We start from the raw sequence: 57,065 nt of genomic DNA on the forward strand, positions 1-57,065 counted from the left end.
CCGGGACAGGAACACCGCCCGGGACAGGAACACCGCCCGGGACAGGAACACCGCCCGGGACAGGAACACCGCCCGGGACAGGAACACCGCCCGGGACAGGAACACCGCCCGGGACGGCGACACCCCCTGGGACGGCGACACCGCCCGGGGTGGCGGCGCTGCTCGAGAAGGCTGTGCCGTACCGGGATGCGATGGTTCCGACGGGGCGCTCTCTCTGGCCCGATCTGCCCTTCCCCTCGCTCACCGCGACCCCAGAGCGGTTGCTCGTCATGGCGCGTGCACACGCCATGACCGGGGACCCCACGATGGCCGCGGCCGTTCACCGTGGGCTCGACCACTACACCCGGCTGGTCTACACGCCGGTTGCCGAGGAGGAGGGCAACTGGTGGGACTGGCAGATCGGTGCGCCCAAGCGCCTCCTCGACGCCGCCGTCCTCACCGGCTACCAGGGCCGGACGCTCCTCGACGCGGTTGATCGCTTCGTCCCGGAGAGCAGGCTGGGCGACTACAGCGGCACCAGCACCGGCGCCAACCGCGTCGACCTGTGCACGGTGATGTTGCTGCGCGCCATCCTCGGCGCGGACCACGACCGGGCGGCGCTGGCGTCGAGCGCGCTCGCGCCCGCCATGGCGTACGTCACGGAAGGCGACGGCCTCTACCGGGACGGCTCGTTCATCCAGCACTCCCACGTCCCCTACCAGGGAGGATACGGCACCGTATGGTTGGCGGGCCTCGCCGTGCTCTTCGCAGTACTCGACGGTTCTCCCTGGGCGGTGCCCGACAAGCAGGTGGTCTTCGACAGCGTCGAGTGGGCGTTCGCCCCCTTCGTTCATGAGGGCCGCTGCATGGACCTCGTCAGGGGCCGCGCCATCACCCGAGCCCCGCACGGCGACCTGCGCACCGGACGACAACTCGCCGCAGCAATCACCCTCCTGGCCCAAACCGCCTCACCAACCGAACGCTCCAGATGGCTCCACCTGGTAGCCACCTGGCACCAACCAACCAAGCCACTCGGACAACGGCCGGATGACCCGCTTGGACAGGGGCCGGATGACCTGCTCGGACGGGGGTCGGATGCCCCGCTCGGGCAGCGGCCGGGGAAACCGCTCGGGCTGGCTGACCCGCTCGGGCAGGGGTCGGGTGGCCCGCTGGGGCAGTGGCCGGATGAGGGGTGGGTGCAGCCGTCGGTCGGGTCGGGGTGGGAAGAGGAGTGGCAGCGGCCTGTCATGGGGGGAGTGCGGCCGATCGGGTCGATGGTCGACGGGGTGGAGCGGCGCGTTGCGCGGGAGCGGCTGGTCGGATCGGCGGTTGACGGCTGGCAGCAGACGGGCGAGCAGCAGCGGGGCGAGGAACTGCGACGTGAGGGGCCGCGGGGCGAGAGGCGGCGAGGTGAGGGGCGCTGGGGCGAGGGGCGGCGAGGTGAGGGGGGCTGGGGCGAGGAACTGCGAGGCGAGGGGCGGCGAGGTGAGGGGCGGCGGGGTGAGGGGGAGCTGGGTGAGGGGCGGGTGGGGGTGGTTGAGGGGGTGGGGCATCGGTTGTTTTCGGTGAGTGCTCGGGCGGTGCATCGGCGGGAGGGGTGGTGTGCGGCGCTCAGCATGGCGTCGGCTCGGGTGGGGCACTACGAGCATGGCAACGGGGAGAATCTTCGCGGCTGGCACACCGGGGCGGGGATGCTCTACTGGTGGGCCGACGGGCACGGCGATCACTACTCGGACTTCTGGGGGACCGTCGATCCCTACCGCCTGCCTGGGACGACCGTGTCCAGGAAAGTCCTGCCCGACGGGGCCGGGGAGGCGTGGGGGGACACCTGTCCGCCGGGGCGTTGGGTGGGCGGGGCCACCGATGGGCACTACGCCACGGTTGGTCAGCATCTCAATGGGCTGGAGAGCACGCTTGACGCGTTCAAGTCGTGGTTCTTTCTCGACGATGCTGTGGTTTGTATGGGGGCGGGCATCACGTGCCGGGATGGTGCGGTTGTCGAGACTGTCGTGGACAACCGCAGGACTACGGCGGAGCTCACTGTCGAGGCTGGCTGGGCGCATTTGGAGGGGCATGGTGGATATGTCATGCCCTGTGCGGCTCTGCGGACTGGTGGGGAGCGTGGGCACACCATGCTCTGGCTTGACCACGGTGCTGATCCTGATGGGGGTGGGTACTTCTACCAGCTCTTGCCTGGCGCCAGTCGTGCGCAGACGGAGGCGAGGGCGGACCGTCCCGAGTGGGTGCAGGTCCTGGCCAACAGTTCGCGTCAGCAGGGGATCCACGTGCCTGAGCTGGGTGTGACGGCGGTCAACTTCTGGCAGCCGGGTACGGCGGGGCCTGTCACGGCTGACGCTCCTTGTGCTGTGCTGATCGTTGAGAGGTCTGGCACGACGGTTGTGAGCGTCGCCGACCCGCGTGGCGACCTCGACGCACTGACCGTCACCATCGCCGGACGAACCCTCACCTTTGACACGCTGCCCGCAAGCATCACCCTTTGAAGGGGCCGCGCTTTGGGGGGTTTGGGCTGTCCGCCTCCTTGCGACGTTGCCTCCTTTGAGGGGTGTCACGCACTTTTGGGGGCTGCTCGCTAGGGGCGCGGCGCGCGGACGGAGGCGCGGGTGGATGGTGGGGCATGTGGGCGGTGGCATGGTTGGAAGGGGCGGGTTGCTTGGGGGGTGAGCAGGGCGTGAAGGCTGCTCGGCCAGCGGTTAGGCGTTGAAGGCGGCTGCGGCGGCTTCGTTGGAGTCGTAATACGTCAGGTCGCCCAGCCCGTAATGGTCCAGCAACCCCCGCAGGTCGGCGGTCGCGCGGGCGATGCCGAAGACGACCCCCTTCGCCCCCAGCGTCTCGACGGTCTGGCGCAACGCCTCCGCGCCCGTGGTGTCGATGTCGCTGATCGCCTCGGCGTCCAGAATGATCCACCGGGCGTCCAAAGCCCCGATCTCCCGCTTGAAGGTGTCCGCGTTGGCGAAGAAGAGCTCGCTCTCGAAGCGGTAGATCGCCAATGGTCCTGAGGAAGAGCCTCGGACGTATCGTCCGTCAGGGCCCGGCTTGAGGGTGGCGGTGCTGGGCGTGGAGGCTCGCCGTACGACGTCCACCGCGCACAACAGGAACGCGATGACGACGGCCGTCAGCGAGCCGAGCACCGGTACCCCCACCAGGCAGAGCGCCGCGATCCAGAACTCCGATCGGCGTTCGTGCCACAGCGACCTCAGTTTGGGGACGTCGATCAGCTTCACCACGGCGACGGCGACGATCCCGGCCAGCGCGGCGTTCGGCAGGTAGGCGAGGACGTCGCTGAAGAAGGCGAGAAGCACCGCGACCACCACCGCGCAGACGGCGCTGGGCCACTGCGACCGCGAGCCCACCGAGTCCATCGCCGCCGTCCGGGACGCGCTGGACCCGATCGTCATCGACTGCGTGAACCCCGCCGCGATGTTGGCCAGCCCGAACGCCCGCAGCTCCTGGTTGGCGTCGATCGGGTAGCCGCGCTCCTCGGCGTACCTCCTGGCAGTGAGCAGCCCGTCAGCCAGGGTGACCGCGCAGATGGCGATCGCGCCGGGGATGAGCGCCGCCCACTGGGCCAGCGTGATGGACGGCCAGTGCAGCGACGGCAGCCCCGAGGGGACCTTGCCCAGGACGGCGACGTCCAGCCCGGCCAGCGCCACCAGCGCCGTGGCCGCGATGAGGGCGATCAGCGGACCCGGCAGGGCGGGGGCGATCCGCCGCAAGGCCAGGATCACCGCCATCGTGCCCACGCCGACGACGACGCTCCACACGTTGGCCTGCGGGATCTTCGTGACGATCTCCCACAGCTCGGGGAAGAAGTCCTCGGCGGTGGTCTTGATGCCGAGGATCTTCTCCACCTGGCTGGTGAGGATCTCGATGGCCAGGCCGCCGATGAACCCGACGAGCACGGGTTCGGACAGGAAGTTGGCCAGGAAGCCGAGCCTGAAGACCCAGAACAGAAGGAAGACAACCGCGCACACCAGCGCCTGCGCGTAGGCCAGCTCGACGTAGCCGGGCGTGCCCGGGGTGGCCACGATCGCCACCAGCAGGGACGCGATCAGCGCCGCGATGGGCGCGTCCGGACTGGCCACGAGCTGCCGCGAGGAGCAGAACAACGCGAAGACCAGCATCGGCACGATCGCCGTGTACAACCCCACCACGGGCGGCAGCCCGGCGATCTGCGCGTAGCCGATGTTCAGCGGGATCGCCAGCGCGGCCAGCGTCACCCCGGCCGTGATCTCCTTCGGCAGATCAGCCGGACGAACCCCACGCAGACCCACAGCGAACCAAGCCCCCATGATCACCGGCATACCCGCGATGACCAGGAGTAACGCAGTACAGGCCGCTATACCCCGACCCGGGGGCCAGCGGGATTTCCCCAGGTGAGCGCAGTTCCTAGCGTTGAACGCATGAACACGGTCGTCACCCTGGAACGGGTCACCAAGTCCTACGGCGAGGTCGTCGCGCTCGACGGCGTCACGCTCGCCTTCCCTCGCGGCAGGTTCCTGGCCGTCATGGGCCCGTCAGGGTCCGGCAAGAGCACGCTGCTCCAGTGCGCGGCGGCTCTCGACCCGCCCACCTCGGGATCGGTGATCATCGGCGACGTCGACGTGAGCAAGCTGTCGGAGACGAAGCGGACGGTGCTCCGCAGGAAGCACATCGGGTTCATCTTCCAGGCCTACAACCTGCTGCCCGCCGTCTCGATCATGGACAACATCACGCTGCCGCTCCGCCTGGCGGGCGTGCGCCCCGACCGCGCCTGGCTGGACGAGCTGATCGACCGGGTCGGCATCCGCGACCGCCTCAACCACCGTCCCGCACAGCTCTCCGGCGGCCAGCAGCAGCGCGCCGCGATCGTCCGCGCGCTGGCCGCCCGCCCCGACGTGGTCTTCGCCGACGAGCCGACCGGCGCGCTCGACCTGCGCAGCGCCGCACAGGTGCTCGACCTGCTGCGCCGCCTGGTCGACGAGATGGGCCAGACGGTCATCATGGTCACCCACGACCCGGCGGCCGCCGCCCGCGCGCACGACACGCTCGTCATGGCCGACGGCCGTGTGGTCGACCTGCTCAACGCCCCCTCCGCGGAAGACCTCGCCGTACGGCTGACGCGGCTCAACCGGGCGGTGGCCGCATGAGCCTGGCCAGGACCGCGCTCGCCATGGCCGGGATCAGCGGCCTCGTCGTCGCCTTCCTCGCGGTCTTCGGCGGGATGGCGCTGGTCACCGCGACCGGAGTGATCGTCGACTCGGCGTTCCGCTCGGAGGTGCCCCGCCGCCTGTCCCAGGCGGACGTGACCGTCTCCGCCAAGCAGTCGGTGCCCGTCAAGGAGGACCTGCCCGTGGCGCTGCCCGAGCGCGCCAGGGTCCCGGCCGAGCTGGTGGCCGAGGTCGCGAAGGTGCCCGGCGTCGTGTCGGCGGCGGGCGACGTCAGCTTCCCCGTGTCGGGCGCCACGGGCCACGGATGGTCCTCCCTCGCCTACACCGGAAAGGTGATCGAGGGCCGGCCCCCCAACGCCCCCGACGAAGTCGCTACGAAGAACGGCAAGGTCGGGCAGAAGCTCCAGATATTCGCCAACGGCACCCCGGGCACCTACCGGGTGACCGCGATCGTGGACGCCCCCGGCATCTACTTCACCGACGCCACCGCGGCGAAGCTGGTCGGGCGGACATCCGTCGACCTCGTCGCCGTCCGCGGAGATGCCGCCGACGAGCTGGAGAAGCGGTTCGGCGACCGCTACGTGATCTCCACCGGAGGCGACGCCGAGCAGCCGGAGGTGGCCGCGTCCAGGGCGATGCTGCTCGCGCTGCCCAGCTCCATCGGCGGCATCAGCCTGATCATCGTCGGCTTCGTGGTCGGCGGCGGCCTGGCCCTCTCGATCAACAGGCAGCGCCGCGACCTGGCCCTGCTGCGCGCGGCCGGCGCCACCCCGCGCCAGGTACGGAAGATCATCGCTCTCCAGGGAACCGGCGCCGCAGTGGCCGCGCTGCTGCCCGGCGCGGCGCTCGGCTACGTGCTGGCGTCGGCGCTCGGCGACCTGCTGGTGAAGATCGGCGCACTGCGCCCCGACCAGCCGCTCGTCTACGGCCCGCTGCCGCCGATCGGGGCGGCGCTCCTGCTGCTCGGCGTGGTCAGGCTGGCGTCGTGGTCGGCCTCGCTGCGCGTCTCCCGGATGTCCGTCGTGTCGGGCATCGCCGATCCGCGCGACCCGTCGCGGGTGCGTACCGGGGCCGGGCTGCTGATCATGGTGGGTGCGCTGGTGCTCGCCACCACGCCGCTGTACCTCCGTGGCGAGTTCGCCGCGATCGGCCCGGCCACGGCTGCGCTGCTGGCCGTCGTCGGGCTCGCGCTCGCCGGTCCCAGGCTGGTCCAGGTGACGACGGGGGCGCTGGCCGCCAGGCTGCCGTCGCGGATCTCCGCGCCCGTCTGGCTCGCCGTACACAACAGCAATGGCAACGCCCTGCGTACGGCTGGCGCGGTGGCCGCGCTCGGCATGGTGGTCACGCTCGGCCTCAGCGTCGTGCTCACCCAGACCACCATCCAGCGGGCGGGCGCCGACGAGGCGGAGGCCGGGCTGCGCGGCGTCACGTCCATCACCGCGCCGAGGCACGGCGGCATCCCGCACGGCCTGCTGGACGAGGTGCGCACCACGGCCAAGGCCGCGCCGATGTCCACGACGACCGTGCTGACCCGCTCGCTCTCGCTCGGCGACGACGACAAGCTCATGTCCAGACCTGCCCTGGTGCTCGACCCGTCCGCCGAAGGGCTGGTGGACCTCGGGGTCACCGGCGGCGCGCTGAGCGGGCTGAAGGGCGCGACGGTCGCGCTCGACGAGCGCTCGGGCCGCGTCGGCGAGGAGATCAGGCTGACCATGGGCGACGGCACCCGGGTGAAGGCGCGCGTCGTGGCGACCTACAGCAGGTCGCTGGGGTTCGGCCCGATCGTGGTCTCCCGCGACCTCGCGGCGGGCCACCGGACCACCGACCTCGACGAGACGATCCTCGTACGGCACGCCCCCGCGCTGGACAGGTGGCCGGGTCTCGTGGTGTCCGACCGCGCCGTGACGCCGCAGGCCTCCTCGGCCACGGCCCAGGTGCTGGTGAACGTGGCGGTGCTCGCCGTACTGCTCGCCTATGTGCTGGTCGCGGTCGCCAACCGGCTGGTGGCCACGATCACCGGCAGGCGCGACGAGCTGATCTCGCTGCGCCGCCTGGGCGCGACCCCGCGCCAGCTCCGCCGGATGGTCCGCTGGGAGGCGCTGGTGATCGCCGGTGCGGCGGCCGGCTCAGGCCTGGTGCTGGCCGGGGTGCCGCTCGGGCTGCTCAGCGTGGGATTCCTCGGCAGGCCGTGGCCCGCCGGGCCGCTCTGGCTGGTGCCCGCGTCGGTCGTGCTGGTCGGGCTGGTGGTGTGGCTCGCGCTCGACCTGCCGGCGCGTCGAGTGATATCGTAACTCGGTTACAAGATTTACCGAGTTCTAGGAGTTGCATGACGACGCTGGACGAGGAGCGCGACTACGTCGACAAATGCAAGGCCGGGCTGCGCCGGATGCTGGACGGCGCCAGGTACAACATCGTCATCGGCGAGACGGTCGCCGGTGACCGCTACAGCGCGGAACGGCTGGGCCGCTACCTGAAGAGCCTGGCCAAGGAGCTCAGCGAGGAGCCGGAGGGGCCGCCGTTCTTCGGCAGGCTCGATTTCGGCTCCGGCGAGCACGCCGGGCGCAGTTACCACATCGGGCGTCGCCACATCTCCGGCGAGCGCGGCGGGCTGCCGCTGGTGATCGACTGGCGGGCGCCGGTCTCGACGGTGTTCTACCAGGCCAGCGGCCGCGACCCCCAGGGCGTGGAGGTACGGCGGCGCTTCGGCTGGTCCGGCCTGGCGCTGACCGGGTTCGAGGACGAGCGGCTCGCCCGGGGGGAGCTCACCGAGAGCCGGATCCTGGCCGCCGAGATCGAACGGCCCAGGGTCGGCCCGATGCGCGACATCGTCGCCACCATCCAGCCAGATCAGGACGAGCTGGTACGAGCCGCCCTCGACACCTCGATCTGCGTGCAGGGCGCGCCGGGCACCGGCAAGACCGCGGTCGGCCTGCACCGGGCCGCGTACCTGCTCTACACCCACCGGCAGCGCCTGGAGCGCTCGGGGGTGCTGGTGCTCGGGCCGAACCGGGCCTTCCTCGGCTACATCGCCGCCGTCCTCCCGGCGCTCGGCGAGGTGGACGTGGAGCAGACCACGGTCGAGGAGCTCGTCGCGCGCGGCCCGGTCACCGGCGTCGACACCGAGGCGGCCGCGGTCGCCAAGCACTCCATCGAGATGGCCGACGTGCTGCGCAAGGCGCTCTACGCGCGGATCGCGAAGCCCACGGAACCGCTCGCCGTGGCCGACGGCTCGCAGACCTGGCGGGTGTACGAGGATCAGCTCCGGCAGATCGTCGAAGCCACCAGGCGGGAGGCTCTGCCGTACCAGACGGGGCGCGAGCGGGTGCAGGCGCGGGTCGTGGAGCTGCTGCGGCGGCAGGCCGAGCGGCGCGGCAGGACGGTCAACGCCCTGTGGGGCCTGCGAATGGGCAGGAAGATCGTGCCCTTCCTCGACCAGGTCTGGCCCGCTGTGACGCCGGAGCAGGTGCTGTTCGAGCTGCTCTGCGACCCGCCCGTCGAGGCCATCAGGTGGGCCAGGCCGCCGCGCTCGCACAAGAGCGCCAAGTGGTCGGCGGCCGACGCCGTGCTGCTGGACGAGCTGGCCGCGCTGATCGAGCGGCCACGTGGCTACGGCCACGTGATCGTGGACGAGGCGCAGGACCTGTCGCCGATGCAGTGCAGGGCGGTGGCCAGGCGTAGCGAGCACGGCTCGATCACCGTGCTCGGCGACCTCGCGCAGGGCACCGCGCCCTGGTCGGCGCGGTCGTGGAAGGAGCAGCTCGACCTGCTGGGCAAGCCGGACGCGCAGATCATCGCGCTGACGACCGGCTTCCGTGTGCCCGGCGTCGTGGTCGAGCTGGCCAACAGGCTGCTGAGGCAGCTACGGGTGGACGTGCCGGAGACCCGTTCCTACCGGACGGACGGCAGGCTCCGCGTCACCCACACGGTCTCGGTGGAGGAGGCGGCCACCGAGGCGCTCACCTTCGAGGGCTCGATCGGGGTGCTGGTGCCGGACGCCGACTACGAGCGGTTCAGCCACCTGGACGGGGAGCGGCTGAGCGTGATGCCGGTCTCGGCGGTCAAGGGGCTGGAGTACGACCACGTCATCGTCGTCGAGCCCGCCGCGATCGTCGCGGCGGAGACCCGCGGGCTCAACCGGCTCTACGTGGCGCTCACCAGGGCGGTCTCGCGGCTCGACGTGATCAGTAGCCGAGCCTGGCAGCCCCCTGCGTGAGCAGCCCGAACGCCAGGTCGGCCGCTTCCACCGCCTCGGGGTAGACCTCGTCGGCCGTACGGCCGGCCGCCAGCTCGGCCCAGTTGTCCCGGGCCAGGAGCTGGCGCACCACCACGTACTGCGCGGCGATCAGCCGCCCCGCAGCGCCGCCCAGCTCGGCGGCGAGGGCGTCGGCGTCAGCCGTACGGTATTCGACCAGGCGGGTCGCGACGCTCGGGGTGTCGAACACCAGGCGGTGGAAGGCGAGCACGTTCGGGTGGTCGCAGAGCCCGGTGACCGGGTCGCGTTCTTGCAGGCCTTGGGTGAAGTGCCGGTGCAGCGCTTCCAGCGGGGTCTGGCCGGGCGCGCGGTCGTGGACGACCCTGGCAAGCTCGCCCTGGTGGTCGGCGAACCGGTGGAGCAGGAGGTCCTCTTTCGAGGCGAAATAGCGGAACAAGGTGGGCTTCGAGACCTCGGCCGCCGCGGCGATGTCGGCGACGGCCACCTGGTCGAACCCGTCGGCCAGGAACATCGCGATCGCCGTGTCGGACAGCAGCTGCCTGGTGCGATCCTTCTTCAACGCGCGCAGCCCCATGCCGCCCAATGTACTCAGCCCCTGAGCCCGCCGAGGATGGCGGCCGCGTGCCTGGGTGCGTCGGCCGGGTCGAGGGGGGCGTGTTCCACGAGCAGGCGGTACCAGAACGGGCCGAAGACCAGGTCGACGGCGTGCTCCACATCCACCTCGGCGCGCAGCTCGCCGCGAGCGATCCCTCTCTCCAGCATCGCGACGACGATCGCCCGCCGCCCGTCGACCCACTCGCGGAACGCGGGGAGGAACTCCGGGTCGAGCTGCGCCTCGGCCATCAGCCCGCGCAGGGCGCGCACCCGGTCGGGATACCCCGCGATCCGGTACACCTCGGCCAGGAACGCGGCCAGGTCGCCCTCGACGCCGCCCGTGTCCGGCTCGGCGACCCGCTCGGCCACCTTGCGCGTGTAGGCCTCCATCACCAGCTCGGGCTTCGAGCGCCACCAGCGGTAGAGCGTGCTCTTCGCGACCCCGGACCGCGCCGCGATCGCCTCGATGGTGACGGCCCGGTACCCCTGCTCCTCCAGCAGGTCGGCGGCGGCGGCCAAGGCGGCTTCGTGCGACTCGGGGCTGCGGGTGCGCCCGCCCCGGCGTGCGGTTGACATGCCGATCACCCTAGTCTAGTTTCAATCGAAACGATACGTAGCGATTCGATTGAAGGATTCACCATGAGCAAGATCGTTGTTTCGCACGAGCTGGCCAGCGACCCCGGTCAGGCTTGGTACGGTCACCTGTCCGCCCAGCTCGGCGCGCTGGGCCATGAGGTCGCCGTGCCGCAGATGCCCGACCCCGAGACGCCGTCGCCCGAGCCGTGGGCCAAGGCCGTCACCGCCGAGGTGGCTGACCCGGCGGACACGGTGCTGGTGGGCCACAGCCTCGGCGGGGTGAACCTGCTGCGGGTGCTGCAGCGCCACGACGGCGCGCCGTACGCGGGGCTGGTTCTGGTCGCCTCGATGGCGCACGAGGTCGGCTACGAGGCGCTCGCCCCCTTCTTCGAGGGCGGCTTCGACTGGGACCGCATCCGCTCCGCCGTACGCGGGGTCAGGGTTCTGGTGGCCACCGACGACCCGGTGCTCACGCCCGACCCGCTGGAGCACGTGCGGATCTTCGCCGACAAGCTGGGCGCGACCGCGGTCGTCACCCCAGGCGGCGTGCACTTCAGCCGCCACCAGGACCGCCGCGAGCTCCACGAGGCCGTCGCCCTGGTCAAGGAGCTCCTGCCCTAAAGGAGCGCCAGCGCCGCCTCCTTGGCGAGCAGGGCCGCGTCGCGGGTGCCAGGGTGGTGGTCGGCCATGACCGTGGCCCCGGTGATCAGCATGAGCCACTGCCGGGCCAGCGTATCCGGTACGGCGGAGCCCGCGTCGCGCGCGATCCCGGTGAGCAGCGCCAGCCGCCGGTCCAGGTGCCGGGCCGCCACCGCCTGCTCGGGCGGCTGGTGGTGCTGGGTGGCCGCGTTGAGGATCGCGCACCCGCGGAACTCCGGCTCGCCGTGCCAGGACGCCAGCGCGTCGAACACGGCCGCCAGCCGCGCCGCCGGATCGGGTCCCGCCGCCTCGGCCGCCTCGCTGAGCCAGCGGGTCACCCGGTCGCTGCGCTCCTGGAGCACGGCCTCGATCAGGCCGTCCTTCGACCCGAAGTGCCGGTAGAGCGTCTCCTTGGACGCCCCGGTCACCGCGCACAGCTCGGCCACCCCGACGCCGTCGAGACCGCGTTCGTAGAAGACCGACGTGGCGGCGGACAGGAGGGCCGCGCGGGTGCGGGCCGGGTCGAGCGGGCTTCCCTTGGCAACGGGCACGAGATAGATAGTACCGCTCGGTTCGATATGCCGATATGGTACCGATCGGTTCTATCTCTGGAGGTGTCATGCGGGCTGCCACACGTGCGTTGACCATCGACAGCGGCGGCGAGCTGCTGCTCGGCGTGCTGTACCTGCCCAGCGGGCCAGGTCCGCACCCGGTCGTGGTGCTGATGCACGGGTTCCCCGGCAACGAGGCCAACGCCGACCTCGCCCAGGCGCTGCGCACGGCCGGTTATGCGTGCCTGCTCTTCCACTACCGCGGATCGTGGGGGGTCGGCGGGGACTGGTCGTGGGCCAACGCGCTGGAGGACGCGGCGAGGGTGACGCGGGCCGTCCTGGCCATGGACGAGCTGGACCCGGAACGGGTCGCGCTGCTCGGGCACAGCATGGGCGGGTTCGCCGCGCTCATGACGGCCGCGGACGAGCCGCGGGTGCGCGCGGTCGTCTCGGTGTCCGGCTTCGACTTCGGCGCGGTCACCGGGGCGGACGGCTACGCGCGCGAGCGCTACGTCGAGGCGTTCTCCGCCGAGTTGCTGCCGCTGCGCGGGGCTACAGGGGAGGGGCTCGTGGCAGAGATGGAGGCGGCAGGGCAGGCGTGGAACCTTGAGGCGCTCGCGCCACGGCTGACCGGGCGCGCACTCCTGCTGATCGGCACGCAGCTCGACGAGGTGACCCCGCCCGCCGTCCACCACCGCCCGCTCGTGGCCGCCTTCGACGGCGCGGAACACCACGAATGGCCCACCGACCACGCGCTCTCCGACCACCGGCCCCAGCTGATCGCCTGCGTGCGGGACTTCCTCGACAGGCGCCTGCGCTGACAGGATCAGCCAATGACGCCTGAAATTGCGCGCGCTCGCCAGCACGCGGTGGGAGACCTGTTGCGCCGGACCGCACTGCGCTGTCCGGACAAACTCGCGGTGGTCGCGGGCGACCTGCGGGTGAGTTACGCCGAGTTCGACGCGGCGGTGAACCGGTGCGCCAACGCGCTGGCCGCGCGCGGCCTGGCCAAGGGCGACCGGCTGGCGCTGCTCAGCCACAACTGCTGGCCGTACGCCGTGCTGGTCTTCGCGACCGCGCGGCTCGGCGTCGTGCTGGTGCCGGTGAACTTCATGCTCGGGGCCGAGGAGATCGCGTTCATCCTGAACCACTCCGGAGCCTCGGGGATCGTCGTGGAGGACGCCCTCGCGCCCACGGCCGAGAAGGCCATGACAGGGCTGGATCTCGGGGTGCGCGGCTGGATCGGCCCTGCTTCGGCCGAGGGCTGGGAGGACGTGTCCGGCTGGATCTCCTCCGGTGACTCGACACCCGTGGAGGTGCTGGTCGGCGACGACGACCCGCTCAGGCTGATGTACACCTCGGGCACCGAGTCGCGGCCCAAGGGCGTGCTGCTCTCCAGCAGGTCGCTGATCAGCCAGTATGTGTCGTGCATCGTGGACGGCGGGATGGCGGCCGACGACGTCGAGGTGCACGCGCTGCCGATGTACCACTGCGCGCAGCTCGACTGCTTCTTCTCCGTCGACGTCTACCTCGGCGCGACCAGCGTCATCCTGCCGGGCCCCGACCCGGCCACCCTGCTCGCCACGATCGAGCGAGAAAGGGTCACCAAGCTGTTCTGCCCGCCGACGGTGTGGATCTCGCTGCTGCGCCACCCGGACTTCGACACCCGCGACCTGTCCAGCCTGCGCAAGGGCTACTACGGGGCTTCGCCGATGCCGGTCGAGGTGCTGCGCGAGCTGGGGCGCAGACTGCCCGGCGTGGAGCTGTGGAACTTCTACGGCCAGACCGAGATGGCCCCGCTCGCCACGATCCTGCGCCCGGCCGAGCAGGAGCCGCACGCCGGTTCTGCGGGCAGGGCGGCGCTCAACGTCGAGACCAGGGTGGTCGACCCGGACGACAACGAGGTGCCGCCCGGCGAGGTGGGCGAGATCGTGCACCGCAGCCCGCACGCCGCGCTCGGCTACTACAACGACGAGGAGAAGACCGCCGAGGCGTTCCGCAACGGCTGGTTCCACTCCGGCGACCTCGGGGTGATCGACGCGCAGGGCTACCTGACGGTCGTCGACCGCAAGAAGGACATGATCAAGACGGGTGGCGAGAACGTGGCCTCACGTGAGGTCGAGGAGGCCATCTACCGGCTCGACGGGGTCGCCGAGGTGGCGGTGTTCGGCGTGAGCCACCCGCACTGGATCGAGGCGGTCACGGCGGTGATCGTGGCCAAGCCGGGGGTGACGCTCACCGCCGAGCAGGTGGACGCGCACGTCCGTGGCCTGCTCGCCGGTTTCAAGCGTCCGAAGTACGTCGTCTTCGCCGACTCCCTGCCGAAGAACCCGAGCGGCAAGATCCTCAAGAAGGACCTGAGAGCCGCTCACGCCGCTCTAGCCGAAGGATCCCTCTAACCCCCTCTGTGAGGAGAGGTCTTTCGTAGAGGCTCCTAGCCGATGCGTAGGGGAAGGGAGCGTGGGCCGCGGACCTGACCCGTGGCCCACGTGACCGGGGCGCCCTCGGCGAGGTGGAACGTCGGGACGCGCTCCAGCCACACCTCCAGCGCGACCCGCAGCTCCATCCGCGCCAGGTGCGACCCCACGCATCGGTGGATGCCCAGCCCGAACGCCGCGTGCCTGTTCACCTCGCGGTCGATGACCACCTCACCCGCCCGCTCGAACTGCGCCGGGTCGCGGTTGGCCGCGGGGAAGGACAGCAGGACCCAGTCGTCGGCCTTCATCTCGACGCCGTTCCAGCTCATGTCCTCCTTGACCAGCCTGGCCATGGTGACCGGCGCGTAGGCGCGCAGGAACTCCTCCATCGCGGTCGGCAGCAGCGAAGGCTCGGCGACCAGGCGCTCGCGGTCGGCGGGTGTCTTGGCCAGGTGCCACAGCGACGCCCCGATCGCGCTCCACGTCGTGTCGATGCCCGCGATGAGCAACAGCGCCATCGTCCCCGCCACGTGCGACGGCGCCAGCTTCTCCCCGCCGAGCTCGGCGTTGATCAGGTAGGTCGTCAGGTCGTCGCGCGGGGTGTCGACGTGGTCGCGGATCTGCGCCAGCAAGTACTCGAACAGGTCGTTGGACCGGGCGAGCCGCTCCTCGGAGGGCAGGTTGACGCCTTCGAGCGCGTTCTCGATGAACACGCGGAAACGCGGACCATCCTCGGGCGGGAAGCCGAGCATGTCGGCGATGACCCGCATCGGGATGTGCTGGGCGTAGTCGTGCGCGGCGTCGACGACCTCCTTGCCCTCCATCGCGTCGATGAGGGCGTGGCAGTAGGCCCTCGTGGCCTCCTCGCGCCTGGCGACGGCGGTCTTGGTGAACGCCGGGAGGAGGAGCTTGCGCGCGTGGTGGTGGAAGGGCGGGTCGGACGAGATCGGCGGCACCGCGCCGACCGGGGCCAGCTCGCGCGGCGGCCGGAAGTTGCTCACCACGATCGCCCGCGAGGAGAACCGCTCCGTGTCGTAGGCGATGTCCGAGACGTCCTCGTAGCGGGTGGGCAGCCAACCGCCGCCGAACCGCTCCGTGTGCGCGATCGGGCAGGTCTGCCGCAGCTCGTCCTGGATGGGGTACGGATCAGCCGCCCACTCCGGCTCGGTGTGGGAGAAGTCGGTCGTCCAGTCGGAGACGGGGCCGGTGATGACCTCGTTGATGGTCCCGAGCGGCGGATCCTGCTGGTTCTCGCGGTAGTCGGTGCTGAAGCGGTCGTCGACGGTCATGCCACGCCCTCCTAGAGGATCTCGATCGCTCGCTCGGGACAGTTGGACACGGCCAGGCGCGCCGTACGCTCCTTGTCCGCTGGCACGATGCCGTCGCCGGCGACGTTCCCGTAGCCCTCGTCGTCCTCGCCGAACAGGTCGGGGGCGAGGTCGTAGCAGCGACCGTGCCCCTGGCAGCGTTCGGAGTCGATCTGAACTTTCACTGCGGTACTCCTATGGCTGTGACAATGCGGGCGAGCAGCGCCGCCCACTCCTCGTCGCCCACTTCGTGCAGGTCGGGAGTGACGAGCGCGCTGCCCATCGCGAGCAGGAGGCAGAAGTGCGCCAGCGCGTTCGGCGACAGCGCGGGGTCGAGCTCGCCGCCGGCCTGGCCGACGTTGACGAGCCCGGCGAGCCAGTCGGCGCGTTCGCCGACGTAGTCGTGCATGGGCCGGGCGACGTCCGGGTCGCGGCGGGCGGCCACGAGCGCCTCGACGATGAGGTAGCCGCAGGCGTCGCGCCTGCGCGGCAGGCCGCGGCCGACGAGCAGCAGCAGGTCGGCCACGGAGCGGTCGGGGTCGGCCGCGAGCAGGTCGGCCAGCATCCTCGGCCCGTGCGCGCGCAGCGCGGCGACGAGTAGCTCGCCCTTGGAGCCGAAGTGGGAGTAGAGCGCGCCGTTGCTCACGCCCGCCGCCGCTGCGATGTCGGCAACGCGGGTGCCGTCGTAGCCGCGCTCGGCGAAGGCGTCCGCGGCGGCCTGGAGGAGCCTTTCGCGCGTTTCTGCGGCGGTAACTCCCGCTATGCGCCCCATGTGGGAATTAAAAGACTGTTCATTTGATAGGTCAAGAGCTGATGGTCGCCAGAACCGGATAGTGGTCGGAGCCGAAGTCGGAGACCAGCGTCTCCGTGGCGATGTGCGGCGCGGGGCCGTTGAGGCTGCCCACGTAGTCGAGCACGTGGGAGTAGCCGGGATAGTGCCTGGCCACCAGCGGGTTGCCGCAGTCGAAGGTGGGCTCGTGCATCGTGCCCTCGGGCAGGAGCCGCCCGCCGAGCACCTTCTCCGCGTCCAGGTAGTGGTCGCCGCCGTGGAACTCGATGTTGAGGTCGCCCGCCAGGATCACCGGCTCACCCGGCGGCACGTGCCTGATCACCAGCTCGCGCAGCTCGGCGAGTTGCCGCATCCGCACCTCGTGGGTGTCGGCGACGGGCACGGGCTCCTCGTCGGCCTGCAGGTGCGTCCCCGCCACCCAGGTCGTGTCGATCAGCGCCAGCGCCACGCCCTTGTTGCACAGCGCGTCCTGGGTGCCGCGCTGGTTGACGGTGTAGACGTGCTGGTAGGCCAGCAGGATCGGGCGGCGGCTGAGGATGTGCACGCCGCCGCCGACCAGCCTGCGCCACGGCCGGTCGTCCCCGGAGCTGCCCGTCCACGCCTGCCGCTGCCGCCACCCGCCGACCTGCGGCGTCGCGTAGTAGCCCGCGCGCAGCAGCCCGCCGAGGAGGACACGGCGAGCGGCCATGTTGAACGCCTCGTTGAGCACGATCACGTCCGGCGCCACCCGCTCGATCGTGCGCAGCGCGGCGGCCGCCCGCGCCCTGCTCCCGTCCAGCACCGGGCACTGCAGCACGTTGTAGGTCAGCAGCCTCATTTGACGCTCTTGATCGGCGCCACGGTCACCGCCGCGATGACCGCCGTGACCAGCACGAGCACCATGAGCGTCGGGTAGCCGAAGACCTCGATGGCGATGCCGCCGATGACCCCGGTCAGCATGTACGGCAGGACGTTGGCGATGCCGATCACCCCCAGATCCTTGCCGCGGTCCTCGGCGTTCGGCAGCACCTGCGTGATCAGCGCCTGGTCGACCGAGGCGTAGACCCCGTAGCCCAGCCCGAGCAGCACGGCCCCGACGACGTTCCACTCGAACACCGGGAGGAACGCGAAGATCAGCCCGCTGCCGCCCTGCATGAGGGAGGAGATCCAGACCATCCGCTTGCGCTTGAGCGTACGGTCGGAGATCTTCCCCGCCGGGACGGCGACGGCGCAGACCGCGATCGTGTAGACGCCGGACAGGATGAGCGTGCCCAGCTCGGGGTCGGGGTAGTGGACGAAGTCCTGGAGATAGAAGTAGAGGAACACCTGCGCCAGCGCGTTGGACAGCTGGATGAAGAACCGCCCCGACCAGGCCCAGGCGAAGTCGGCGTGCTTGAGCGGCGCGAAGATGCCGACGAGGAACGCGACCGGCGACAGCGGCCGCCGCTCCTCCTGGCGCAGCGGCACGCTCCTGCTCCGCGCGTACGGCAGAGCCAGCAGCACCAGCAGCACACCGAGCACCGCGTAGGCGGGCGGCACGTCGGTGATCACCACGCTGACCAGCGCGATGCCCAGCAGCGGGCCGATGGCGTAGGCGAGCCCCATGTACCCGGAGACGTAGGCGCGCTGCTCGACCGGCACCTCGTCGGGCACCGCCGCGGCGAGCGCCGCTCCCATGGCGCCCAGCCCGATCTGCACCACCGCCCACACCAGGATGAACCCGATGGCGCTGGCCACCAGGCCCTGCCCGGCCAGCGCGACCCCGGCCAGCACGGCGCCGCAGAGCACCCAGATCTGCCGCCTGCCGCGGGCCGCCGTGGTGCGGTCGGAAAGGGCGCCGACCAGCAGCGTCACGATGATCGTCACGATCGAGGCGACGCCGGTCGCCCAGGCGATCAACCCGACCTTGCCTGCCGTACCCGCGATCAGGTCGGCGTGTTTGGGGAGCACGATCTGGGCGCAGGCGTAGTTGGCCATGGCCACCCCGAACAGCCCGGCGGTCCAGGAGTTCACCCACCTCCGCCCGACTTTGACGGTGGGTTCGTCTAACGCCGAGGTCATTTCCATGGCAGCTCCCTGGGGGGACGGGAAACAGCTTTTTATGAGGCTCACTCACAATGGCCTGGTTGTCGATGCCAGAGGAAGAGGCGTTTCCCTCTCGTTAGACAGCACTCTGCAAGGGCCCTTGGGGCTCCTGACAAAAAGACCTCTCCCTCACCTGTGTGTGCAGGTGAGGGAGAGGTCTTTTGTCAGGTGTTGCTGGAGGATCAGGCGAGGTCGAACCGGTCGAGGTTCATGACCTTGTCCCACGCCGCGACGAAGTCCTTCACGAACTTCTGCTTGGCGTCGTCGCTCGCGTAGACCTCGGCGACCGCTCGCAGCTCGGAGTTGGAGCCGAACACGAGGTCGGCGCGGGTGCCGGTCCACTTGACCGCGCCCGTGGCGTCCTTGGCCTCGAACGTGTTGTCGTCGCCGGTACCCGTCCACTCGATGCCCAGGTCGAGCAGGTTGACGAAGAAGTCGTTCGTCAGCCTGCCCGGGGTCTCGGTGAGGACGCCGTGCGTGGAGCCCTGGTGGTTGGCGCCCAGGACGCGCAGGCCACCGACGAGGACCGTCATCTCCGGCGCGCTCAGGGTCAGCAGGTTCGCCTTGTCGAGCAGGAGGTACTCGGCCGGGAGGCGGTTGCCCTTGCCCAGGTAGTTGCGGAACCCGTCGGCGGTCGGCTCGAGCGCGGAGAACGACTCGACGTCCGTCTGCTCCTGCGACGCGTCCACGCGGCCAGGGGTGAAGGGGACCTCGATGTCGACGCCCGCGTCCTTCGCCGCCTTCTCGACCGCGGCGACGCCGCCGAGGACGACCAGGTCGGCGAGCGAGACCGGCTTGCCGTACGACTGCTGGATGCCCTCGAGGGTCCGCAGGACGGTGGCCAGCTGGTCGGGCTCGTTGACCTCCCAGCCGCTCTGCGGCTGCAGGCGGATGCGGCCGCCGTTGGCGCCGCCCCGCTTGTCGCTGCCGCGGAAGGACGAGGCCGCCGCCCAGGCGGCGGACACGAGCTGCGACACCGTCAGGCCGGAGGCGAGGATCTGCTCCTTGAGCGCGGCGATGTCCGCCGCGTCGACGAGCTCGTGGGTACGCATGGGGAGCGGGTCCTGCCACAGCAGCACCTCGGACGGGACCTCCGGGCCGAGGTAGCGCACGACCGGGCCCATGTCACGGTGGGTCAGCTTGTACCAGGCGCGGGCGAACGCGTCGGCGAACGCGTCCGGGTCCTCGTAGAAGCGCCGCGCGATCGGCTCGTAGACCGGGTCGAAGCGGAGCGCGAGGTCGGTCGTGAGCATGCCGGGCGCCTGGCGCGGCAACCCCTCGTGGGCGCCGGGCACGTTGCCCTCGCCCGCGCCGTGCTTCGGCTTCCACTGGTGTGCTCCGGCCGGGCTGGTGGTCAGCTCCCACTCGTAGCCGAAGAGGTTCCAGAAGAAGTTGTTGCTCCACTTCGTCGGCGTGGTGGTCCAGGTGATCTCCAGGCCGCTGGTGATCGCGTCGGCGCCCTTGCCGGAGCCGTACGTGCTCTTCCAGCCGAGACCCTGCTGCTCCAGCGGGGCCGCCTCTGGGTCGTCGCCGACGTGGTCGGCGGGGCCGGCGCCGTGGGTCTTGCCGAAGGTGTGACCGCCCGCGATGAGGGCGACCGTCTCCTCGTCGTTCATCGCCATGCGGCGGAACGTCTCGCGGATGTCGCGCGCCGCGGCCAGCGGGTCAGGGTTGCCGTTCGGGCCCTCGGGGTTGACGTAGATCAGGCCCATCTGGACCGCGCCGAGCGGGTTCTCCAGCTCGCGGTCGCCGGTGTAGCGCTGGTCGTCGAGCCAGGTGGTCTCGGGGCCCCAGTAGACGTCCTCGTCGGGCTCCCACACGTCGGCGCGGCCGCCGGCGAAGCCGAAGGTCTTGAAGCCCATCGTCTCCAGGGCCACGTTGCCGGTGAGGACCAGCAGGTCGGCCCAGGAGATGCTCTGGCCGTACTTCTTCTTGACCGGCCACAGGAGGCGGCGGGCCTTGTCGAGGTTGGCGTTGTCCGGCCAGCTGTTGAGCGGGGCGAAGCGCTGCTGGCCCGCTCCCGCGCCGCCGCGGCCGTCGCTGATGCGGTAGGTGCCGGCGGCGTGCCACGCCATGCGGATCATGAACGGGCCGTAGTTGCCGAAGTCGGCCGGCCACCAGTCCTGCGAGGTCGTCAGCACCTCGGCGATGTCCGCCTTCACGGCGGCGAGGTCGAGGGCCAGGAACGCCTCGTTGTAGTCGAACTCCTCGCCCAGGGGGTTGGACACCGCCGGGTTCTTCGCGAGGATCTTCAGGTTGAGCCGGTTCGGCCACCACTGGCGGTTTCCGCCGCCCTGGGTCGGGTGCGCCGCACGCGTGTGGTCGACCGGGCAGCCATCGGTCTTGGCGTCGGTGACGATCGCGTCGTGGTTCTCAGTCATAGGAATCCTTCCGGACTAGCTGGCGGTGGAACAGTTGCTACACAGGCCCCAGTAGATGACCTCGGCCTCGTCGATCGCGAAGCCGTGGCTGTCTGACGCGGTGAGGCACGGCGCCTCGCCGACCGCGCAGTCGACGTCGGCGACGACGCCGCACGATCGGCACACGATGTGGTGGTGGTTGTCCCCGACGCGGCCCTCGTACAGGGCCGGACTGCCGGGCGGCTCGATGCGGCGGACGAGACCGGCCGCGGCGAGCGCGTGGAGGGCTTCGTACACGGCTTGCAGGGAGACGTGGCCGACGCGCTCGCGAACCTTGGCGGCGACCGCCTCTACGCCGAGATGGTCACCGTCCCTGACGGTCTCGAGCAGCGCGACCCGGGCCGCCGTCACCCGCAGGCCGGCGCCCCGCAGCTCCTCGGCGGTGGTCGTCATGCTTCCAACCTACCCGCATAAACACGATGAGTTCAAGATAACGAACAATTCGGGTGTGGCGTGTACGGTCTCTATACTCAGGGCTTTGACGTGCGGCGGAAGGACAAAACGTGGATCTTCTGGGCGAGCGTGGACAGCGGGTGGCAGAGCTGTCGTCAGCCCTCCAGGAGGTACGGAGCGGGCTGCGTGAGCTGCTCGACGGGGAGGACTGGCGGGAGTTCACGGGGCCCAGTGGCGAGCTGGTGTTGCACGAGGACTTCGCGGAGTTCGTCACGTCGGACCCGCCGCGTGGGCTGGGCGTGACGCAGGCCGTCGTGCGCAGCCTGGTGGCCGAAGAAGCACCAGCCGTGGAAGCAGAACCAGCGGAGGAAGAAGCCCCGGAAGAGAAGCCGCCCGTCGAGTCGCCCGCGTTGCGTCGGTTGCGTGAGGATGCTCCCGCGCTGCACAACAAGGTCGTGGCGGGTGAGTTGAGCACCAACGCGGCCATGGTTCAGGCGGGTTTCCGCCCGCGCACGATCAGCATCCCCGTCTCCCGCCCCGAGAGCGCCGCCAAGACGCTGCGCAGCAAGCTCAGCAAGGAAGAGCTGGTGGAGCTGGTGAACCTGCTGTCAGTAGACCTGTGAACGCGTCGAGCGACGCGAGGGAGTGCTGGCCGGCGCCGTAGACGGGCAGGCGGCTGCCGTCCACGTGCGGGTCGGCGTGGCGCAGGAACCAGCCGGACAGCCGCCCGCGCAGCTCCCCTTCCACTGCGAGCCCGGTCCCGGCCAGGTTGTCCCGCTCCCCAGGATCGGCCGCAAGGTCGTACAGCTCGTGCGGGCCGAAGGGATACCGGTGCACGTACTTCCACGCGTCGGTACGGATCATCCGTACCGGCCCGTACTCATCGAAGACCACCACCTCCCCACCCGAGCGGGACGCCCCGGCCAGCAGGTCGGCGAACGACCGCCCGGGACCCCCTGGGTCGTCGTACGGCACGCCGAGGTGTTCCAGCAGCGTCGCCCGCATGTCGTAGGCGGACAGCAGCGTGTCGCAGACCCGGCCGCCGGGGATGCGGCCGGGCTGGCTGACGATCGCCGGGACCATGACCGATGAGTCGTACATGTTCTGCGGGAACGTCCCGTTGCCCTTGCCCCAGATGCCGTGGTGGCCGCAGTTGAACCCGTTGTCGCTGCTGAAGACCACCAGCGTGGACTCGGTGAGGCCGAGCTCGTCGAGGCGGGCCAGGACCCGGCCGACGGCGGCGTCCATGGCGGTGACGGCGGCGAAGTAGCCGACCAGCGCCGCCCGCGTGTCCGCCTCGCCGCCGACGGGTGAGCCGTCGGGTTTGACCTGTTGCCAGGGGTGGGCGGGTTCCTGCGGGCACGAGGCGAAGGCGCAGGAGTCGTAGAGCGCCTCGACCTCTCTCGGGTGCTGGCCCTTCCACGGCGTGTGCGGGGCGGTGAAGTGCAGCGACAGGGCGAACGGCGCTTCGTTGGCCGCCTCGCGGTCCAGGAACTCCACGGCGCGGTCGGCCAGGTCGTCGGTGAGGTATCCGGGCACGGTCCGGCGCTCGCCGTCGGTGTGGACGGTCGCGCCGTAGTAGGGGCCGCCGCCTGACTCGTGGGCGTACCAGGTGACGAAGCCCGGTCGTGGGCGGTCGTTGGCTCCCAGGTGCCACTTGCCGACCAGGCCCAGGCGGTATCCGGCGTCGGCGAGGTCGTCGGTGTAGAGGCGCTGACCTTCGAGGAAGTCCGGTTCGTGGGAGCTGATCCAGTCGTGTACGCCGTGGCGGGACGGGATCTGGCCGGTGAGGAGGGAGGCTCGGGCGGGGGAGCAGACGGGGGAGGCGGCGAAGAAGCGCGACAGCCGTACCCCTGAGGCGGCCAGCTGGTCGAGGTGGGGGGTGTGGATCTCGTCGTTGCCCGCACAGCCCAGCGCCCAGGGCCCCTGGTCATCGCTCAGGATGAACAGGAGATTGGGCCGCCGCGGGTCAGTCAAGCTCAACACACTCGGGGTGGCCTGAGGTGGCGGAGGCGTAGGCGGCCAGTACGGTCGCCACCACGTCCCTGCCCGCCCGCGCACCGATCGCGACCGGCCGGTCGCCGCGCACCGCTGCGGCGAAGTCGGCGAGCTGGTCGCGAAAGGCGCCAAAGACGTCCTTGTCAGAAGGCTCCTGAACCATCCTGACGCCACCCGCTGTGACGACCCGCACCCCGCTCTGCCGGGAGGCGCGCAGCGTGCCGTGGGCGCCGAGCACCTCCAGCTCGTCCACCGCCGCCAGCGCGTTGTCGACGATGCTGACCGTGGCCAGCGCCCCGTTGTCGAGCGTCAGGTGCAGCACCCCCTCCGTCTCGACCCGACCGCCCCGCCGTACGAGCTGGGCCGAGACCGAGACGGGCCGCGCCCCCGCCAGCCACGTGACGCGGTCCACGCAGTGCGCCCCGATGTTCATGATCGCCCCACCGCCCGCCACCGCCGGATCGAAGAACCACGCGGGCCGGTGACCGGCCCGGTAGTCGGTCGAGCGCCGGTCGACGAGCGCGACGGGCTCGCCGATCAGGCCCACGGCCCGGTGCGCCGCGCGGGTGATCGGCAGGTAATGCTGGATGTGTCCGAGGAACAGCTCCACCCCGGCGGAAAGGCACGCCGACGCCATGGCGTCGCAGTCGGCGAGCGAGGTGGCCATCGGCTTCTCCATGAGCACGTGCACCCCGGCCGCCGCCGCGTCGAGCGCGGGCTCCAGGTGCAGCGCGTGCGGCGTGCAGACCACGACCGCGTCGACCTCGCCCAGCAGGCTCTGGTGGTCGGGGTACGCCGTCGCGCCCACGGACCGGGCGAGCTCGGCGGCGCGCTGCCCGTCGAGGTCGGTTACCGCGGTGAGGCGGACCTCGTCGGACAACACCCGCGCGGCCTCCGCGTGGAGCCGGGCGACACCGCCCGCGCCGATCAGGCCGAGCCGTACAACTCCCATGGACTGTCCTCACGTGCGGGGATGACCTGAGCCAACCTTGACGGAAAACAACCCTAAATTCAATCCCTCATTGAGGAATGAATATTGGTCGACTCCCGGACGACCAGCTTGGGCACGACGAGGTGCTGCTGGAGGGGCGAGTCAGGCTCGGCCAGCCGCCGCATCAGCGTCTGTACGGCCAGCCTGCCGACGGCGTGCTTGGCCGGGGAGACCGCGGTGAGCGGCACCTCGGCCAGGTCGGCGACCTCGTCGTCGTAGCCGATCAGCGCCAGGTCCTGCGGTATGCGCAGCCCGCGCCGCCGCGCCGCCGACATCAGCAGCGCGCCCTCCCGGTCGGCGAAGCACACGGCGGCCGTGGCTCCCGCGGCGAGCAGCCGGTCGAGCACGTCCTCGGCGTCGGCCGGGTTCCAGCGGTCGAGCTGCAGGTCGAGGGCGGGTTCCAGGTCCGCGTCCGCCAGTGCGCCGAGCACTCCGCGGCGCACGTGCCCGGCGTGCGGGTTGCCGCGCGCCAGGCAGGCCACGTGGCTGTGGCCGAGCGAGAGCAGGTGCCCGGCGGCCATGTAGCCGCCCGCCGCGTGGTTGCTGCAGACGAACTCGTGCAGGTCGGTGCCGCTGCTCTGGCGCCGCTCCACGAGTACGGCAGGCCGTCCCAGCCCGGCCACGTAGGCGGCCAGATCGGTGCCCGGGGTCAGTTCGGGCACCAGCAGCAACCCCTGCGCGCCCGCCGCGATCAACCCTTCGACGGCCTGTTTCTCCTGCCCGAGGTCGTAGGCGGTGCTGCGCAGCAACATCTGCGCGCCGTGCGCGGCCAGCTCGCTCTCGATCCCGGCGATGATCCGCGGGTAGTAGTAGGTCATCGACGGCACGGTCACGCCGACCACGAGGCCCTGTTCCTTCCCCGGCGCCACGTAGGTGCCCGAGCCCTGGCGCCGGTACACCAGCCCCTCGCTGACCAGCAGGTCCACGGCGCGCCTGACCGTGTTGAGGCTGACCTGCTGCTCTGCGGCGAGCTGCTGCTCGGTCGGCAGCCGCCCTTCAGGCCAGCGGACCTCGGCGATGCCGCGGCGCAGCTCGTCGGCGAGCACACGGAACTTCACATGGTCTCCAGAAATTCATTCCTAAGAATCCGTTGACTCTAGCGGATGAATAGTCGCAGAATCTGCGACAACGTTCCTCAATCAACGGTGGTAATCAGATGAAAACCTCCAAGGCCGCTCTTGCCCTCGCCGCCGTGGTGCTGAGCGCAGCGGCGTGCGGTGGCACGGACAGCGGCGGCTCGGCGTCCAAGGAGTTCACCTTCTGGTCGATGCACAAGCAGGACGAGCCGCGAGCCAAGATCGTCCAGGCGGCCGCGGCGGAGTTCACCAAGGCCACCGGCATCAAGGTGAACATCGTCTTCCAGGGCAGGGAGAACATCAAGAAGCTCCAGCCCACGCTCGTCAGCGGCAACGTGCCCGCCGACCTGGTCGACAACGGGCAGAGCAACATCCTCAACCTCATGCAGGTCACCGGCCAGGCCAAGGACCTGTCCGCGGTCTACCAGCAGAAGGCGGGCACCGAGGGCGGCACGGTCGGTGACGCCGTACCCGATGGCTACGAGAAGCTCATCACCGACAAGGGCGCCAAGTACATGGTGCCGACCACGCTGCACACCTGGCAGGTCTGGTACGACGGCGCCCGGCTGCCCGAGGTCGCGGCCAAGCCGCCGCAGACGTTCGACGAGCTGATCGCGGCGCTCGACGCGAGCAAGGCGGTCGGCCGTCCCGCGATCGCGGTGGACGGCGACATCCTCGGCTACGTCGCCCAGTGGGTGAGCCACTCGATGATGCGGGAACTCGGGCCCGGCGGCTTCGCCAAGGTGCTGACGGACAAGAGCGGCGCCGGGTTCGACAACCCGGGCGTGCTCAAGGCGGCGCAGAACATCGAGCGCATCGCCAAGGGCAAGTACATGATCGACGGCTGGGACACCAGCAAGTTCCCCGCCATCCAGCAGAAGTGGGCGCAGGGGCAGGCCGACTTCCTGTTCCTCGGCTCCTACGGGCCCGGCGAGACGGCCGAGGTGGCCGGGCCGAAGTTCGCGTACCGCTCCTTCCCGTTCCCGAAGACCGCGGCGGGCTTCGCCTCCAACGAGGTCAACCTGTTCGGCTTCGCCGTACCGGCAAAAGCGAAGAACGCGGAGAACGCCGAGAAGTTCATCGCCTTCTTCATGGACAAGAAGTGGCTCGGGCAGATTCCCGGCGCCGAGAAGGTGCTGACGGTGCGCACGGACACCGACACCCCGCCGCAGCTCGCCGACGTCAAGAAGGTGCTGGACGCGGGCGGCGACGTGCACCTGCAGCTCGACGGCGTCTCGACCATGGCCGACTGGAAGACCAAGATCTACGACCCGATGTGCAAGGACCTGTTCGGCGGCAAGATCTCGGCGGCCGACTTCGTGGCGCAGCTCAAGACCAAGACCGTCGACTGGTGGAAGGTCAACGCCTGATGACCTCGGCCACGGTGGCGGTCCCGGCCGCCACCGCCCAGGCTCAGGGCCAGGGCGGCACCCCGCTCGCGCGGGCGCGCAGGCGGCTCTACCTGCCGTTCGTGGTGCCCGCGCTGGCGATCTACCTGCTGGTGTTCATCGCGCCGAGCGCCTTCACCGTGGTGCTCAGCTTCGCCAAGTGGGCGGGCGGCGGGCCGATCGAGTGGGTGGGCTTCGCGAACTACCGGCGGCTCTGGTACGACGAGGTCTTCCACTCCTCGCTGTTCAACACCCTGTTCATCCTCGTCGGGGTGGGCGCGCTGACGTTCCTGTTCAGCTTCGGGCTGACCGTGGTGCTGCGGGAGATGTCGGGGCGGAAGTTCGTCCGCGCGGTCATCTTCTTCCCCAACGCGGTCTCGGCGCTGGCCATCTCGATCCTGTGGGGCTTCCTGTTCCAGGCGGACGGGCTGGTCAACGCGGCGCTGCGGGCGCTGGGCGTGGACGCCGTGCCCAGGTGGCTGGCGGAGGAGAACCTCTTCTACGTCATCTGCATCGGCCTGGTCTGGGTCAACACCGGGTTCTACACCACGATCCTGATGGCGGCCGTGGACCGGATCCCGGTCTACCTCTACGAGGCGGCCGACCTCGAAGGCGCGTCGGCCTGGCACAAGTTCCGGCACATCACGCTGCCGCTGATGTGGGACGCGGTCGCGGTCAGCGCCACCCTGTGGGCGATCACCGCCATCAAGATCTTCGAGTTCATCTACGTCTTCGCCGGTGCGGCGGGCAGCGTGCCGACGACCAAGTCCTGGACGCTCTCCCTCTACTCCTACGCGGAGGCGTTCCAGCCCACCGGCGAGGCCCGCTACGGCGCCTCAGCCGCGGCCACGATGGTCACGCTGGTCCTGATCGTGGTGCTGACGCTGCTGACCCGCCGGGTCACCCGCCGAGACACCCTGGAGTACTGATGCGCCAGCTGAAATACGTGCCTGTCTGGCTGATCGTCGCCTTCGACGTGGCGGTGCTGGCGTGGATGGTCCTGTCGTCGTTCAAGAGCGCCAGGGAGATCTTCGCCAGCCCGTTCGGCCTCCCGGCGACCTGGCAGCTCGACAACTGGGTGCGCGCCTGGGAGGTCAGCGAGTTCGGCCCGGCCATCCTGCGCACGGTCGTCGTGGTGGCGGCGACCGCGGCGGGCACGGTGCTGATCGCCGCTCCTGCCGCCTACGCGCTCAGCCGCTTCAAGACCCGCACGTCTGGGCCGCTCACCGCGATGTTCGCGATGGGCCTCGGCATCCCGATCCAGGCGATCATGCTGCCGCTGTTCGTGGCGATGTCGCAGCTCGGGCTGGTCAACAGCATCGGCGGTCTGATCGTCGTCTACATCGCCACGTCGATCCCGTTCGCCGTCTTCTTCCTGACCGCGTTCTTCCGCAGCCTGCCCGGCGACCTGGAGGAGGCGGCCGCGATCGACGGCGCCACACCGTTCAGGACGTTCTGGCAGATCATGCTGCCGCTGGCCCGCTCCGGCCTGGTCACGCTGATCATCCTCAACGTGATCGGCCACTGGAGCGAGGGCCTGCTCGCGCTGATCTTCCTCCAGGACCCGACGCAGCAGACGCTCTCGCTCGCGCTGCTCAACTTCATGACCCGCGTGCAGTACTCCGGCGCCGACTGGGGCGGCCTGTTCGCCGCGATCGGCATCGTCATCCTCCCCCTGCTGCTCATCTACATCTGGCTGGGTCGCCGGATCATCGAGGGCATGACCCTCGGCAGCAGCAAATAGACCGAGAGGCCACCCCCCATGCGCGCCGCTCTTGCTCTTGCCCTTGCTCTGGTCAACCCCGGATTCGAGGCCGGTCTCACCGGCTGGGGGACGTGGACCCCCAAGGGCGACGGCACCATCGTGATCAGCTCGGACGCCGCCGAGGGATCGTCCGCCGCCGAGCTCCGCACCGACAGCGCCGACGACCGGGTGGCTGTCACCCAGAAGGTCCAGCTCCCCGAGACGGGCGGTGGCCTGCTCAAGCTGCGCGCCATGGTCCGCTCCCAGTCCCTGACCGGCGGCAGGACGAGCATCAGGGTGCAGGCGCTGGACGCCGCAGGGGTGTCCCTGGGCCTGCAGTACTTCGCCCAGACCACGGGCACGACCGCCTGGCACGAGGTCGCCGGGTACGTCGAGGTCCCGCCGGGCACCGCGACGGTCAGCCTGCAACCGATGATCGACAGCGGGGTCGGCGTCTTCGCCGTCGACGGGCTGAGCGCCGAGTGGGCGGGACAGTTACCCGAGGTGGACGGCTGGCAGCCGGTGCCCGTCGCCGGGACCCCGGCCATGGTCAAGGAGGGCGACGCGCTCAGGATCTCCGGTACGGCGGGCCAGACGGGACGCTTCCGCCAGACGTTCCCGGTCAAGGACCGGCACGTCTACGCGGCGAGGATGCGGGTCAAGCTCGACGCGGTCGCCTGCGGATCCAGCAAGATCGAGATCGCCTACGTGCCGCTCAAGGCGGGCCAGCCGCTCGGCCGCTACGCCTACACCGACGTCGACCAGCAGCGCGACTTCGTGCCCGTCGCGCACAACGTCCCCGTCCCCACCGGCGCGGACGCGATGCGGGTGGAGATCACCTTCACCGGGCCGGGCACCGCGTGGGTCGAGCCGGGCGCGCTCACCGAACTGCCCGTCGACGTGCCGGTCAGCGACTCGGCGAGGCAGTCGCACCCGCTGAAGAACCCCGAGAACATGATGGGCGGCAGCGACTGGCACTCGGTGGCCGATGAGAGCGACCAGACCAAGCGCGACAAACTAGGCACCCTGCTAAACGTTGATATTTCCGAGTTTGTCGCTCAAGCGCAGGCCGCCAGCGCCAGCCGTACCGGACTCGACGTCCATCCCGAGTTCGAGACGCACCTGCGCCGCCTGGCCGAGCTGGGTGAGAAGCGGCGCGCGGTGCTCGGCCTGGTCGAGTTCGCCCGGGGCTATGACAGCGTGCCGTACACCCACCCGTCCTGGTCCAAGAACACCATTCCCTACCAGGCCGTGCGCGCCTACGACGTCGTCTACGACGCCCCGGACTGGACACCGGAGACGCGGGCGCTGGTGGAGAGCTGGCTGCGGCGCAGCGTCGTCAGCTTCGTCAACCTCGCGGACAAGCCGACCGGCCAGCACAACATCGAGGTGTACGGCTTCCGCTACGGCTTCGCCGTGGCCGCGATCCTCGGCAACAAGGACCTGGTCGGCCACATCAAGCCGATGACCGAGCGCATGTTCTCCGGCCAGCAGTTCTTCGCCGACGGCACCTGGGAGGAGGCCACCACGTCCTACCACGACCAGGTCATGACGTTCGGCGGTGGCGCCTACACGCTGCTCCGCGAGAACCTCCCCGAGGCCGCGCTGCCCCTGCCGCAGATCTTCGCCAAGGCCGGGTTCCTCGACGAGACGCTCCGCTTCCCCGACGGCGTGCCGGTCGCGATCAACGACACGCACTTCCCCAAGGCCGACGACATGACGCCGGACGACCCGATCACCAACCTCGGGAACACCGAGCTGTACGGCTACGGCCACTACGCGCTGACCGCGGGCGACACCACCGATGCGACGCAGGCGAGCCTGACGCTGCCGCCGACCTCGGAGGGCCTGCCGTACAAGGCGGGGCACGGGCACGGCAGCCACCTCGGCATGATCCTCTGGGGGTCCGGCATGGAGGTGCTGCCCGACCAGGGCTACCCGGTCAGCGTGCCGAACAACCGCTACTGGCACATGGACACCCCCGCGCACAACGTGCCGTGGATCTGGTCGCGCAAGGCGGCCTACTCCTGCTCCGACGCGCTGCCCACCCGCGCCTCCGTGCTCGCCTACGACGACGGCGGCACGTCGGGCAAGGCCGTCCAGCTCATCGAGGCCTCCGAGCCCGGCCCGGTCGAGGACGGCGCGATCGTGAAGCGGCGGCTGCTCGCCGTGATCCAGTCTCCCGAGGGCCGGTACGTCGTGGACGTGTCGCGGCTCAAGGGCGGCGACGCGCACCAGTGGTTCCTGCGCGCCTCCGAGGACGAGGACGTCGACCTCGACACGAACCTCTCCCTGACCGCGCACGAGGGGACGGTCAAGAGCTACTACGAGTCGACCGGTAAGACGGACGGCCTGGCCGAGGACCGCGACCTCATGGCGGCGCCCAGGGTGGGGTCGGGGGCGGACGACCTGTCGTTCACGTGGACGGGCAAGCGCACCGGCACCGCCGTACACGCCCATCTGAACGGCGAGCCGTCGGACGAGGTCATCTTCTCGCAGGTCCCCACGCTGCGCAGGACCCAGAACGACGCGAGCAGGAAGAACGACTACCCCAACGGGCACTTCCAGCGCCGCCGCCTGGTCACCCCGTCGGACACCACCACGTACAGCGCCGTCTACGAGACGACTCGTTCCAAGGCCGCACCGAAGCTCACGTCTGTCAGCTTTGACCAGCCCTTCGACCCGATGACCTCGATCACTCGACTCGAGACCGCTCATTACCGCGACGTCATCTACGTGTCCGACTCCACCGAGCCCCGCATGGTGGACGGACTGGAGATGGCCGGGCGCTTCGTCCTGGCTCGCATCGACAAGGCCACCGGAGCCGTCGTCTACGGCTACGTCAACGGCTCATGTCACCTGTACGGCGGCGCCTACCGCATCGCCGGCGAGGAGGTCACGCTGCCCGTGACCGGCAGCCAGACCACCGCGTTGCAGGTCGGCGGGACCATGCCCGCCTGGGCGCGCGGACTGTGGGCGCCGATCCACCTCGGCGACGGCCGCGGCTGGGCGATGCGCGTCACCCAGCCGGGCGCGGGCACGGTCGGCGTGCACGACTGGGTGCCGTTCACCGCCGACGCGTCAGGCGCCACCCAGTCCTTCCATCCTCGTGGCGTGCGGGTGGATGGCCCCGTGTCGATCACCGTGCGTAAGCCTGTCGCGGTCAAGCTCGGCCCGGCCACGCTCAGGGCTGCGGTCGAGTACGGCGCGGCCCACGGGAAGATCGCCGTGAAGGCCGCCCTCCTCGCCCAGTTGACCGCGCTGGAGAGCGTCTGGGAGCGGCCCGTCGCCCGGCGCGCGCTCCTGACGAGCATGGTCACGCAGGTGAAGGCGATGAGCGGAACGCTGGTCGAGCGGGAGTACGCCGCAGCGCTCGTGGCGGCGCTGATGTCCTGTTAAGTCGTACTTTGATCTCTAATACAAGGACGCTAGGGTCTCTCTGACAGGGGTGTCAGGTCGAAGGGGCGCACGATGGCCGAGACGAGGGGCGTGCTGCTGCCCGCCTATGTGGTGGCGGACGAATCGGCTTCGATGACCCCGTACTACCAGGACCTCTCCGCCGGGCTCGCGTCCCTGTGCAACGGATTACGCGCGGAGCCGATGATCGCGGCCAAGGTAAGGCTTGCGATCCTCGGCTTCTCCGACGACGTGCAGCTCCGCCAGGGGCTGAGCGACATGCGCATGGTCGACCGGCTGCCGCAGCTCGCCGTGCGCGGGGCGACGAACTACGGCGCCGCCTTCGCCGACCTGGTGCAGCGCATCCCCTACGACGTGCAGATGCTCAAGAACGACGGCTACAAGGTGCACCGCCCGGTGGTGTTCTTCCTGAGCGACGGCCAGCCCACCGACGGCCAGCACTGGTACGGCCCGCACCGGGCGCTGGTCGACCGCGAGACGCTGCCGGTCGCGCCCAACATCATCGCCTGCGGGGTCGGCTCGGCCCGCGCGGACACGATGCTGCAGGTGGCGACGCGCCAGGAGTTCGCGTTCGTCGCGCTGCCCAGCGCCGACATCGGCCGGGCGATCGCCGAGTTCTTCCACGCGCTGACCGCCAGCCTGGTCGCGTCAGGGCGGGCCATGGCCGACGGCAACCCGACCCTCGTCGTGAACCGGCCGGACCAGTTCCGGCTCGCGGTCGACGTGGTCTGAGGGCACCCACGTGTGGCAACGAGTCGTGGTCGACGTTCCAGGCCCGGAGTTCGAACCGACACCCCCGCGCGTGGCAGGAGGCACCTGCCCGGACACCGAATGCGACGGGTGGTCCACCCCTGAGGTGACGCTGCGCTCGGCCTCCGTGCGGGGCGAGCGGCACCGCTACTACCGCCAGCCCAGGCAGGACACCACCCGCGCCGTGGTCCACGAAGGCACGGGCACGGTGGTGTTCGCCGTGGCCGACGGGCTGTCCAGCGCCACGGCAGCCGCGGTCGGCGCGGCCGAGGCCTGCCAGGCGGCGGTGCGCGCCCTCTACACCCAGCTCGACGCGCGACAGGTCGACCACGAGGCGGTCGTCAGGCAGACGGCGGAGTCCCTGCACAGGCAGGCGGCCGCGATGGCGCCGCAGTCGCGGGCCGACGACCTCCTCGCCACGACCCTCATCGCCGGTACGGCCAGGCCGGGCGCGGACGGCATCGAGATCTCCCTCTTCCGGGTCGGCGACTCCAGCGCCTGGGTGCTCGACTCGGCGCGAGGCACGTTCCACCCGCTGTTCGACGTGAAGACCGACGGAGACGTGGTCGCCACCGCCGTCGCGGCCCTCCCCGCGGTGCCTGAGAAGCTGGAGCAGCGGGCGGGGACGCTGGTGGCGGGGCAGGTCCTGCTGGTGGGGACCGACGGGTTCGGCGACCCGCTCGGCGACGGCGACGGCCAGGTCGGCGCGCTGTTCGCGGAGCACCTGGCGGCGCCGCCGTCCCCGCTGTGGCTGGCCCACCTGCTCGACTTCTCCCGCGAGACGTTCGACGACGACCGGACTCTGCTGGCGCTCTGGCCGCGGAGCGTGAGCCGATGAGCCGGGCGGACCGCACCACGCTCACCCTCGGGCAGCGCCTCGGCCAGGGCGGGCAGGGCACGGTCCACGAGGTGCTCAACCGCAGGATCAACGGGCAGTGGGACGTCGCCTTCAAGGAGTACGACCCCGGTGTCCTGGGCGAGCTCGACGTCGAGGCCCTCACCGCGATGACGGACCTCATCGGGCGGCTGCCCGGGTGGGACGCGGCGTGGTTGTGCGACAAGACGGCCTGGCCGGCCGAGCTCGTGGAGGCTGACGGGGCGGTCACCGGGTTCCTGATGCGGGCCGTGCCGTACCGGTTCTCCTTCGACCTGCGGACCCTGTCGGGGACCGTACGGAAACTGACGACGATGGAGTTCCTGCTCAACGACGACGCTTACGTGGGGCAGATCGGGCTGCAGGTCAGCGACCGGGACCGGCTGCTGGTGCTGGCCGACCTCGCGGACACGCTCGCTCGGCTGCACGCGATGGACATCGTGGTCGGCGACCTGTCGCCCAAGAACCTGCTGTTCACCACCGGGGCGACGCCGGAGTGCTTCCTCATCGACTGCGACGCGATGCGGCTGGGCGGGGTGGAGGCGTTGCCGCAGGTGGAGACGCCTGACTGGCAGATCCCTGGCGACGAGCCGAAGGGGACGCCGCAGAGTGACGCTTACAAGTTCGCGCTGCTGACCGTGCGGGTGTTCGCCCGCGACCAGTCCTCGGTCGAGCTCGGACGGCTGGGGGCGATCAGCCCGGCGCTGGCCGATCTGGCGTCTGCCGGGCTCTACCAGGCGCCGGACCAGCGGCCGGATCCCGGGCAGTGGTCGGCGCGGTTGCGGGAAGCAGCGTCCACAGCCTCTACGGTGCCCGCCACCGCGCCACCGCCCGTCCCTCAGCAGGGACCTCCACCTATCCCTCAGCAGGGACCTCCACCAGGAAGTCCGCCGGGGCTTCCCTCACCGGCTCCCAGCTCAGGGCAGGCGTTGAAGATCGGGCTCGGTGTCGGGGCCGGGCTGCTCGGGCTGGCGTTCATCGTCGCGGGCACGGTGGCCGCCCTGCCCGACTCCTCGCACGTGGCTGCGTCCAGCACGCCGTACACGGAAACACCGACTCCGACGCCGTCGGACACCTCCACCTACGTCACTCCGACGCCTACCGAGACGCCGACCGAAGAGCCCTTCAACGTCTACGACCTCGACGACAAGTCCAGCGACCCGACGCCGATCACCGATGACGCGCTGCTCCCCGACTCCTTCACGACCGCCAAGGGCGTGGAGTACAAGCTCAAGGCGAGCGGGACGAACCGCTGCCCCGGCAACTACCACGACGCCAACGTCCTGTCGGTCCTCCGCAGGGCGAAGTGCAGCAACATGGTCACCGGCGCCTACACCAGCTCGAACTCCACGAAGAACAGCCGGATCATGGTGGCGGTGTGGGTGGTGCCGCTGAAGACCGACGGCAGGGCGGACACCGCGTTCAAGCGCCTCGAAAAGGCGTACGCGGACGACTGGGGCATCCTGTGCCCGCGGAAGGGCCCGGGGGCGAGCATCTGCGACAGGGGCGGCTGGTCGAGCGCGCGGACCATCGGCTGGACCCTGGCCACGCACCGCTACCTGATCAACAGCATGGCGATCTACACGAACCTCACGAGGGACAAGACCGCCGACAAGTGGCTCTCCGACGCCTCGAAGGCAGCAGTGAACGCAGCAGGCCCGAAGGTCTACCACAACCTGGACTGACCCCTCCCCTGACAAACCCCGGCCCCCGGACCCCGGACCCCGGACCCTCGGCCCCCGGACCCCGGACCCTCGGCCCCGGACCCTCGGCCCCCCGACCCCGGGACCCCCAGAACTCCAAAACCCCAGAGAGGGCCCGACCCCTCTCTCCACCCCCTCCTGTGTGAGGGGGATGGCACGAGGGGTCTTCTGTCAGGAGCTCTTGGAGCGCCTGACAGGAGGGGCCTTCTCTGGGGTTCTGGGTTGGTGCTCGGAGGGTCAGTGGCCGTGGCCCACGTTCTCGGCGTTGCTGTCCGCCCTGGCCGGGAGGAGCAGCGCGGTGACGATCACGGCGATCGACAGCACCGCACCGATGATGAACGCCAGCCGCATCCCGCCCACGAGCGCGAGCGTGTCCGAGACCCCCTGCGCCTTCAGCGAGTCGGCCCGCGCACCCATCACAGTGATCACCAGCGCGGTGCCGAAGGCCGCTGCCACCTGCTGCAGCGTGCCCAGGATCGAGCTGCCGTACGAGTAGAGGTGCGGCGGAACCGCGCCGAGCCCCAGCGTGAAGACCGGGGTGAAGGTCGCGGCGAGACCGATCATCAGCAGCGCGTGCAGGGCCAGAAGCTGCCAGTAGGGCATGGTCAGCGAGACCTGCGTGAACCCGGCCAGCGCGAGCGTGATCGCGATCGCGCCCGGGATGACCAGGACGCGCCCGCCGAACTTGTCGAACAGGCGGCCGACGGTCGGGCCGAGCAGACCCATCGCGAGACCACCGGGCATCACGAGGAGGCCGGTCTGCAGCGCGCTGAGCCCGCGGACGTTCTGCAGGTAGAGCGGCAGCAGGATCATCGAGCCGAGCATCGCCATGAAGGCGACCGACATCAGGATCAGCGCGATCGTGTAGGTGCGGAACTTCAGCGTGCGCAGGTCCATCAGCGGCGTGCCGCTCTTCTGCAGCGAGAGCTGGCGGAAGACGAAGACGCCGATGGCGGCCAGACCGGCCACCACGATGCCGGTGGCGAGGCCGAGGTTGTCGCCCTGGAACTTGCTGAGCCCGTAGACCAGGCCACCGAAGCCGAGGGCCGCCAGGATCACGCTGAACCAGTCGATCGTGCTGATCTCGGGCTCGCCGACGTTCTTGAGCTGCTTCATGCCACCCCAGGTGATGAGGGCGGCAATAGGCAGCACCACGGCGAACAGCAGGCGCCACGAGCCGAAGTTGAGGATCACACCGGAGACGGCCGGGCCCATGGCGGGCGCGACCGAGATGGCCAGGGTGACGTTGCCCATCACCCGGCCACGGTCCCGCTCGGGCACGACCTGCATCAGCGTGGTCATCAACAACGGCATCATCACGGCCGTGCCGCACGCCTGGATGATCCGGGCGCCAAGCAGAACACCAAACGTCGGCGCGACGGCGGCCAGCGCCGTGCCGACCAGGAACAGGCCCATCGCCGTGGCGTAGGCGCTGCGGGTGGAGACCCGCTGCAGGAACCATCCGGTGATGGGGATCACCGCCGCCATGGTCAACATGAAGGCGGTCGAAAGCCACTGGGCGGTCTGCTCGGTGATGTGCATCGCGACCATCAACGCGGGGATCGCATTGATCATGATCGTCTCATTGAGGATCACAATGAACGTGGCCAGCACGAGCAGCCGGATCACGGGCGGGGTGCGACCTGCTATGGCGGTCGCGGACTTGGCAGGTGAGTCGAGCTGTTGGCTGGGCACGGTACCTCGATCGGGGTTGTGGGGCAGAAGATGGCCACCGTCGGCGGTCTTATTTGCAGTCGTTGTCATGCCAAGACTGACTGACGCCACCGACAAAACTCATCGCAGCGGTCCACATTGCGGCAAGTTCCACGAAATGTCACCCCGTTTTCACCAGCAGCAGACTCCCCTATCCAGAGTAAACGACCGCCCCAAACACCCCCCAACCAGCCAAAACACCCCCACCCTCTCGGCGGGGACACCCCGCAGGTGGGTCAGAACCCATCCCGTGTGGCGCAAGGGAAAGAGCCCTGAGGAAGCGCCGCCCAGCGGGGCCCCACGGATGTCCGGGGCCCGCGCCCGCGCCGCGCCCTGCACCCGCCCCGCGCCCCGTGCCGCCCCGTGCCGCCCCGCGCCGCGGGGCCCAGCCCGCACAGGGGGCACCGTCCCGCGTGGGGTGGGTCAGGACCATCCCGTGTGGCGTGAGGAAGCGCCGCTTCACCTTGAGAGGTCCAAGACCCCAAGAAAGGGGACCCTCCCATCGCTGGGTCTCTTCGCGAGGGGAGGGATTGTGGGGACGTCGGTGCTCCTAGTCCGGGAGAGTGTCCGTCCACTCGGCGGTGATCGTCACCGGCTTGGTGACGTTGAAAGCCTCCCCACCGTCGGCGGTGACGAAGAAGTTGCTGTCCCGCACCCGTGACGTCGCAGGATCGACCACCAACCGCACCGGCACCCCGTCGACCCCGGGGATCATCAACCCCTCCCCACCGTCGACCGGACCGAGGCTCTCGACCCCCGGATACCCCGCCAACGCCCGGAAAGCCGCCCCCCGCACCTCAGGCGCGGCAGGAAGCTCGGACACCAGCGAGACCAGCCCGCTGAAGACCGCACGCGCCTTCCCCGCCGCGTCCAGCCGCCCGGCGCTCGTCCGCACGTCACCCCGATCCACCCCGTCGGCGATCCACCGCTTCAGCGCCTCAGGCTCGGTCGGCAACTCCCTGAGCTGCTCGAACCCCACCTCCACCCCGCCCAGCCGGAACGGCGCTGGCCTGGCGAGCTCGACCACCTCGCCCCCGGTCTTCTCCCCCCTGAGCCAGGCGCCGCCCTTCCGACCGGTCCAGGTCTCGTAGGCGGAACCGGCTTCCACCTTGACGTACCAGTACGCCCCCGACCCCTCAGGCGTCCGCTCCGCCGTGACGGCGGCGGCTAGCAGGATCTGTCCGCCGCCCAGCCTCACCGCGGCGGACGGCGGGCCGTTCGGCGTGGCGGTCGGCCCCGCCGTACCGGTGACGACCACCACGGCCGCGGCAGCCGCGGCGGCCGCTGTGGTCGCGCTCAGCACCCACGCTGTACGGCGTGGCCGCCGCCGCATGCGCCGCTGGAGCCTGACCAGGCTGCGCTGAGCCACCAGGGGGGACGGCTCCGGCGCGTTCAGGAGCGTGGCGAGGGTCTGCAGATCATCCATGGAGGGCCTCCTGGTCGATGACGTCGTGGAGTTTGGCGCGGGCGCGGCTGAGCCGCGAGCCCACGGTGCCCGGGGAGATGCCGAGCGCCTCGGCCACCTCCTCGTAGCTGAGCTGGCCGAGCGCGACGAGCAGCACCACGTCGCGCTCGCCCGGTGTGAGGGCGGCCATGGCCTTGACGAGGTGCGGCTGCATGCGCTGGGCGGCGACGGAGGTGACGACGCGGTTCTCCGGTCCCTCGGCGTCCGGCTCCGGGGCGACGCGGGACAGCGCCGCGTAGTGGCGGGCCTCCTTACGGCGGTGCCTGGCGATGAGGTTGGTGGCTATGCCGTACAGCCAGGGGCGGAGGGCGCCGCGCTCGGGGTCGAACCTGTCGCGCTGGTCGAAGGCGGTCAGGAAGGTGTCGGCCGCGATGTCCTCGGCCGTCTGGGCGTCCAGCCGTCCTGCGGCGTAGCGGTAGATGTCGCGGAAGTAGCGGTGGTGCACGGCCGTGAACAGCTCCGGCTCCGCCCGCAGGCGGGCGGCGAGCTCGGCGTCGGCCGCCCGTTCACCCACGTCTGTCTCTGTCATGCGGCGGGGTTTCTTCCTGTTGAAGGGCGGTTGTCATCTTTACTTCGCCGAACCCGCCGATCGTCTTCCCTGATACCGTCCGTGATCATGAAATCGTTGCGCATGTTACTCGCGCTCGTGCTCGCGGTATCGGTCCTGAACAGCGGATATCCGGCTGCGGCCGCTCCGGTGAGCGGCGTCAAGGCGCGGCCGAACGACGGTTCGGGTTATTGGCCGGACTTCTCGAACACGGGCTATTCCCACACCCCCGCCAACGCCGGGGGCCTCGGCCTCGGGAGCTATCCGGGAAAGCTCACCGACTACGCCAAGAACATGAGCGCCACCAAGCCGATGCGGCTCACCTTTCCCGACAACAGCGTCATCTCCTTCAAGCGGTTCCTGTCGCTGAAGGTGGCCATCTACGGTGACAACCTCACGTTCGTGGGCTGCCTGTTCGAGGGCACCAACCCCAACGACAACCTCATCCAGATCTACTCCAAGAGCAAGATCAAATTCCTGTACTCGACGTTCAAGCCCAACACTCTCACCAGGCCTCCTGGCAACGACGGCACCGTCTCCTCCGCCCATTCCAAGCCGGGCACGCCCTTCGCCAAGTCGTGGCAGGCGGTCACGACGATGACGGAGTCCGTGGCGGTCATGGACCACAACGACATCTGGGGCAACGCGGGGATGATGATGGTCACGGGCTTCCCCGGACGGCCGTCCACGTGGACGAACAACTACATCCACGACCAGGCCGACACCGCGCACGACGTGTACCACCATGACGGGATCGGGCCGCAGAGCGAGGGGAACGGCGGGCCGATGAAGATCGACCACAACACGCTGGCGTCGCTGGGCAACACGAACGCGCTGGCCCTGCAGGGGGACGGGGTGTACGACCACATCTCGTTCACGAACAACTACGTGTCCGGGTGGGGTTACGCGGTGAGCATCGGCACCAAGAACAACGCCACCAACATCACGGTGACGGGCAACGTCTTCTCGGCCGAGCTCAAGCAGTTGTGGGGTTTCCTCTACGGGAACATCTGGGGCGGGAAGTCCCGCGGCTCCACCTGGCGGCGCAACGTCCTCCAGGTCCGCGCGGGCGACGGGAACACCACGTACTCCCCGGCGGACAACGGCAAGTACCTGTGGCCAACCGGCGCCCCCGCTAAGACCACGGACTACACGGGCTGAGCCGTTCAAGTAAGGGCGAACGGCCCGAAAGATAGGGAAATTTCTGGACGTGGTGTGGGTGCGAAGCCCGGCAAGGTTGCCGCACCTCACACCACGCCGAAAGAGACCCGAAGATGGATCTTGTCTACAAAGAAGTCGACGAGCTGCGCCAGCACCTGCCGGAAGACCTCAAAGACCTCGCCGCCCGCCTCGAAAGGTCGCGGCTGAGAGAACAGCCCGTGGTCGCGGCCCTCATCGACGACCTCCGCGCCTTCCACGACGGCGCCCGCCTCGACGCCACCAAGACACACATCAACAACCGCACCGACAGCCACATCTTCTCCCTCTTCCACGCCCCCTACTTCCCGGCCCTCTCCCTCGACTACCTCACCTACCGGCAGATCCCCGCCGTGCGCGACCTCGCGGAGCGCTACCCGAGCAACACCATGGCCGTGACCGTGGAAGGAAGCTCGGCAGGCTTCGCCGACCGCGCGGTCGTGGCCCTCTTCCCTGAGAACCACGTCGACGGCCGCCAGGACCCAGGCGACCTGATCTTCTACTTCATCGACAAGTTCGTGGAGCGCCACAACCGGATCACCCGCAAGATGATCGACGCCCTGATGGCCCCGGCGAGCTTCCCGCACATCCAGGGCGCCCCCGACGAGCTGATCGAGCAGGCGTCGTCCTGGTGGGTGCACCTGCACGAGTACCACCACCAGCGCGGCGACATGCCCATCCCCGCCTTCCTCCGCGCCAAGTCCGCAAAGTCGCGGGCCGGCCTGGAGGAGCTGCGTGTCGACGTCTCGTCCATGCTGACCTGCCTGAACGAGGACAGCGACCAGGCGCTGGCCGCCTTCGAGTACATCCTCGCCGAGCGCCTGCTCCGCTACGCCGTGGAGGGCGTCCCGCGCCCCACCTATGACGCGATCGGCGCCCAGGTGCTGTTCACCTACCTCCTGCGGCACGGCGGGCTAGCCCTGACCGGCGGCCAGATTCAGCTGCTTCCCCGGCTGCCCGCCGTACTCGCCCAGCTCCTGGCCGAGATCGAGGACATCGAGCGGCTTGTCCACGACGAGCCCCTGGAGAAGGTCCAGGACCGGCTCACCGAGCTGACCCGCGCCTACGCGCTCCACGATCCGGAGACGCGCCAGTTCCTGCCCGCGCCGTACTTCGTGGACGCCAAGCAGCGGCTGGGCCTGTGATGGCGACCAGGGCCGCGATCCTCCGCACGGCCGCCGTGGTGGGGGTCTCGACCGGTCTGTACGGCACAGCGTTCGGCGCCCTGGCGAGCTCAGCCGGGCTGTCGGTGCTGCAGGCCACGGTGATGTCGTTGCTGGTGTTCACCGGCGGCTCCCAGTTCGTGGCCGTCGGCGTGTTGTCCGGCGGCGGCTCCCCGGCCACGGCGCTGGGCGCCGCCTGGCTGCTCGGCGCGCGCAACGCCTTCTACGGCCTGCGTATCGCCCCGGTCATCGGCGACGGCGCGTTGAGGAGATTGCTCGCCGCGCAGTGGACGGTCGACGAGTCCACCGCCGTGGCGTCGGCCCAGCCGACCCGCTCCGCCGCCGCACTCGGATTCTGGTCGACCGGCCTGGCCGCTCGGCGCTGAGCCGCTGCTGGGCGAGGTCTCCGCGCTGGCCAGAGGGGCCCGCCTGGCGATCGCCGCCGAGGCGCCGCGGGTCGTCCCGGCTCCGCCGTACCCGATGGGGTTGACGCGGCGGGAGTGGGAGGTCCTGCGGCTGATCACCGAGGGCAGCTCCAACCGCCAGATCGCCGCCGAGCTCGTGATCAGCGAGAAGACGGTCAGCGTGCACGTGTCCAGGACGCTCACCAAGCTCGGCGCCCCCAGCCGCGGCCAGGCCGCCGCCCTCGCCCACCGCCTACGCCTCTTCGAGCCCGCCGATCGCGGAAGCGGGCGTGGGAGTGGCGAGTGATCGAATGGGTATGAACCGGCCCGAAGATCACTCCTCCCGTCGATAAGGTCATCTATCTCTGGCGGGAGTCGGTTCGGTGAGGAAGCACAGGCGCCCACGCGGCGCATGGGCGTTGGCGGTGATGCTCGCGGGCGCAGCGGTCCTGGTGCCGGCCGCGACACAGGCGAAGACGTCGGGCGGGCTGGAGATCGCGCACCGGCTGCTGCCCAAGCCGTCGTCACAGCGCCGCGCGGGGGTATCCAAGGCCAAGGCGGACGGCGATCTGATCGCCGGCACGGAGGCGATCTACGAGATCGTCGTCACCAACAAGGGCCCGTCGGTCGCGAAGAAGGCGGTGGTGACGGACGACCTGAACGAGTGGCTGACGTTCGTGTCGTCCGACCCCGCCGGATGTACGGCCGTGGGCCAGAAGCTGACCTGCGTCGCCGGCGACATCGCCGTGGGCGCCTCGGTCACCTTCAGGGTGAAGGTCATGGTCAAGGCGGACACCCCGAAGGACACCGAGATCGCCAACGTCTCGTCGGTGAAGGCGGACACGCCGGACGGCACGCCGACGAACGACTCCTCGACCGCCGGGCCGACCAAGGTCAAGACCTCGGCCGACGTCAAGATCGAGAAGAAGGCCCCCGCCGAGCTGCAGAAGGGCGCGCGCGCCGACTACACGATCACGGTCACCAACGACGGCCCGTCCGACGCGCAGGCCGTGAAGGTGAAGGACACGCTCGACCAGTACCTCACCTTCGTCTCCAACGGTGCGGGCGCCACCTGCGCCGCAGCTGGCCAGGACGTCACGTGTGACGTCGGCAAGCTCGGCGTCGGCAAGTCGGTGACGTTCACCATCAAGGTCCAGGTGGCCGACCCGGTGCCCGCGGCGTACGCCATCAAGAACTCGGCGACGGTCTCGTCCACCACCGACGACCCGAACACCGCGAACAACACGGCGGGTCCGGACGCCGGGCTGGTGCCGAAGGAGCCGAACGCGGACCTCGAGATCAAGAAGACGGGTCCGTTCGCTCCCTGAGCACAAGGCGGCAGCCGGTAAAAAGTCCATCAACTTCATCCGGCTGCCGCTCCGCAATCCGCTGGTTCAGCGCCATTCCTGTACACCTTGATCGAGTTGTCTCGTCTGGTGGAGGAATAGGTGCGCAAGCCGTCTGTGGCCTGGCGGTTCGCGGGCGCCGTGGTTCTCCTCGGCGCCGTCCCCCTCGGAACCGCCCTGGCCGACAGCGCGCTGGTGGCCGGCGAGACCGCCGTCTACCGGCTCACCGTCACCAACCACGGCCCGGCCGGCGCCAGGGACGTCACCGTGACCGACGTCCTGGACCGTCACCTCAGCTTCGTCTCCGCCTCTCCCGCGGGCTGCACGGCGGACGACAGGACCGTCACCTGTACGGCGGGCGACCTGCGAACAGGCGACTCCACCACCTTCGCGATCACCGTCAAGGTCGCGCCGGGAACCCCGCCGGGCACGGTCATCGGCAACACCGGGCGCGTCTCCGCCCTCACCCCCGACGACCGGCAGGACAACAACACCTCCAGCGCCGGCGCGGGCACCGCGGTCACCACCAGGTCCGACCTGTCGATCACCAAGTCGGGCCCGCGCGCGGCCGACGCTGGCCAGGTGATCGAGTACGCCCTGGCCGTCACCAACCGCGGCCCCTCGGACGCCCGCGACGTCACCGTCGTCGACGATCTCGACCGGCGCCTGCGGTTCACCTCCTCGACAGCGGGTTGCGCGGCGGCCGGGCAGACCGTCACCTGCCGCCTGGGCACGGTCCCCGTGGGGGAGACGAGGCCGGTCCTGTTCAAGGCGCGGGTGCTGCCGGGGGCCAGGATCGGCGACCTGATCCAGAACTCGGCCAAGGTCACCTCCAGCTCCGAGGAGGTCCACGCGCGCGACAACGAGTCGGCGAAGGTCGACCTCAACGTGGGCAGGGTCAGCGACCTGGCGGTGACCTACACGGGCCCGCCCACCGTCGTCGCCGGCGAGGTCGTGGAGCACACGGTGACGGTGCGCAACAACGGCCCTTCTGACGCCGAGGGCGGAAAGCTCACCGTGCGGCTGGACCGGCATCTTCACCTCGTGAGCACGGACACGCCGGGCTGCGTGCCGAACGGGCAGGTCGTCACGTGCGACGTGGGCGCCGTCGAGGCGGCGGACCCGGCCCAGCGCGCGTCGGCGATGACCGTCGTCCTGCGAGTGCGCCCCGACGAGCACGCCGCCCCGGGCACCCTGCTGCGCAGCGAGGCCATCGTCGACTCGGACACCGCCGACCTCGTCGCGGCCAACGACGAGGACACCCTGGTCGAGAAGGTGGTGGCGGGGCCTCAGGACAAGGCCGACCTGGTTCTGACGAAGCGCGCCGAACGTCTGCAGAAGGGCCGGATCGCCTACCTCGTCACCCTCACCAACCGCGGGCCGGGCTCGGTGCGCGGCGCCGTCCTGACCGACGACGTGCCGACCGCCCTGCGCGACGTCCGCTGGACCTGTACGGCCAGCCCCGGCGCGAGGTGCGGCGAGCGCGCGGACGACCCGGTGCGCGTGGTCGCCGACCTCATCCCCGGATCCACCGTGACCCTGCGGATCACCGCCGAGCCCCGGCCTGGGCTGGTCGGCCGCACGCTGGTCAACACCACGTCGGTGAAGCTCCCCGACGGGATCACCGATCCCCGCCCCGAGGACAACACGGCCTCGGCCGAGGTGCGGATCCCCGGTTTCATCAACCCGCCCATCGACCCGGACGGCCACGGCGCCGTGCTGCCCTGGACGGGCCTGTCGGTGTACACCCCGGCAGGTGTCGGCGCCTGTCTGCTGCTTCTGGGCGGGTTCCTGCGGATAGCGGGCAGGCGGGTCACGTCAGCGACTTCTTGATCTCCAGGTCGGCCCTGCTGGTCATCGCCGTCACCGCCGAGGAGGTGTTGTTGGCGGTGTCCGGGTCGGTGACCCCGGTCGGCGCGGTCACGGTGGCGGTGTTGGTGACGTTGGTGCCGCTCGCCGGTTCCGTCGCCGTGGCCGTCACGGTGAACGTGGCCTTGCCGCCCGCTGCCAGGTCGACCGAGGTGGTGATGGCGTTGCCCGTGCCCGTGGCGGTGGCGCACCTGTTCGGGGCGGTAGCCGTACAGGACCAGGAGACGCTCGCCAGCGTGGCGGGGAGGGTGTCGCGGACGGAGGCCGCGACGACCTTGGACGTGCCCGCATTGGTGACCGTGACCGTGTAGGAGAAGGGGGCGCCGACCACGGCGTCCGACGGTCCTTGCTTGGCGATCCGCAGGTCGACCGGGGACATGGTGATCGTCACCGTGGCCGTGTTGTTGGTGGAGACGGGGTCGGTGCCCAGGGGGCCTACCGTGCTCGTCGCCGAGATTTGCAGTGACGCGTCCGCGTTCACGGTGGCGGCGACCGTACCCGTGACGGAGACGGCGGCCTGGCCGTCCACCGCGAGGCTCGGTCCCGTGCAGGTGCGGGTGGCGAGGGTGCAGGTCCAGCCGGTGGCGGCCGAGAGCGCCGTCGCGGTGAAGTCGGCGGGCCAGGTCAGGGTGACCGTCACGGCGGACGCCGGGTCGCCGCCCAGGTTGGTGACGGTGAAGCTGGGCGTTACCGGCACGCCCGGGTCCGTGACGAGAGTGGCCGCCGCGGTGGTGGTGCGCAGGTCGTTGACGAAGGGGACGACCTCCACGTAGAGGATCGCGTCGTTGTTGCCCGCCTGGTCGTTCACCTCGCTCACCGCGACCGTGGCGCTGACCTGGTAGCGGGTGCCCGGCGTGGCCGTCGAGGGCACGGTGAGGGTACGGCTGACGCTGCCCGTCGTGCCTGCGGCGACGTTGGTGGCCCAGCACGAGGTGGTGCTGGTGCAGTTCCAGCCGGTGCCCGTGGTGCCCGTCATGGTCAGGCCGCTCTGCGGGGTGAGGGTGAGCGTCGCGCGGGGGGCGGTGACGCGGTCCGCCGCGTTGCCGGTGCTGAAGGCGGTGACGGTGGCCGACGCGCCTGGCTTGATCTTCAGCGGCGCCGTCGTGGTGTACGTCGTGGTCACGGACATGTCGCTGAAGCCGAGCACCCACTTCTGGTTCGCGCCGCCGTGGCAGCCGTAGATGATCACCGGTGTTCCCGCGACGAAGGCGCCGCCGGAGACGTCCAGGCAATAGGTGGTGGTGAACTTGATCGTGTAGTCGGTGGTGCTGTAGGTCCACTTCTGGGCGGCGCTGGAGTTGCAGGTGTAGCCCCACGGCTGCACGGAGTTGGCCGGGGCGTTGCTCGGGACGTCCAGGCAGTATCCGGCGTCGTTCTTGAAGACCTGGTTGCTGTAGGTCCACATCTGGCCGGGCTTGCTGGTGTCGCACTTCTGCAGCGTTGCCTTGCCCGCGTTGCCCGCCGCGGTCTCCAGGCAGAAGCCGGGCTGGCCGTACACGGACAGCTGCGCGCTTCCCGCGGCGCGCGCTTCCACGGGCGCAATGAGGACAAGAACGACTATGAGCCCAAGCAGCACCTTCATGGGCTATTGTTACCCAGAGTGACTGATATGGAACAGAACGTTGACGGGGGACGCTCATGGCACACGTGTATTTGGTGGGTGGTGGCATCGCGGGGCTCGCGGCCGCTTCCTTCCTGATCCGGGACGCGAGGGTGCCGGGAAGCGACATCCGGATCCTGGAGCAGCTGTCCATCACCGGCGGATCCATGGACGGGACCAAGCTCGGGGGCGGCTACGTCACCCGCGGGGGCCGGATGTTCGAGGACGAGCACTATGTCTGCCTGTGGAACCTGCTGGAGACCATCCCCACCCTGGACGACCCGGCGATCTCCGTCCGCCAGGAGATGAAGGCGTTCAACATCGAGCACCCCACCAACGCCAAGGCGCGCATCATCCTGCGCGACCGCTCCATCGCCGACGCCGCGCAGCTCGGCCTGGACCACCGCGCGCGGGTGGACATGACGCGCCTGCTCGCGCTGCCCGAGCACGTCATCGGGGCCCGCCGCATCGACGAGTTCTTCCAGCCGGAGTTCTTCGACTCCAATTTCTGGTGCATGTGGCGCACCACGTTCGCGTTCCAGAACTGGCACTCGGCGATCGAGCTCAAGCGCTACTTCCTGGCCTTCGTGCAGGAGTTCGACCGCATCCACACCCTTTCTGGGGTACGGCGGAGCAAGTACAACCAGTACGACTCGGTGATCCTGCCGATCCAGCGCTGGCTCGAAGCCCAGGGCGTCGTCACCGACTTCGGCGTCACGGTCACCGACGCGCACTTCGCCGACCCGGCCTGCCGTACGGTGTCCGCATTGGAGACCTCGTCAGGGCGGATCGACCTCGGCCCGGACGACCTGGTCTTCTTCACGCTCGGCTCGATGACCTCGGACACCACCTACGGGGACAACGACACCGTCCCCGAGCTGGTCAAGGACAAGCGTGACGGCTCCTGGCGGCTGTGGGAGACGATCGCGCGCAAGGCCCCGGACTTCGGCCGCCCGGCGGTCTTCTGCGGCTCGATCCCCGAGTCCAAGTGGGAGTCGTTCACCCTCACCATGCACAGCCCCGCGCTGCTGGAGCGCATCACCGAGTACACGGGCAACGTCCCAGGCGAGGGCGCGCTGATGACGTGGAAGGACTCCCGGTGGCTGCTGTCGATCGTGGTCCCTGCCCAGCCGCACTTCCGCGACCAGGAGCCGGGCACCACCACGCTGTGGGGCTACTCGCTGTTCGGCGACGTACCCGGTGACCACGTGGACAAGGCCATGGACGACTGCACCGGCGCCGAGATCCTCGACGAGCTGCTCGGGCACCTGGGCTTCGACGACATCGCCGACGAGGTGCGCAGGACCACGCAGGTCACCACGGTCCAGATGCCCTACATCGACGCACAGTTCCAGCGTCGCGGTCCAGGCGACCGGCCGAAGGTGGTGCCCGAGGGGGCGCGGAACTTCGCCTTCCTCGGCCAGTTCGTGGAGATCCCCGAGGACGTCGTCTTCACCGTCGAGTACTCCGTGCGCGCCGCGATGATCGCCGTCTACCACCACTACGGCGTCGAGAAGAAGATCCCGCCGATGTACCACGGGCTCAACGATCCGCGCATCGCCGTGTCCGCCCTGAAGACCGCCTACGGCAGGTAGCGTTATAAATCGACCATGACCCGCGAGCGTGAGATCACCGAGCCCGTCGACCTGTGCCTGCCCGACGGGCGGCTGAACCCCGCGGCGGTCGGCTGGACCCGGCGCCCGCTGCACCGCGCCAACCTGCGCGGCTGGGGCCGGTGCAAGCGATGGGAATACTGGGGGATCGTCACCCCGACGCACATCGTCGGCGTGGTGGTCGCCTCGCTCGACTACGCCGGGCTCCTGGGCGTGTACGTGCTGGACAGGGAGACCCTCGAAGAGCTCTCCAGCGACGCCGTCGTCCCTCTCGCTCGTGGAGCCGTCTTCGAGCCTGGTACGGCTTCGCTGTCGGGCGGCGGCATACGCACGGTCCTGTCCGACACCCGGATCCGGGCGAGCGCACCCGGTGTGGAGCTGGACGTCGAGGTGCCGCTGCCCGAGGGGCACGAGTCGCTCGGCGTGGTGGTGCCGTGGAGCGAGACGCGGTTCCAGTACACGGTGAAGGATCTCGGCCGTCCCGCGCGCGGCACCCTCAGGCTGGGGAGCGAGGTGCACCCGATCGAGGACGCCTTCGCCGTGCTGGACCACGGCAGGGGCAAATGGCCGTACGCCGTCGTATGGAACTGGGCGGCCGGGTGCGCGCCCGGCCTGGCCGTACAGCTCGGGGGGAAGTGGACGGACGGCACCGGCTCCACGGAGAACGCCCTGTTCGTCGACGGCCGCCTGCACAAGCTGGACGACGAGCTCGTCTGGACCTATGACCGGGACAACTGGCTGAGCCCGTGGACCGTCACCGGTCCGCGGGTCGAGGTGGAGTTCCACCCGTTCCACGAGAAGGTCGCCAGGACCAACCTGGGCGTGGTGGCCAACGAGACCCACCAGTGCTTCGGCCATTTCACCGGCCGCGCCCGAGCTGACGACGGCGCCTGGATCGACCTCGCGGGCCTCACTGGCTGGGCCGAGGAGGCCCGCAACCGCTGGTGAGGTCTACGTCATCGGCGCGCCGGTGACCAGGACGGAGTCGACGAAGACCTTCGAGGTGGAGTAGCCGGTCACGCAGCTGGAGACGCTGAAGTCGGAGTGGGCGTGAATGACCCCCTGGCTGCCCTGACCCCAGCCGCGGGTGACCACGCCGTTGTAGGTGTGCGGGCCGAGGTTGATGCTCGCGGTCCACCGCAGGGTGCTGCCGCGACCCGCGCCGAGGGTGAACTCGATGGTGCCGCCACCGTTGTAGCCGCCGGACAGGCACCCGCCCCGCCCTGAGCCGGTGAGCGTCAGCGGGATGGTGGCGGGGACGGTCGGATCGACCGGGCTCACGCACCCGGTGAGCTGACCCTGCCCGGTGATGCGCAGATCCTGGGGGCTGAAGCTGAGCGCCGGGTCGAACTGCCCGGTGATCAGACCACCGGTGCAGGACAGGATGACGGCCTGGTCCGGCTCGGCGGCCGCGTGGGCCGGAACGGTGACCCCGGCCAGGACGAGTGCGGCGGCGACGGCGATTGACCTGCTGAAAGACATGTCTGTTCCCCCTGTGAGACTGCTGAACGTGTTCGATTGTCACATTCCGTGATCAACGAATCGGGGAGATCAGGGGCGTGTCAGCGGCGCGACGGTCGCGTGTCAGGGCGGTCGGCGATCGTAACTCCCATGAACGGTTCAGCGATCGCAGCCTCGGGGCTGCGGAAAGCCTACAAAGACAAGATCGTCCTCGACGGCATCGACCTGAATGTCAAAACCGGCACCATCTTCGCCCTCCTCGGCCCCAACGGCGCAGGGAAGACCACGACGGTGAACGTGCTCACCACCCTCCTGGCACCCGACGGCGGTCAGGCGTCCGTCGCCGGGCACGACGTGGTCACCGAGACCAAGGCGGTGCGCGCCGCGATCGGCGTCACCGGCCAGTTCGCCTCGGTGGACGAGCTGCTCACCGGCAGGGAGAACCTGCAGATGATGGCCGACCTCCTGCACCTCCCCAAGGCGGACGGCAAGCGCATCACCGACCGGCTGCTCGAGCGGTTCGACCTGGCCGAGGCGGCGGGCAAGATGGCCGCGTCCTACTCCGGCGGCATGCGCCGCAAGCTGGACCTCGCCATGACGCTGGTCGGCAACCCGCGGATCATCTTCCTGGACGAGCCCACGACCGGCCTCGACCCGCGCAGCCGCCGCACCATGTGGCAGATCATCAGGGAGCTCGTCGCCGACGGCACGACCATCTTCCTCACCACCCAGTACCTGGAGGAGGCCGACGAGCTCGCCGACCGCATCGCCGTACTCGACCAGGGACGGCTGGTCGCCGAGGGCACCGCCGACGAGCTCAAGCGCCAGATCCCCGGCAGCCACGTCCGCCTGCGGTTCGCCGCCAGGCACGAACTCGACGCCGCGGCCCGGGTCCTTCCCGGCTCCACGAGCGACGAGGAGGAACTGGCCCTCCGCGTCCCCGGCGACGGTGGTGTCAAGTCGCTCCGCGCGCTGCTCGACCTGCTCGACGCCCACGCCATCGACGTCGAGGAACTGTCGGTGCACACCCCCGACCTGGACGACGTCTTTCTCGCTCTCACCGGAAACAAGGAGGCCAACGCCCGATGAACGCCATCGCCGACTCCGCGACCATGTTGCGGCGCAATTTCCGTCACACCATGCGCAACCCCATCACCCTGATCAACGCCATCCTCGTGCCGATCTTCCTGATCTTCCTCATGGTCTACGTGCTGGGCGACGCGTTCAGCGTGGGCGTCAACTACGCCGACTACGCGACCCCAGGGATGATCATCACCACCATCTGCTACGGGATCAGCCCGACCGCGATCGCGGTGAACTCCGACATGACGAACGGATTCATCAACCGGCTGCGCGTCATGCAGGTCTCCAGGGGCGCGGTGCTGAACGCCCACGTGATCGCGACCATGCTGAGGAGCCTGGTGGCCATCGCCCTCATCGTCGGGGTCTCGCTGCTGATGGGGTTCCGGCCGCAGGCGAGCTTCACGCAGTGGCTCGGCGCGATCGGCCTCGTCGCCCTGGCGGTGTACGGCATCGGCTGGCTGACCGTCGCCTTCGGGCTGGCGGCGAAGACGCCGGAAAGCGCGGGCATCGCCGCGGTCCCGCTGATGCTCCTGCCCTTCCTGAGCAGCGCGTTCGTGCCCGCCGACAAGATGGGCGCCGGTGTGCGGCAGTTCGCCGAGTACCAGCCCTTCAGCTCGATCATCGAGTCCCTGCGCGGCCTGCTGACCGGCGCGCCCTCGACCAGCGCGACCATCACGGCCGTCGCCTGGTGCGTCGGGCTCGGGCTGATCGGCTACCTGTGGGCGCGCAGGTCGTTCACGAAGCGAGCGTGACCTCTGCCAGCTCCCGCCAGTCCCGCCCCTGGCCGTCCAGCGTCGCCTCGGTGAAAACACTTTCACCGAGGCGATTTCGCGTTTCCTCGGCGATCCTGGCAGCGTCCGGGTGCGCACGATCCGCCGTGCCGCGCACGGCGTCGCTCGCGGCGAGCAGCCGTACGGCCTGCTCGTCCTGCCCCTGGCGCAGCGCGAGGTCCGCCACTCCGACCAGCACCCCGGCGATCAGCGGCGGGTACGCCGACAGCACGGCCGCCTGGAACGCCTCGTTCCGGTGCTCGCGGGCCTGCTCCAGGTCCTTGGCGAGATATCCGTACAGGTCCATGGCCGTGGCCCGGACCAGGGAGTTGTCCAGCATGTCCCGCACCGAGTCCAGGTGCTGGTGGGCCTGGTCCGTCTCGCCGCGCCAGTACGCCAGCCGCGCCTTCGCGAGCGACAGCTCGGCGAGCACGTCAGGCCAGGTGATCCCGCCCGCGCGCCGTTCGGCCTCGGCCATGGCGGACGCGCTGGCCGCCTCGTCGCCGAGCAGCCAGTACAGCTGGGCCTGCCGGGCACGCAGCCCGATGACCTCCTCGGTCCCGCCCATCGGGGCCAGCGCCACGACGGCCTCGTCGTAGTGCTCGCAGGCGCGCGCGAACTCGCCGCGCATGGCGAGCCGTTCGGCCAGGAAGGTCAGCGCGAACGAGACCCCCCATCGCTCACCCAGCTCGCGGAACTCGGCCAGAGCCGTTTCCGCGTCGGCGTCCACGTCGGTCACGTCGCTGTTGAGCAGCAGCCTGAACCGCCCGCGGGTGAGCCTGGCCTGCGCGCGCACCCACGGGTCCTCGTCGGCGACGAGGGGGTCGAACGCGGTCAGGAACGCCGTCGGCTCGCTCAGCATCTTCTCCAGCGGCGCCACGAACCCGAGCATCGGGTGGCGCAGCCCGATGTCCTGGGTCAACCGGTACGCCTCGTGGATCCACTCCTCCGCCTGGAACTGGTCGCCGCCGATCCCCGAGGTCACGAACATCGCCACGATGGTGTACGCCATGGCCCGCACCTCGGCGGTGACCTCGCCGGGCAGCGAGGCCGCCGCGATGCTCAGCTCGGTGCCCTCGGCCCGGTGCCCGGAGAGGAACCAGTACCAGCCCACGGCCCCGACCAGCCGCATCGCCTCCTCGGCGAGCCCTTCGGCGATCGTCCAGCGCAGGGCGGCGATGAGGTTGTCGTGCTCGGCCCTGAGCGTGGACAGCCACGTCAGCTGCTCGGCCCGGCGCAGATGCGGCTCAGCCGTCTCGGCCAGTTCGGTGAAGTAGGCGACGTGCGCCCGGCGCGCCAGCTCGGTCTCGCCCGACTCGGTGAGCCGGTCGACCGCGTACTCCCTGATGGTGTTGAGCATGCGGTAGCGCGGCGCGCCCGCGTAGTCGACGAGCAGCAGCGACTTGTCGACGAGCGCGGTCAGCAGGTCGAGCACCTCGTCGCCGCCGCACACCGCCTCCGCCGCCTCCAGGCTCGCCCCGCCGGAGAACACCGAGAGCCGCCGCAGGACGCCGCGTTCTTCCTCGGACAGCAGGTCCCAGCTGTAGTCGACGACCGCGCGCAACGTCTGGTGCCTGGCGAGAGCCGTACGGCTGCCGCCGGTCAGCAGGCGGAACCGGTCGTCGAGCCGGCGCGCGAGCTGGTCGACGGACATGGTGCGCAGCCGGGCGGCCGCCAGCTCGATCGCCAGCGGGATCCCGTCGAGCGCCTGGCAGATCCTGACCATGGCCGCCAGGGTCTGCTCGTCGGAGCCGATGTCCTTGCGCACCAGGCTCGCGCGGTCCCGAAGCAGCTGCACCGCGGGGGAGGAGGCGGGGTCCGAGCCCAGTTCGAGCGGCTCGACCTGGCACAGCACCTCGCCGGTGATGCCGAGCGGCTCCCTGCTCGTGGCCAGGATCCGCAGCCTCCTGCACTCGCCCAGCAGCCGGTCGGCGAAGGCCGCGGCCTCCTCGATCACGTGCTCGCAGTTGTCCAGGATCAGCAGCATCGCGCGCTCCCTGAGCGCGGCGATGAGCCGGTCCATGGGTTCGCCGCCGCGCGCGTCGCCGTGCAGCGCCTGGTCGCGCAGGCCGATCGCGGTGAGTGCGGCCTGCGCCAGGTCGCCGCCCGCCTGGACCGAGGCCAGTTCGACCAGCCACGCGCCGTCCGGCAGGTCGCCGAGCATCGTCCGCGCGGTCTCGGTGGCCAGCCTCGTCTTGCCCGAGCCGCCCGGTCCTGTCAGGGTGACCAGCCGGTGCCCGATGGCCAGGACGGCGACGGCGGCGACGGAGTTGTCCCTGCCGACGAAGCTCGTCAGCTCGGCGCGCAGGTTGGTCCTGCGGTTCTCCGTACGCTCGCCCAGCTCGCCCCGCAGCAGCGCGGTGTGCAGCGCGGAGAGCTCGGCGGACGGGTCGGCGCCCAGCTCGTCGGCGAGCTTCTCGCGGGTCCGTTGGAAGAGGGTCAGCGCCTCGTTCCCGCGCCCGGCCTCGGCGAGCGCGCGCATCAGCGCGGCCACGAACCCCTCGCGCAGCGGATACGAGGCGACCAGGTCGGTCAGCTCGGAGAGCATCTCCGAGCCGCGGCCGAGCCGGATGTCGGCTTCCACCCGATCGCTGAGCGCGGCGACGTGGAGCTCGTCCAGCCGCGCGACGACGGCGTCGAACGCCTCGCTCTCCTGGAGGGCGATGTCCGCCATGGCCTGGCCGCGCCACAGCCCCAGGGCGGAACGCAGCAGCTCGGCGCGCGCGGACGGCTCTGCCGTACGGGCCTGGGAGATCAGCTGCTCGAACCGGTGCACGTCCACGGAGTCAGGGGGTACGGCCAGCCGGTAGCCGCCGGAGTCCGCCTCGATCACGCCGCCGGGCAGCACCCGGCGCAGCCTGGAGACCAGCGCCTGCAGGGCGTTCACCTCGTCCGCCGGCGGCTGTTCCCCCCAGACCCAGTCCACCAGCCTGGAGCGCGTGACGATGCGGCCGGGCTCGAGGGCGAGCGCCGCCAGCAGCGCGCGCAGCCGTACGCCAGGAATCTCCACGACGGCCCCATCGTGGTTCTTGACCTCGAACGGCCCGAGCAATCCGACTTTCACATCCGTCATTGTGCCGAATTGTAGCGACCTGCGGGTCAGCGCCCGTGTCAGCACCGTGTAGGTGCCATGTCAGCGCGAGGGGTGAAAGTGGGTGTCATGTACGGTCCAGCGATTGCAGCGCGGCTCCACCGGCAGCGCTAAACACGTACTATCGCGAGATGAGGAATGGTATGAGCGAGTCTGTCCACACCATCGCCACGATGCCGACCGCACGTCAGGCGGGGTGTCCCTTCGACCCGCCCAAGGAGTTCATCGAGGCGCGCGAGCACGGTCCGATCAGCCAGTTCACCTTTCCCGACGGGCACCAGGGCTGGATCGTCACCGGTTACGACCTGGTCCGGTCGATCCTGGCCGACCCCAGGTTCAGCTCGCGCAGGGAGTTCATGAAGCACCACCCGCTGGTCGACCTCGGCGACATCGAGGTCCCGCCCGCGCCGCCCGGCGAGTTCCTGCTGATGGACGAGCCGCAGCACAGCCGCTACCGCAAGCCGCTGGTGGGCAAGTTCACCGTCCGCCGCATCCGTCAGCTCACCGAGCGGGTGGAGCAGGTCACCGCCGAGCAGCTCGACGCCATGGAGAAGGCCGGACCGTCGGTCGACCTGGTGACGGCGTTCGCCAAGCCCATCCCGTCCATCATCATCTGCGAGCTGCTGGGCGTGCCGTACGAGGACCGGGGCTTCTTCCAGGAGAACATCGACAAGTTCCTCGGCGGGGAGGTCGGCGACGAGGAGCTGATGGCGGCCTACGTCGCGGTCCAGCAGTACCTCGCCGAGCTGGTGGCGGCCAAGCGCGCCAACCCCACCGACGACGTGCTCAGCGACCTGCTCGACACCGACCTGACGAACGAGGAACTGCAGGGGATCGCCCTGATCCTGCTGTCGGCCGGGTTCGACACCACCGCCAACATGCTGGGACTGGGCACCTTCGCCCTGCTGCAGAACCCGGACCAGCTGGCCGCGCTGCGCTCCGACCCCGAGATCGTCGACGAGGCCGTCGAGGAGCTGCTGCGGTACCTCACCGTCGGCAAGACCTTCATGCGGACGGCGCTGGAGGACGTCGAGCTGGGTGGGGTGACCATCAAGGCCGGTTCGGCGATCATCCTGTCGTACGCCACGGCCAACCGTGACCCCGAGCGCTTCCCCAACCCCCACGCGCTCGACCTGCAGCGGCAGAACGGCGGGCACCTGGCCTTCGGCCACGGCATCCACCAGTGCCTGGGACAGCAGCTGGCCCGCGTCGAGATCCGCGTCGCGCTGCCCGCGCTGGTCAACCGCTTCCCCACGCTGCGCCTGGCCGTACCTGCCGACGAGGTCGCCATCCGCCCGGAGACCGCCGACATCTTCGGCGTCAAGAGCCTCCCCGTCACCTGGGACGCGTGACCATGCGACCGGCCGCCACCACGGTGGCGGCCGGGCCCGCGCTCACCGACAGGGACAGGCTCACCCTGCGGACCGCGGCGTACGGTGCCGTCACCCTGATGGCCGCAGCCGGTGCTCCTGGCTCGCCACACCCGGCCGCGACCGGCGCGCTGTACTCCGCGACCGTCCTGGTCGGTCACGTGCTCGACGAGCGGTCGAAGGGGGTGCGGCTGAGCAGCGCCTCGGTGGCCGTGATCGCCGCCCACGCCCTGCCCGCTCTGACGAGGGCCATGAACCTGCTCAGGAACCGGGCCCCCGCCGAGGCCGACACCTTCCGCGCCACCGTCATCGTGGCCGCCGAGTTCGCCGCGAGGACCCACCTGGGCGAGCCCAGCCCCGAGCTGGCCGAGATGATCCGCAAGATCACCGCAGCTCTCGACGCATTCAGTTGAGCGACAGCCACGGGTGCTGTTAGCTTCACACGGTGGACGACAGCCGTGCACGGACGGAGACGATCGACGACTTCGCGGCGACCCTGCGGGACCTGCGCAATTCCGTCGGCAACCCGCCTTTTCGGGAGATGTCCGGGCGGTCGGGGGCTATCTCGCACACGACGTTGCACGAAGCCACGAAGGGCAACCGGCTGCCGAGCTGGGAGACGACGGTCGAGTTCGTCAAGGCGTGCGGGGCGGACCCGGCGGACTACCGCGAACCCTGGGAGAGGGCGAACCGCGCGATCAGATCGGTGCCTGACAGCGTGCCTTCTCCTTCCCCTCCCAAGCGGTCCCGGCTGACCCGCCCGGTCATCATGGTGGCTGCGGCGGTCGTGGCCGTCGGGACAGCGGTCCTCGTCGTCGTCAACATCCCCGGCGAGCAGAGCCTGACCCCGACCCCGCCCGTCACCGCGTCGCCGGTCGCGCTGTCCCCGGCCGACTGCCCGGTGCGCTCGTCCAACCCACCCGCCGCCCCGCCCGCGCACAAGGGCGACGCGGCCATGTTCATCGAGGACGTCACGCTCACCGACTGCACGCCCGTCGGCGCCGGCAAGACCGTGACCAAGGTGTGGCGGCTCAAGAACGCCGGGACCGTGCCGTGGCAGGGCTACTCGCTGCGCCGACTCGACCCCGCCCAGCAGGCCGACCAGTGCCAGACCATCTCCGACGTGCCGATCGCGGACACGCAGCCCGGCGAGATGGTCGACATCCGCACCGACATCACCACCCCGCGCAAGCCGGGCCTCTGCTACGTGCGGTTCAAGATGGTCGACGCCTCGGGAACGGTCGTGTTCCCTGGCAGCCGGCCGGTCAACTTCCAGATCATCGTCGGACAGTGAAATCCCCGCCGCGCCCACGGGCACGGC

General features: G+C 70.1%; 47 protein-coding genes and 1 pseudogene. 28 read left to right on the forward strand and 20 right to left on the reverse strand.

Going from position 1 to position 57,065, the window contains the following annotated elements; genetic code table 11:
* Window positions 1–173: 173 nt before the first annotated feature.
* A complete protein-coding gene (locus ACIBG8_RS46285) occupies window positions 174–2,480 on the forward strand; it encodes a polysaccharide lyase 8 family protein (RefSeq protein ID WP_397349755.1) in 2,307 nt (768 codons plus the stop codon).
* Window positions 2,481–2,690: 210 nt separating this feature from the next.
* Here ACIBG8_RS46285 and ACIBG8_RS46290 read toward each other — a convergent pair whose 3' ends face one another.
* Entirely contained in the window at window positions 2,691–4,289 is a 1,599-nt protein-coding gene (locus ACIBG8_RS46290; protein WP_397349660.1) for a SulP family inorganic anion transporter, read from the reverse strand.
* A gap of 111 nt (window positions 4,290–4,400) precedes the next feature.
* Between ACIBG8_RS46290 and ACIBG8_RS46295 the strand changes: the two genes are divergently transcribed.
* Genes ACIBG8_RS46295 through ACIBG8_RS46305 form a run of 3 tightly spaced genes read left to right on the forward strand, consistent with a single transcriptional unit; the run spans window position 4,401 to window position 9,360 of the window.
* Complete coding sequence (locus ACIBG8_RS46295; RefSeq protein WP_397349661.1) at window positions 4,401–5,126, forward strand: ABC transporter ATP-binding protein; 726 nt, start codon at window positions 4,401–4,403, stop codon at window positions 5,124–5,126.
* On the forward strand, window positions 5,123–7,438 hold the full coding sequence (locus ACIBG8_RS46300) for an FtsX-like permease family protein (RefSeq protein ID WP_397349662.1): 2,316 nt from the start codon (window positions 5,123–5,125) through the stop codon (window positions 7,436–7,438). The genes ACIBG8_RS46295 and ACIBG8_RS46300 overlap by 4 nt, the downstream gene beginning before the upstream one ends.
* Before the next feature lie 35 nt (window positions 7,439–7,473).
* A complete protein-coding gene (locus ACIBG8_RS46305; protein WP_397349663.1) occupies window positions 7,474–9,360 on the forward strand; it encodes a HelD family protein in 1,887 nt (628 codons plus the stop codon).
* Here the strand turns inward: ACIBG8_RS46305 and ACIBG8_RS46310 are convergent.
* Window positions 9,329–9,934 carry a TetR/AcrR family transcriptional regulator gene (locus tag ACIBG8_RS46310; protein ID WP_397349664.1) on the reverse strand — a complete coding sequence of 202 codons (606 nt, stop codon included), beginning with the start codon at window positions 9,932–9,934 and terminating at the stop codon, window positions 9,329–9,331. The genes ACIBG8_RS46305 and ACIBG8_RS46310 overlap by 32 nt on opposite strands.
* A gap of 14 nt (window positions 9,935–9,948) precedes the next feature.
* Window positions 9,949–10,530, reverse strand: coding sequence for a TetR/AcrR family transcriptional regulator (locus tag ACIBG8_RS46315; RefSeq protein WP_397349665.1), 582 nt, complete (start codon window positions 10,528–10,530; stop codon window positions 9,949–9,951).
* 63 nt (window positions 10,531–10,593) lie between these two features.
* Here ACIBG8_RS46315 and ACIBG8_RS46320 point away from each other — a divergent pair, with 63 nt between their 5' ends.
* Window positions 10,594–11,151 carry an RBBP9/YdeN family alpha/beta hydrolase gene (locus tag ACIBG8_RS46320; protein WP_397349666.1) on the forward strand — a complete coding sequence of 186 codons (558 nt, stop codon included), beginning with the start codon at window positions 10,594–10,596 and terminating at the stop codon, window positions 11,149–11,151.
* On the opposite strand, the gene ACIBG8_RS46325 is transcribed toward ACIBG8_RS46320, so the two are convergent.
* Window positions 11,148–11,720 (reverse strand): TetR/AcrR family transcriptional regulator, encoded by a 573-nt coding sequence (locus ACIBG8_RS46325; RefSeq protein WP_397349667.1) that lies wholly within the window; start codon window positions 11,718–11,720, stop codon window positions 11,148–11,150. The two genes, ACIBG8_RS46320 and ACIBG8_RS46325, sit on opposite strands and share 4 nt — an antisense overlap.
* Before the next feature lie 68 nt (window positions 11,721–11,788).
* Here ACIBG8_RS46325 and ACIBG8_RS46330 point away from each other — a divergent pair, with 68 nt between their 5' ends.
* Together ACIBG8_RS46330 and ACIBG8_RS46335 are read left to right on the forward strand one after the other, a co-directional pair.
* Window positions 11,789–12,541 (forward strand): alpha/beta hydrolase family protein, encoded by a 753-nt coding sequence (locus tag ACIBG8_RS46330; RefSeq protein ID WP_397349668.1) that lies wholly within the window; start codon window positions 11,789–11,791, stop codon window positions 12,539–12,541.
* Between the two features lie 12 nt (window positions 12,542–12,553).
* The gene (locus ACIBG8_RS46335) at window positions 12,554–14,119 is read left to right on the forward strand and encodes an acyl-CoA synthetase (RefSeq protein ID WP_397349669.1); all 1,566 of its coding nucleotides are present in this window, start codon (window positions 12,554–12,556) and stop codon (window positions 14,117–14,119) included.
* A gap of 35 nt (window positions 14,120–14,154) precedes the next feature.
* On the opposite strand, the gene ACIBG8_RS46340 is transcribed toward ACIBG8_RS46335, so the two are convergent.
* The 7 genes from ACIBG8_RS46340 to ACIBG8_RS46370 form a co-directional block, all read right to left on the reverse strand.
* The gene (locus tag ACIBG8_RS46340; protein WP_397349670.1) at window positions 14,155–15,426 is read right to left on the reverse strand and encodes a cytochrome P450; all 1,272 of its coding nucleotides are present in this window, start codon (window positions 15,424–15,426) and stop codon (window positions 14,155–14,157) included.
* Window positions 15,427–15,437: 11 nt separating this feature from the next.
* A complete protein-coding gene (locus ACIBG8_RS46345) occupies window positions 15,438–15,629 on the reverse strand; it encodes a ferredoxin (RefSeq protein WP_397349671.1) in 192 nt (63 codons plus the stop codon).
* A complete protein-coding gene (locus tag ACIBG8_RS46350) occupies window positions 15,626–16,216 on the reverse strand; it encodes a TetR/AcrR family transcriptional regulator (protein WP_397349672.1) in 591 nt (196 codons plus the stop codon). The genes ACIBG8_RS46345 and ACIBG8_RS46350 overlap by 4 nt, the downstream gene beginning before the upstream one ends.
* A gap of 31 nt (window positions 16,217–16,247) precedes the next feature.
* Window positions 16,248–17,051 carry a sphingomyelin phosphodiesterase gene (locus ACIBG8_RS46355; RefSeq protein ID WP_397349673.1) on the reverse strand — a complete coding sequence of 268 codons (804 nt, stop codon included), beginning with the start codon at window positions 17,049–17,051 and terminating at the stop codon, window positions 16,248–16,250.
* Entirely contained in the window at window positions 17,048–18,274 is a 1,227-nt protein-coding gene (locus tag ACIBG8_RS46360) for an MFS transporter (protein WP_397349674.1), read from the reverse strand. Before ACIBG8_RS46360 ends, ACIBG8_RS46355 begins: the two co-directional genes overlap by 4 nt.
* 206 nt (window positions 18,275–18,480) lie before the next feature.
* A complete protein-coding gene (gene katG, locus ACIBG8_RS46365; RefSeq protein WP_397349675.1) occupies window positions 18,481–20,679 on the reverse strand; it encodes a catalase/peroxidase HPI in 2,199 nt (732 codons plus the stop codon).
* A 15-nt stretch (window positions 20,680–20,694) separates the two neighbouring features.
* Window positions 20,695–21,111, reverse strand: a complete 417-nt coding sequence (locus ACIBG8_RS46370) for a Fur family transcriptional regulator (protein WP_397349676.1) — start codon at window positions 21,109–21,111, stop codon at window positions 20,695–20,697.
* 110 nt (window positions 21,112–21,221) lie between these two features.
* Here ACIBG8_RS46370 and ACIBG8_RS46375 point away from each other — a divergent pair, with 110 nt between their 5' ends.
* On the forward strand, window positions 21,222–21,734 hold the full coding sequence (locus ACIBG8_RS46375; protein ID WP_397349677.1) for a hypothetical protein: 513 nt from the start codon (window positions 21,222–21,224) through the stop codon (window positions 21,732–21,734).
* On the opposite strand, the gene ACIBG8_RS46380 is transcribed toward ACIBG8_RS46375, so the two are convergent.
* Genes ACIBG8_RS46380 through ACIBG8_RS46390 form a run of 3 tightly spaced genes read right to left on the reverse strand, consistent with a single transcriptional unit; the run spans window position 21,682 to window position 25,158 of the window.
* Complete coding sequence (locus ACIBG8_RS46380) at window positions 21,682–23,088, reverse strand: sulfatase-like hydrolase/transferase (protein ID WP_397349678.1); 1,407 nt, start codon at window positions 23,086–23,088, stop codon at window positions 21,682–21,684. The two genes, ACIBG8_RS46375 and ACIBG8_RS46380, sit on opposite strands and share 53 nt — an antisense overlap.
* Entirely contained in the window at window positions 23,081–24,061 is a 981-nt protein-coding gene (locus ACIBG8_RS46385) for a Gfo/Idh/MocA family protein (RefSeq protein WP_397349679.1), read from the reverse strand. Before ACIBG8_RS46385 ends, ACIBG8_RS46380 begins: the two co-directional genes overlap by 8 nt.
* A gap of 59 nt (window positions 24,062–24,120) precedes the next feature.
* Entirely contained in the window at window positions 24,121–25,158 is a 1,038-nt protein-coding gene (locus ACIBG8_RS46390; RefSeq protein ID WP_397349680.1) for a substrate-binding domain-containing protein, read from the reverse strand.
* A 98-nt stretch (window positions 25,159–25,256) separates the two neighbouring features.
* On the opposite strand from ACIBG8_RS46390, the gene ACIBG8_RS46395 reads away from it, so the two are divergent.
* From ACIBG8_RS46395 to ACIBG8_RS46425, 7 genes are all read left to right on the forward strand, one after another.
* Window positions 25,257–26,546 (forward strand): ABC transporter substrate-binding protein, encoded by a 1,290-nt coding sequence (locus ACIBG8_RS46395; RefSeq protein WP_397349681.1) that lies wholly within the window; start codon window positions 25,257–25,259, stop codon window positions 26,544–26,546.
* A complete protein-coding gene (locus ACIBG8_RS46400) occupies window positions 26,528–27,493 on the forward strand; it encodes a carbohydrate ABC transporter permease (protein WP_397349682.1) in 966 nt (321 codons plus the stop codon). Before ACIBG8_RS46395 ends, ACIBG8_RS46400 begins: the two co-directional genes overlap by 19 nt.
* Entirely contained in the window at window positions 27,493–28,308 is an 816-nt protein-coding gene (locus ACIBG8_RS46405) for a carbohydrate ABC transporter permease (RefSeq protein WP_397349683.1), read from the forward strand. The genes ACIBG8_RS46400 and ACIBG8_RS46405 overlap by 1 nt, the downstream gene beginning before the upstream one ends.
* 18 nt (window positions 28,309–28,326) lie before the next feature.
* On the forward strand, window positions 28,327–31,707 hold the full coding sequence (locus tag ACIBG8_RS46410) for a hypothetical protein (RefSeq protein ID WP_397349684.1): 3,381 nt from the start codon (window positions 28,327–28,329) through the stop codon (window positions 31,705–31,707).
* Between the two features lie 72 nt (window positions 31,708–31,779).
* Complete coding sequence (locus tag ACIBG8_RS46415; RefSeq protein WP_397349685.1) at window positions 31,780–32,457, forward strand: VWA domain-containing protein; 678 nt, start codon at window positions 31,780–31,782, stop codon at window positions 32,455–32,457.
* A gap of 25 nt (window positions 32,458–32,482) precedes the next feature.
* Complete coding sequence (locus ACIBG8_RS46420; protein ID WP_397349686.1) at window positions 32,483–33,313, forward strand: protein phosphatase 2C domain-containing protein; 831 nt, start codon at window positions 32,483–32,485, stop codon at window positions 33,311–33,313.
* Entirely contained in the window at window positions 33,310–35,034 is a 1,725-nt protein-coding gene (locus ACIBG8_RS46425) for a hypothetical protein (RefSeq protein WP_397349687.1), read from the forward strand. Before ACIBG8_RS46420 ends, ACIBG8_RS46425 begins: the two co-directional genes overlap by 4 nt.
* A gap of 255 nt (window positions 35,035–35,289) precedes the next feature.
* Here the strand turns inward: ACIBG8_RS46425 and ACIBG8_RS46430 are convergent, their stop codons facing one another.
* From ACIBG8_RS46430 to ACIBG8_RS46440, 3 genes are all read right to left on the reverse strand, one after another.
* Window positions 35,290–36,747, reverse strand: coding sequence for an MDR family MFS transporter (locus tag ACIBG8_RS46430; protein WP_397349688.1), 1,458 nt, complete (start codon window positions 36,745–36,747; stop codon window positions 35,290–35,292).
* A gap of 568 nt (window positions 36,748–37,315) precedes the next feature.
* Window positions 37,316–38,191, reverse strand: a complete 876-nt coding sequence (locus ACIBG8_RS46435) for a CU044_5270 family protein (RefSeq protein ID WP_397349689.1) — start codon at window positions 38,189–38,191, stop codon at window positions 37,316–37,318.
* Window positions 38,184–38,759, reverse strand: a complete 576-nt coding sequence (locus ACIBG8_RS46440; protein WP_397349690.1) for an RNA polymerase sigma factor — start codon at window positions 38,757–38,759, stop codon at window positions 38,184–38,186. Before ACIBG8_RS46440 ends, ACIBG8_RS46435 begins: the two co-directional genes overlap by 8 nt.
* A gap of 87 nt (window positions 38,760–38,846) precedes the next feature.
* Here ACIBG8_RS46440 and ACIBG8_RS46445 point away from each other — a divergent pair, with 87 nt between their 5' ends.
* The 6 genes and pseudogenes from ACIBG8_RS46445 to ACIBG8_RS46470 all read left to right on the forward strand — a co-directional run bounded on the left by ACIBG8_RS46445 (window position 38,847) and on the right by ACIBG8_RS46470 (window position 44,720).
* Complete coding sequence (locus ACIBG8_RS46445) at window positions 38,847–39,938, forward strand: hypothetical protein (RefSeq protein WP_397349691.1); 1,092 nt, start codon at window positions 38,847–38,849, stop codon at window positions 39,936–39,938.
* A gap of 98 nt (window positions 39,939–40,036) precedes the next feature.
* Window positions 40,037–41,119 (forward strand): annotated as a pseudogene (locus ACIBG8_RS46450) (DUF6421 family protein); the annotation flags it as partial.
* Window positions 41,119–41,523, forward strand: a complete 405-nt coding sequence (locus ACIBG8_RS46455) for an AzlC family ABC transporter permease (RefSeq protein ID WP_397349692.1) — start codon at window positions 41,119–41,121, stop codon at window positions 41,521–41,523. The pseudogene ACIBG8_RS46450 and the gene ACIBG8_RS46455, both read left to right, overlap by 1 nt.
* A 94-nt stretch (window positions 41,524–41,617) precedes the next feature.
* On the forward strand, window positions 41,618–41,848 hold the full coding sequence (locus tag ACIBG8_RS46460) for a response regulator transcription factor (RefSeq protein ID WP_397349693.1): 231 nt from the start codon (window positions 41,618–41,620) through the stop codon (window positions 41,846–41,848).
* A 76-nt stretch (window positions 41,849–41,924) separates the two neighbouring features.
* The gene (locus tag ACIBG8_RS46465) at window positions 41,925–42,869 is read left to right on the forward strand and encodes a DUF11 domain-containing protein (protein ID WP_397349694.1); all 945 of its coding nucleotides are present in this window, start codon (window positions 41,925–41,927) and stop codon (window positions 42,867–42,869) included.
* A gap of 120 nt (window positions 42,870–42,989) precedes the next feature.
* Complete coding sequence (locus tag ACIBG8_RS46470; RefSeq protein WP_397349695.1) at window positions 42,990–44,720, forward strand: hypothetical protein; 1,731 nt, start codon at window positions 42,990–42,992, stop codon at window positions 44,718–44,720.
* Here the strand turns inward: ACIBG8_RS46470 and ACIBG8_RS46475 are convergent.
* Complete coding sequence (locus tag ACIBG8_RS46475) at window positions 44,701–46,338, reverse strand: ricin-type beta-trefoil lectin domain protein (RefSeq protein ID WP_397349696.1); 1,638 nt, start codon at window positions 46,336–46,338, stop codon at window positions 44,701–44,703. The genes ACIBG8_RS46470 and ACIBG8_RS46475 overlap by 20 nt on opposite strands.
* Window positions 46,339–46,394: 56 nt before the next feature.
* Between ACIBG8_RS46475 and ACIBG8_RS46480 the strand changes: the two genes are divergently transcribed.
* Both ACIBG8_RS46480 and ACIBG8_RS46485 read left to right on the forward strand, forming a co-directional pair.
* Window positions 46,395–47,951, forward strand: a complete 1,557-nt coding sequence (locus tag ACIBG8_RS46480; protein ID WP_397349697.1) for an oleate hydratase — start codon at window positions 46,395–46,397, stop codon at window positions 47,949–47,951.
* A gap of 15 nt (window positions 47,952–47,966) precedes the next feature.
* On the forward strand, window positions 47,967–48,917 hold the full coding sequence (locus ACIBG8_RS46485) for a DUF2804 domain-containing protein (protein WP_397349698.1): 951 nt from the start codon (window positions 47,967–47,969) through the stop codon (window positions 48,915–48,917).
* Between the two features lie 3 nt (window positions 48,918–48,920).
* Here the strand turns inward: ACIBG8_RS46485 and ACIBG8_RS46490 are convergent, their stop codons facing one another.
* Window positions 48,921–49,451, reverse strand: coding sequence for a hypothetical protein (locus tag ACIBG8_RS46490; protein WP_397349699.1), 531 nt, complete (start codon window positions 49,449–49,451; stop codon window positions 48,921–48,923).
* A gap of 129 nt (window positions 49,452–49,580) precedes the next feature.
* Here ACIBG8_RS46490 and ACIBG8_RS46495 point away from each other — a divergent pair, with 129 nt between their 5' ends.
* Together ACIBG8_RS46495 and ACIBG8_RS46500 are read left to right on the forward strand one after the other, a co-directional pair.
* Window positions 49,581–50,519, forward strand: coding sequence for an ATP-binding cassette domain-containing protein (locus ACIBG8_RS46495; RefSeq protein WP_397349700.1), 939 nt, complete (start codon window positions 49,581–49,583; stop codon window positions 50,517–50,519).
* Window positions 50,516–51,265, forward strand: a complete 750-nt coding sequence (locus tag ACIBG8_RS46500; RefSeq protein WP_397349701.1) for an ABC transporter permease — start codon at window positions 50,516–50,518, stop codon at window positions 51,263–51,265. Before ACIBG8_RS46495 ends, ACIBG8_RS46500 begins: the two co-directional genes overlap by 4 nt.
* Here ACIBG8_RS46500 and ACIBG8_RS46505 read toward each other — a convergent pair.
* Window positions 51,249–54,356 (reverse strand): BTAD domain-containing putative transcriptional regulator, encoded by a 3,108-nt coding sequence (locus tag ACIBG8_RS46505; RefSeq protein WP_397349702.1) that lies wholly within the window; start codon window positions 54,354–54,356, stop codon window positions 51,249–51,251. The genes ACIBG8_RS46500 and ACIBG8_RS46505 overlap by 17 nt on opposite strands.
* A 161-nt stretch (window positions 54,357–54,517) precedes the next feature.
* Here ACIBG8_RS46505 and ACIBG8_RS46510 point away from each other — a divergent pair, with 161 nt between their 5' ends.
* Genes ACIBG8_RS46510 through ACIBG8_RS46520 form a run of 3 tightly spaced genes read left to right on the forward strand, consistent with a single transcriptional unit; the run spans window position 54,518 to window position 57,038 of the window.
* The gene (locus ACIBG8_RS46510; RefSeq protein WP_397349703.1) at window positions 54,518–55,726 is read left to right on the forward strand and encodes a cytochrome P450; all 1,209 of its coding nucleotides are present in this window, start codon (window positions 54,518–54,520) and stop codon (window positions 55,724–55,726) included.
* A gap of 2 nt (window positions 55,727–55,728) precedes the next feature.
* Window positions 55,729–56,157: a hypothetical protein gene (locus tag ACIBG8_RS46515; protein WP_397349756.1), complete on the forward strand. Its 429-nt coding sequence runs from the start codon at window positions 55,729–55,731 to the stop codon at window positions 56,155–56,157.
* Window positions 56,158–56,189: 32 nt separating this feature from the next.
* Window positions 56,190–57,038: an NBR1-Ig-like domain-containing protein gene (locus ACIBG8_RS46520; RefSeq protein WP_397349704.1), complete on the forward strand. Its 849-nt coding sequence runs from the start codon at window positions 56,190–56,192 to the stop codon at window positions 57,036–57,038.
* Window positions 57,039–57,065 lie beyond the last annotated feature (27 nt).

Source organism: Nonomuraea sp. NPDC050556 (assembly GCF_044457355.1).
GTDB lineage: Bacteria > Actinomycetota > Actinomycetes > Streptosporangiales > Streptosporangiaceae > Nonomuraea.

Excerpts from the sequence above, each read along its gene's own strand:
- ACIBG8_RS46290 (WP_397349660.1), bottom strand. The coding sequence starts at position 4,289 with ATGGGGGCTTGGTTCGCTGTGGGTCTGCGTGGGGTTCGTCCGGCTGAT.
- ACIBG8_RS46295 (WP_397349661.1), top strand. The coding sequence starts at position 4,401 with ATGAACACGGTCGTCACCCTGGAACGGGTCACCAAGTCCTACGGCGAG.
- ACIBG8_RS46300 (WP_397349662.1), top strand. The coding sequence starts at position 5,123 with ATGAGCCTGGCCAGGACCGCGCTCGCCATGGCCGGGATCAGCGGCCTC.
- ACIBG8_RS46305 (WP_397349663.1), top strand. The coding sequence starts at position 7,474 with ATGACGACGCTGGACGAGGAGCGCGACTACGTCGACAAATGCAAGGCC.
- ACIBG8_RS46310 (WP_397349664.1), bottom strand. The coding sequence starts at position 9,934 with ATGGGGCTGCGCGCGTTGAAGAAGGATCGCACCAGGCAGCTGCTGTCC.
- ACIBG8_RS46315 (WP_397349665.1), bottom strand. The coding sequence starts at position 10,530 with ATGTCAACCGCACGCCGGGGCGGGCGCACCCGCAGCCCCGAGTCGCAC.
- ACIBG8_RS46320 (WP_397349666.1), top strand. The coding sequence starts at position 10,594 with ATGAGCAAGATCGTTGTTTCGCACGAGCTGGCCAGCGACCCCGGTCAG.
- ACIBG8_RS46330 (WP_397349668.1), top strand. The coding sequence starts at position 11,789 with ATGCGGGCTGCCACACGTGCGTTGACCATCGACAGCGGCGGCGAGCTG.
- ACIBG8_RS46335 (WP_397349669.1), top strand. The coding sequence starts at position 12,554 with ATGACGCCTGAAATTGCGCGCGCTCGCCAGCACGCGGTGGGAGACCTG.
- ACIBG8_RS46340 (WP_397349670.1), bottom strand. The coding sequence starts at position 15,426 with ATGACCGTCGACGACCGCTTCAGCACCGACTACCGCGAGAACCAGCAG.
- ACIBG8_RS46350 (WP_397349672.1), bottom strand. The coding sequence starts at position 16,216 with ATGGGGCGCATAGCGGGAGTTACCGCCGCAGAAACGCGCGAAAGGCTC.
- ACIBG8_RS46355 (WP_397349673.1), bottom strand. The coding sequence starts at position 17,051 with ATGAGGCTGCTGACCTACAACGTGCTGCAGTGCCCGGTGCTGGACGGG.
- ACIBG8_RS46360 (WP_397349674.1), bottom strand. The coding sequence starts at position 18,274 with ATGACCTCGGCGTTAGACGAACCCACCGTCAAAGTCGGGCGGAGGTGG.
- katG (WP_397349675.1), bottom strand. The coding sequence starts at position 20,679 with ATGACTGAGAACCACGACGCGATCGTCACCGACGCCAAGACCGATGGC.
- ACIBG8_RS46370 (WP_397349676.1), bottom strand. The coding sequence starts at position 21,111 with ATGACGACCACCGCCGAGGAGCTGCGGGGCGCCGGCCTGCGGGTGACG.
- ACIBG8_RS46385 (WP_397349679.1), bottom strand. The coding sequence starts at position 24,061 with ATGGGAGTTGTACGGCTCGGCCTGATCGGCGCGGGCGGTGTCGCCCGG.
- ACIBG8_RS46395 (WP_397349681.1), top strand. The coding sequence starts at position 25,257 with ATGAAAACCTCCAAGGCCGCTCTTGCCCTCGCCGCCGTGGTGCTGAGC.
- ACIBG8_RS46405 (WP_397349683.1), top strand. The coding sequence starts at position 27,493 with ATGCGCCAGCTGAAATACGTGCCTGTCTGGCTGATCGTCGCCTTCGAC.
- ACIBG8_RS46410 (WP_397349684.1), top strand. The coding sequence starts at position 28,327 with ATGCGCGCCGCTCTTGCTCTTGCCCTTGCTCTGGTCAACCCCGGATTC.
- ACIBG8_RS46415 (WP_397349685.1), top strand. The coding sequence starts at position 31,780 with ATGGCCGAGACGAGGGGCGTGCTGCTGCCCGCCTATGTGGTGGCGGAC.
- ACIBG8_RS46425 (WP_397349687.1), top strand. The coding sequence starts at position 33,310 with ATGAGCCGGGCGGACCGCACCACGCTCACCCTCGGGCAGCGCCTCGGC.
- ACIBG8_RS46435 (WP_397349689.1), bottom strand. The coding sequence starts at position 38,191 with ATGGATGATCTGCAGACCCTCGCCACGCTCCTGAACGCGCCGGAGCCG.
- ACIBG8_RS46440 (WP_397349690.1), bottom strand. The coding sequence starts at position 38,759 with ATGACAGAGACAGACGTGGGTGAACGGGCGGCCGACGCCGAGCTCGCC.
- ACIBG8_RS46445 (WP_397349691.1), top strand. The coding sequence starts at position 38,847 with ATGAAATCGTTGCGCATGTTACTCGCGCTCGTGCTCGCGGTATCGGTC.
- ACIBG8_RS46455 (WP_397349692.1), top strand. The coding sequence starts at position 41,119 with ATGGCGACCAGGGCCGCGATCCTCCGCACGGCCGCCGTGGTGGGGGTC.
- ACIBG8_RS46460 (WP_397349693.1), top strand. The coding sequence starts at position 41,618 with ATGGGGTTGACGCGGCGGGAGTGGGAGGTCCTGCGGCTGATCACCGAG.
- ACIBG8_RS46475 (WP_397349696.1), bottom strand. The coding sequence starts at position 46,338 with ATGAAGGTGCTGCTTGGGCTCATAGTCGTTCTTGTCCTCATTGCGCCC.
- ACIBG8_RS46480 (WP_397349697.1), top strand. The coding sequence starts at position 46,395 with ATGGCACACGTGTATTTGGTGGGTGGTGGCATCGCGGGGCTCGCGGCC.
- ACIBG8_RS46485 (WP_397349698.1), top strand. The coding sequence starts at position 47,967 with ATGACCCGCGAGCGTGAGATCACCGAGCCCGTCGACCTGTGCCTGCCC.
- ACIBG8_RS46490 (WP_397349699.1), bottom strand. The coding sequence starts at position 49,451 with ATGTCTTTCAGCAGGTCAATCGCCGTCGCCGCCGCACTCGTCCTGGCC.
- ACIBG8_RS46495 (WP_397349700.1), top strand. The coding sequence starts at position 49,581 with ATGAACGGTTCAGCGATCGCAGCCTCGGGGCTGCGGAAAGCCTACAAA.
- ACIBG8_RS46500 (WP_397349701.1), top strand. The coding sequence starts at position 50,516 with ATGAACGCCATCGCCGACTCCGCGACCATGTTGCGGCGCAATTTCCGT.
- ACIBG8_RS46505 (WP_397349702.1), bottom strand. The coding sequence starts at position 54,356 with ATGACGGATGTGAAAGTCGGATTGCTCGGGCCGTTCGAGGTCAAGAAC.
- ACIBG8_RS46510 (WP_397349703.1), top strand. The coding sequence starts at position 54,518 with ATGAGCGAGTCTGTCCACACCATCGCCACGATGCCGACCGCACGTCAG.
- ACIBG8_RS46515 (WP_397349756.1), top strand. The coding sequence starts at position 55,729 with ATGCGACCGGCCGCCACCACGGTGGCGGCCGGGCCCGCGCTCACCGAC.